Raw genomic sequence first — 52938 nt, 5'->3', positions numbered from 1 at the left:
CTTCTTGTGACCACCGATCTTGCCGGGCGAAAGGCCTCCGGTCTCTCGCCTCAGGTTCTTCCACTTCGTCACACAGGATGGACTGATCTGAAGCGCCGCNGCAATCGAGCGAACGGTCTCGCCTGCATCAGCGCGCTTAAGCGCCAGTTCGCGGATGTCTTCCGAATAGGGTCGCGTCATCCATGCTGGCCCCCGGCCCCAGCATGGAGTTTGAATCAGAAATTCCTCCAATTGGGAATCCCGATTCCGCTAAAAAACAACACGCTCTAGGCTTCAGCCGATCCGTTTCCGGCCATCGGCCGTGAACAGGTGCAATTTGTCGCGCGGGGCGACCGCCCGAATGCGCTCGCCGATCGCCGGGCCGGTCGCGCCGGGAACCCGGACGATGACCTCGCCGGGCGGCAGTTCGCCGGGGTTGGCGGCCACGCCCTGTTCCTCGCGCTGGCGGGTGCCGTAGACGAAGGTCTCGGCGCCGACATGCTCGATCGCCTCCACGGTGAGGCCAAGCGCGATGCCGCCGGCGACCGATTCGTTCGCGATCACGAAGTCTTCGGGCCGGATCCCGAGAATGCCGGCCTTGCTGGCACTGATATCGCCGGCGAGCTGCGACCTGAGCTCCTCGGAAGCCAGCGGCATCAAATTCATCGGCGGCGCGCCGATGAAGGCGGCCACGAAGGTGGTCGCCGGCTTCTGGTAGATTTCGAGCGGATTGCCGATCTGCTCGACCAAGCCGCCGTTCATCACGACGAGAATGTCGGCGAGCGTCATCGCCTCAAGCTGGTCATGGGTGACGTAGATCGAGGTCGTGTTCAGCCGGCGCTGCAATTTGCGGATCTCGACACGCATCGCGATGCGCAGCTTGGCGTCGAGGTTCGACAGCGGCTCGTCGAACAGGAACACTTTCGGCTGCCGCACGATCGCGCGCCCCATCGCAACGCGCTGCCGCTGGCCGCCGGAGAGCTGCCGCGGTTTGCGGTCGAGCATCGCGGCAAGCTCGAGGATGCGCGCGGCTTCCTCGACGCGCGTCCTGATCTCCGCCTCCGGCATGCGGCGGTTGCGCAGGCCGTAGGCCATGTTGTTGTAGACGCTCATATGCGGATAGAGCGCGTAGTTCTGGAACACCATGGCGATGTCGCGATCGGCGGGCTCGACCCGGTTGACCACGCGGCCGCCGATGCCGATCTCGCCGCCGGTGATGGTCTCCAGTCCCGCCACCATGCGCAGCAGCGTCGACTTGCCACAGCCGGACGGGCCGACCAGCACGCACAACTGGCCGTCGCCGACCTCGAAATCGATGCCCTTGATCGCTTCGAAGCCGCCCGGATAGGTCTTGCGGACGCTGCGGAGGGTGACGTTAGCCATGTCTCACTTTTCCGTCTCCACCAGTCCGCGCACGAACAGCTTCTGCATCACCACGACCACGAACACCGGCGGCAGCATCGCGAGCACGGCAGTCGCCATCACCACGGGCCATTCGGTCAGCGCGTCGCTGGTGGTGATCATCTTGCGGATGCCGATCTGGATCGTCTGCATGTCGTCGCGCGTGGTGATCAACAGCGGCCAGAGATATTGATTCCAGCCGAGGATGAAGAGGATGACGAACAGCGCCGCCATGTTGGTGCGCGACAGCGGCAACAGCGTATCCCAGAAGAACCTGAGCGGCCCTGCGCCGTCGATCCGCGACGCCTCGAGCAACTCCTCGGGGACGGTCATGAAGAACTGGCGGAACAGCAGGGTCGCGGTGGCGGATGCGATCAGCGGCAGCGCGAGGCCGGCATAGCTGTCGAGCAGATGCAGGTCGGCGACGGTCTTGTAGGTCGGATAGATCCGCACCTCGACCGGCAGCATCAGCGTGATGAAGATCAGCCAGAACATCGTCATCCGGAACGGAAAGCGGAAATAGACGATGGCATAGGCCGAGATGATCGAGACCGCGATCTTGCCGAATGCGATCGAGAGCGCCATCACCAGTGAGTTGAGCAGCATGGTGCCGACCGGCTCGCGGGTCGAGCCGCTCGTGCCGACAAAAATGGTCTGGTAGTAGGTCTGAAGGAAATGTCCGCCGGGCAGGAGCGACATCTGGCCGTTGGCGATCGCGGCGTTTTCCTGGGTGGACGCAACGATGGCGAGATAGACCGGAAACGCGACGATCGCGATGCCGATCCACAGGATCGCATGCGCGATGTAGCGCTGGATGCCTTCCTGCTCGACCATCAGTAGGTCACCTTGCGCTCGACGAAGCGGAACTGCACTGCCGTGAGGCCGATGACGATGATCATGAGGATCACCGACTGCGCCGCGGAGCCGCCGAGGTTGCCGCCAAGCAGGCCGTCGACATAGACCCTGTACACCATCGTCTCGGTGGCCTTCGCCGGTCCGCCGCGCGTCATCGTGTCGATGATACCGAACGTGTCGAAGAAGGCGTAGACGATGTTGACGACCAGGAGGAAGAAGATGGTCGGCGACAGCAGCGGGAACGTCACCGTCCAGAACCGCCGCATCGGGCGCGCGCCGTCGATCGCGGCCGCCTCAAGCACGCTTCTCGGAATGCTCTGCAGGCCAGCGAGGAAGAACAGGAAATTGTAGGAAATCTGCTTCCAGGCGGCGGCGAGAATGATCAGGAGCGCGGCCTGATTGCCGTCGAGCAGCGGATTCCAGTCGATGCCCATGCCGCGCAATCCCCGCGCCAGGATCCCGAGCGAGGGGTGCAGCATGAACACCCAGAGCACGCCGACCACCGGCGGTGCGACCGCATAGGGCCAGATCAGCAGCGTGCGATACAGCGTTCCGCCGCGCAGCGGCTTGTCGGCCATCACAGCCAGCAGCAGCGCAAACGACAGCGACGAGAATGCGATGGCGAAGGAGAAAACGAAAGTCCTGACGATCGCCGCCCAATAATCCGGCTGGCTCAGGATGTCCTGGTAGTTCTCGAACCAGACGAAACTGGTCGAGAGTCCGAACGCATCCTGAAGCAGGAAGGATTGCACCACGGCCTGCGCGGCCGGCCAATAGAAGAAGATCAGGACGATCGCGAGCTGCGGCGCGACCAGCGCAAAAGGCAACAGCTTCGATTGGAAAACCGACTGCTTCTGCATGACACCCCAGATCAGCCGTCGTCCCGGCTCAAGGCCGGGACGACGATATCAGAATGAAGCGAGAGATCTCAGCGTACAGCGGTTTTTTCAAACTGCCGGAGCATCTGGTTGCCGCGCTCGACGGCGGCATCGAGCGCCTGCTTGGCCGTCTTCTTGCCGGCCAGCGCCTGCTCGATCTCTTCGGCCCAGAGGTCACGAAGCTGGACCATGTTGCCAAGGCGCAGGCCGCGCGAGTTCTCGGTCGGCTCCTTGTTGGTGAGCTCCTTCAGCGGGGTCTCCAGATAAGGCTGATCCTTGTAGAAGCCCTCTGCCTTCGCTTTCTCGTAGGCGGCCTTGGTGATCGGCAGATAGCCGGAGGCCTTGTGGATCTCGACCTGGCGGTCGGTATCGGAGAGGAAGGCAAGGAACTTGGCGACGCCCTTGTATTCCGCAGGCGTCTTGCCGCCCATCACCCACAGCGAGGCCCCGCCAATGATCGAATTTTGCGGCGCGCCCTTGGCGTCGGGATAGTAGGGCATCGGTGCGTTGGTCCAGTTGAACTTGGCCTGCGACTTCACATTGCCGAAGAAGGCCGACGAGGTCAGGAAGATCGGGCACTCGCCCGACGTGAAGCGGCCCTCGCCGGCGTTGGTGCGGCCGGAATAGTCGTAGGTCTTGTCCTTCTGCAGCTCGACCAGATTTTCGAGATGCTTGACCTGCAGCGGTCCGTTGAACTGCAGCACGGTGTCAAAGCCGTCGAGCCCGTTGGCCTTGCTGGCCAGCGGCACGTTGTGCCAGGCCGAGAGCTGCTCGAGATTGACCCAGGTCGCCCAGGCGTTGGAGAAGCCGCAATTGCTGTAGCCGGCGGCCTTCAATTTTTTTGCCGCGGCGAACACGTCCGGCCAGGTCTTCGGAATCTCGGCGATATCAGCCTTCTTCAGGGCGTCGAGATTGACCCACATCACCGTCGAGGACGAGTTGAAGGGGAAGGACAGCATCTCGCCTTTCGAGGTCGAGTAGTAGCCGGTGATCGCAGGCAGGTAGCCGCTCGTATCGAATTTCTCGCCGGCCTCCTGCATCAGCTTATAGACAGGCTTGATCGCGCCGGTGGCCGCCATCATGGTGGCGGTGCCGACCTCGAAGACCTGCATGATGTGGGGCGCGTTGCCGGCGCGGAACGCGGCAATGCCGGCATTCATTGTATCAGCATAGCCGCCCTTGTAGGTCGGAACGACCTTGTACTCGCTTTGCGATGCATTGAAGTCATTGGCGAGCTTGACCACGACGTCGTTGTTGCCGCCGGTCATGGCGTGCCACCACTGGATCTCGGTCACCGCAAATGCCGGCGAAGCGCCGAATGCCAGTGCGACCGCGATTGCCGCTGCAGCGCCGAACTGTCGAAAAGCCATCAAAACCCCTCCCATTAAGCCGCCATCTCCGCCGGTTGCGCTAACAGCGCGGAATGACGTGCAAATGACCTATAAGCGAAGATCAGGGTACCGGGGAAGCCGGCGAAAGGTAGAAACCACTAACAGCGCCGATGACGGCGCCCCGAAGGTCGGGGCCGGCGCTGGCTTTAGCCGTCATTCCGGGGCACGCCAACGGGTCCACGCAAGGCGCGGCCCGATGACAGGCTCCGCGTGAGCCCGGAATCCATTCATCCACATCGTTTGTGGCCCGATGGATTCCGGGCCTGCGCCTTCGGCGCATCCCGGAATGACGAGCACGTAGCCTGGACAGATCAGCGCTTCCGCTCGGGCCCGCAGACCACGCCCTTGGCGATGAGCGATTCGACTTCTGCCTGCGAATAGCCGAACTCGCCGAGCACCTCGGCGGCGTGCTGGCTGAACTTCGGCGGAGTGCGGCGCAGGCTGGGTTTGGTGCGTTCCAGCCGGACCGGCGAGGCGACGCCCTTGTACCAATCCTTCTCGATGATATCGCCGCGATAGATCGTGTGCGGGTTGGTCAGCGCCTGGTCGATCTTCTGCACCGGGCCCGCCGGCAGGCCGGCCGCGAGCAGGCGGTTGCAAAGCGGCTCGGCCTCATACTGGCTGAACACCGCGGCAAGCTCGGCACGCAGCGCGTCGCGGTTGGCGATGCGATCCTTGTTGCGGGCAAAGCGCGGATCAGTGCCGAGCTCGGGCTTGCCGATCTCCTTGGCCAGTTTGCGGAAGGTGCCGTCATTGCCGACGCCGATGAAGATGTTGTCGGTCTTGGTCGGGAAGATCGCGTAAGGAACGAGATTGGGATGCTCGTTGCCGGTGAGGCCAGGCGGCTTGCCGTGCATGAAATAGTTGGCCGTGTGCGGATGCATGATCGCAAGGCCGGTTTCATACAGCGTGGTCTCGAGGAACTGGCCGAGGCCGGAGCGCTGCCGCTCCGACAGCGCCATCAGGATGCCGATCGCCGCATAGAGCCCGGTGGTGATGTCGACCAGCGGCACGCCGATCCGCATCGGGCCGCTTTCCGGCGAGCCGGTGGCGGCAATCATGCCGGTCATGGCCTGGATGATCGCATCATAGCCGGGATTGCCGCCGCGCGGGCCGTCGGCGCCGAAGCCGGAAATCCGGCAATGCACCAGGCGTGGGAATTTCGCGCGTAGCACGTCGTTGCCGATGCCCCATTTGTCGAGCGTGCCCGGCTTGAAATTCTCGATCAGGACGTCGGCGCCTTCGAGCAGCTTCATCAGCACGGCACGGCCGCCTTCGGAGGCAAGGTCGAGCCCGATCGAGCGCTTGTTGCGGTTGATGCCGACGAAATAGGCCGCATCTTCCTCATGAAAGGGAGGGCCCCAGTCGCGCACTTCGTCGCCGGCGGGCGGCTCGACCTTGATTACGTCGGCGCCGTGGTCGGCGAGAATCTGGGTGCAATAGGGACCGCCGAGCACGCGCGTCAGATCGATCACGCGCAGGCCGGCCATCGCGCCTGCGACCGCTTCTGAACTCATGGGAAACCTTCGCTCAAGTCAAACAGATGGAGGGCTCGCCAGAGCTACCGGTCTTCGAACGCGGCGGCAATGCCTTATCGCGCGTGGGGGCATGCCGTCACCGATCGCAACGCGAATAGCCCGCCGCGAAAAATCAGCGGGCTATTCCGCCATGCGGATTACACCACGTTCAGGCGTACATCGACATTGCCGCGCGTGGCGTTGGAATAGGGGCACACCTGGTGGGCCTTCTCCACCAGCGCCTCTGCATCCGCGCGCGGGAGCCCGGGCAGGGAGATGTCGAGCGCGATATCGAGGCCGAAGCCGCCTTCGGAGCGCGGTCCGATGCCGACCGTCGAGGTCACCGAAGCGTCGGCGGGCACCTTCGGGCCGCCCTGCGAGGCCACGAATTTCATCGCGCCGATGAAGCAGGCGGCGTAGCCGGCCGCAAAGAGCTGCTCGGGGTTGTTGCCGGCGCCGCCGCCACCGCCGAGCTCCTTCGGGGTGGTGAGCTTGACGTCGAGCGCGCCATCGAGCGTTGCGGCATGGCCGTCGCGGCCGCCGGTGGCCTTTGCGCTGGTCTTGTAGAGCACGTTCACGGACATGGGTGTCTCCCTCATCAATGGTTTCGACGCGCCTTATATTGCAGACAATTTGATTGCGCGCAATATAAAGCGCGTGGCCTCACATTTAATTGTTCGCAATTGAATGTGCGGCCGCACCGGTCCACAATGAACTGAGATTCTGACGAGGCTGAGAAATGGCACGGAAACAATTGGCGGTCGCGGATCAGCCGCTACGGCTCGACAATCAAATCTGCTTTGCGATCTATTCGGCCGCGCACGCGTTCAACCGCGTCTACAAGCCGCTATTGGACCGGCTCGGCCTGACCTATCCGCAATACCTGGTGATGCTGGTGCTATGGGAGAAGGACGGAGTTCCGGTCAAGGATATCGGCGAGCGGCTGTTCCTGGATTCCGGCACGCTGACGCCGCTGCTCAAGCGGCTGGAAGCGGCGCAGTTCATCAAGCGCACACGTAGCAAGGAGGACGAGCGGCAGGTGCTGATCGCGCTGACGCCGCCGGGGCAGGCGCTGAAGGAAAAGGCGAGAGCAGTGCCGCAGCAGGTCCTGGTTGCTTCGGCCTGCTCGATCCCCGAACTCTCGGCGATGAAGAACGAGATCGTCGCGCTGCGAGACAGGCTGAATGCGGCGGTGGGGGAGTGAGGGGGATCAGAGGCGCTTCTTGCGAAGGCGCGGCCGGAGTGGGACTTGAGATATTTCTCGAAGGCGAGCGCTTTGTACTTATCGGGGAAGGCGCAGTACCAGATCAGTTGCCATGGCTTGAACTTGGCGGTGTGCGCGGACCTGCCGGCATTGTGTTCCGGAAAGCGCCGTTTCAAATCCGCAGTGGCGCCGATGTATTCCTGGTCCGGGAAATTGATGCTGCGGATGATGTAGACGTACCTTCGAGCTCCGCACGGCCGCGCCACGCGTAGCCCGAAGGGCGAAGCGTGGTGGAGCCAGGCGGGATCGAACCGCCGACCTCTTGCATGCCATGCAAGCGCTCTCCCAGCTGAGCTATGGCCCCTTAAGGGATCGCGAGCCGCATCCGACTCGCGCGGAGAGACCCAGAACACAGTTCTGGATCGATCTCAAGTCTCTTCATCGCCTCCGACGTCGCCAATGATGTCCGTGACGTCCTCATCGCCTTCTTCTTCGTCGGCAATGAAGGTGGAATCATCATCGTCATCGTCTTCGAGGGTCTCGTCGATCTCGATGTCGTCCTCGGATTCGGGAACGACGGCCTTGACCTTGCCGGTGTTCTCCTCGGCGTCGGCCTCTTCCAGCGAGACCAATTCTTCGGCCTCCGCGGGCTCCGGCATATCCGCAGCGGTGGTGGCCGCAGCGGCGCTGGCGCCACGGGTTGTGCGCGGCGGCGCCACGGGGGCGATCGGCACGACTTCGCCGGTGTAAGGCGAGATAACCGGGTTCTTGTTCAGATCATAGAACTTCTTGCCCGTGGTCGGGCAAATGCGTTTGGTTCCGAGGTCGGACTTGGCCACGTGGTGATCCCAGGAATTTTCTGAAAAGCGGTGCTTCACTTGGCTAGTTGAGGGGCCGCTGTCAATAGCGGTTTGCGGGCATTTGTCACCGGGTGACGCCGGGGGTTCGATATGTTACCTGCCGCGCCGCGAGAGGACGTGATCTTGGCCCATTCCGACCACCAGAACCCCGAAAAGACCCCCTCCAAGACCCCCCTGGAGGCCCGCGCGAGCGGTCCCCTGAGCGGCAAGGCCCGCGTCCCCGGCGACAAGTCGATCTCCCACCGGGCCCTGATCCTGGGCGCGCTGGCGGTCGGCCAAAGCCGGATTTCCGGGCTGCTCGAGGGCGAGGACGTGCTCAATACCGCCAAATCGATGCGGGCGCTCGGAGCCGAGGTCGAGCGTACCGGCCCGTTTGCCTGGTTAGTCCGGGGCGTCGGTGTCGGGGGCTTCGCGGCGCCTGCCGGGCCGCTCGATTTCGGCAATTCCGGCACCGGCTGCCGGCTGGTGATGGGAGCGGTTGCCGGCTGTCCGATCACGGCGATCTTCGACGGCGATGCCTCGCTCCGCTCGCGGCCGATGCGGCGGATCCTCGATCCCTTGGAACTGATGGGCGCGAGGACGGGGGACATGAGAGAGGGCGGCCGGCTGCCATTAACGCTGCATGGCGCCCGCAACCCGGTGCCGATCGTCTACAAGACCCCTGTCGCCTCGGCCCAGATCAAGTCCGCGGTGCTGCTGGCGGGGCTGGCAGCGCCCGGTGTCACCACGGTGATCGAGCAGGAGGCCAGCCGCGATCACACCGAGCTGATGCTGAAGCATTTTGGCGCCGCGCTCACCTCGACCAAGGAAGGTAGCCACGGCCGCCGGATCGCGCTGACCGGCCAGGCGGAACTGCACGGCGCCGAGGTCGTCGTTCCCGCCGATCCCTCCTCGGCCGCGTTCCCGGTCGTGGCGGCGCTGGTCGTTGGCGGCTCCGATATCGTGCTGCCCGACGTCATGACCAATCCGCTGCGCACCGGACTGTTCACCACGCTGCGCGAGATGGGCGCCTCGATCGAGGAGGACGAGTTGCGCATGGACGGCGGCGAGCCGATGGCGCGCCTGCGCGTACGTGCTTCCAAATTGCGCGGGGTCGAGGTGCCGCCGGAACGCGCGCCGTCGATGATCGACGAATATCTGGTGCTCGCGGTGGCGGCCGCTTACGCCGAGGGCACCACCATCATGCGCGGCCTGCAGGAATTGCGCGTCAAGGAATCCGATCGCCTCGAAGCCACCGCCGACATGCTGCGTGTCAACGGCGTCAAGGTCGAGATCTCAGGCGACGATTTGATCGTCGAGGGCAAGGGCCATGTGCCCGGCGGCGGCGTGGTCGCCACCCACATGGATCATCGCATCGCGATGTCGGCCCTGGTGATGGGGCTCGCCGCCGACCGGCCGGTGACGATCGACGACACCGCCTTCATCGCCACCAGTTTCCCGGATTTCATTCCGATGATGCGCTCGCTCGGCGCGGAGTTTTCATGATCATCGCTATCGACGGGCCGGCCGCATCCGGCAAGGGTACGCTGGGAAAGAGGCTCGCCGCCCACTATGGCTACCGCCATCTCGACACCGGCGTGATCTATCGCGCGGTGGCGAAGGCGCTGCTCGACGCCGGCGTCGACCTCACCGATGAAGCGCGCGCGATCAAGGCGGCGATGGAGCTGGACCCCGAGAAATTCGGCCATCCCGAGTTGAAGACTCAGCGGATCGGCGATGCGGCTTCCGTGGTCTCGGCGATCCCGAAAGTGCGCGAGGCGCTGGTCAATTTCCAGCGCCAGTTCGCCGCCGATCCGCCCGGCGCGGTGCTTGACGGCCGCGACATCGGGACCGTGATCTGCCCGCATGCCGATGTGAAGATCTTTGTCGTTGCCGATCCGCGTGTGCGGGCGCGGCGGCGGACGCTGGAGGCCCGCGCGCGCGGCGAGGACGCTGACGAGGCCGCGGTGCTGGCCGATATTCTCAAGCGCGACGAGCGCGACAAGAACCGCCCGGTGGCCCCACTGAAGGCGGCGCCAGATGCGCATACGCTGGATAATTCCGATCTCGATATCGAGGCCGGCGTGCGCGCCGCGATCGACATTGTCGAAGCGGTACGCGCGGCGCGTGGACTGGTCTAGCGCGTCGAGGATTCCTGGTCAGCCAGGCCGGAGGAAGACTGTGCAGCCGAAAAGGTCCGCATCGATGCCGCCGCGCCAGGCATCGCGGCGATGGCATGGCCGAGTGCGAACGCAGCAACGACGGCCAGGGCGATCAGGCTTTTCATGGTTGTTCCCCTGTCTCTTGGGTGGGCCCCACTCTGCGCGGGCTCACTTAAGCCCGGGTTCCACCACAAGCCCTGCCAGATGCCTTTCGCGCGACACGGTCAACAATTGTTCAAATGCAGTCCGGCATTGTTAAGGCTTGTGTCAGCCTTAAAGCCCCGCAAATCGGGCATTTCTGGCTTGCCGAAAATAGCGGTGGATATTATATCAGCGGTGGCCGTGCCGCCATCGACTATGTCGGGGCCGCCCGAGCGGGCCGGCAGCGGGGTATGAGCCCCGGCCGATATTGGAGGAGCGCCCGCTCCATCGGTCTCTGACGTCGATCTTTCGTTTCCGGGCTCGGACGTCTACGTCACGCGCATTCTTTCGCAAAACAGGCTTCCACTTTGCGGAATGCGCGCCATCAACGTATCGAACATGTGGCTTGCTGCCGGCCCGCTTTTGCGCCCTCGCGCAAGGAGCGGTCGTCAGGATTTGCGGACCTGACACCACATGCGCGGTGCGCCCTTAACCCGAACGGCCGGCAAGACACCCGCATCTGGAGAACATATGGCTTCGAATACTGCTGCTTCCTATAGTCCTACCCGCGACGATTTCGCCGCGATGCTCGATGAATCCTTTGCCGGCGGCAATCTGCAGGAGAGCTCGGTCGTCAAGGGCAAGGTGGTTGCCATTGAAAAGGACATGGCCGTCATCGACGTCGGCCTGAAGACCGAAGGTCGTGTGGCCTTGCGCGAATTCGCCGGCCCCGGCCGCGAAAGCGATCTCAAGGTCGGCGACGAGGTCGAGGTGTTCCTCGACCGCATCGAGAATGCGCTGGGCGAAGCGGTGCTGTCGCGCGACAAGGCGCGGCGTGAGGAGAGCTGGGGCAAGCTCGAGAAGGCGTTCCAGAACAACGAGAAGGTCACCGGCGTCATCTTCAACCAGGTCAAGGGCGGCTTCACCGTCGATCTCGACGGTGCGGTGGCCTTCCTGCCGCGCTCGCAGGTCGATATCCGTCCGATCCGCGACGTCGCGCCGCTGATGAACAATTCGCAGCCGTTCCAGATCCTCAAGATGGATCGCCGCCGCGGCAACATCGTGGTGTCCCGCCGCACCGTGCTGGAAGAGACCCGCGCCGAGCAGCGCCAGGAACTGGTGCAGAACCTCGAAGAGGGTCAGGTGATCGACGGCGTGGTCAAGAACATCACCGATTACGGTGCGTTCGTGGACCTCGGCGGCATCGACGGCCTGCTGCACGTCACCGATATCGCATGGCGCCGCGTCAATCACCCGACCGAGGTGCTCTCCATCGGCCAGACCGTGAAGGTCAAGATCATCAAGATCAACCACGAGACGCACCGCATCTCGCTGGGCATGAAGCAGCTCCTGGACGATCCGTGGCAGGGCATCGAGGCGAAGTATCCGCTTGGCGCCCGCTTCACCGGCCGCGTCACCAACATCACCGACTACGGTGCGTTCGTCGAGCTCGAGCCTGGTATCGAAGGCCTGATCCACGTCTCCGAGATGTCGTGGACCAAGAAGAACATGCATCCCGGCAAGATCGTCTCCACCTCGCAGGAAGTCGAGGTGCAGGTGCTCGAAGTCGATTCGGTCAAGCGCCGCATCTCGCTCGGCCTCAAGCAGACCATGCGCAACCCCTGGGAAGTCTTCGTCGAGAAGCATCCGGTCGGCTCGGTGGTCGAGGGCGAGGTCAAGAACAAGACCGAGTTCGGCCTGTTCCTGGGTCTCGAAGGCGACGTCGACGGCATGGTGCACCTGTCCGACCTCGACTGGAAGCTTCCCGGCGAGCAGGTGATCGACAACTTCAAGAAGGGCGACCTGGTGAAGGCTGTCGTGCTCGACGTCGACGTCGAGAAGGAGCGCATCTCGCTTGGCGTCAAGCAGCTCGAGGGCGATCCCTTCGCCGAGCCGGGTGACGTCAAGAAGGGCGCGGTCGTGACCTGCGAAGTGCTCGAAGTGAAGGAGAGCGGCGTCGAGGTGAAGATCTCCGGTACCGACTTCACAACCTTCATCAAGCGCTCGGAACTCGCCCGCGACCGCAACGATCAGCGCGCCGAACGTTTCGCCGTCGGCGAGAAGGTCGATGCGCGGGTGATCCAGTTCGACAAGAAGGCCCGCAAGGTGCAGGTCTCGATCAAGGCGCTGGAAGTGGCCGAAGAGAAGGAAGCCATCGCGCAGTACGGCTCCTCGGATTCGGGCGCGACGCTCGGCGACATTCTCGGCACTGCACTCAAGAATCGTGCCAACGAGAAGTGAGCACTTGCTTTCTTCGTCGCATCATCAAGCCCCGGCTTCGGCCGGGGCTTTTTTGTTCAGGGGCTACGGCTGCGTATCTCGGCGTATTCCATCCGTGCTACGCTTGTAACTCTATGCCAGCCTTGTTTTCTTCATATTGCACCGCAATTGATGTATTTTGATAACCTCTCCGTCATCCTGTGATTGCAAGAACGCGTTGAGCTCTTTTGGAGATTTTCGATGTCGCTTGATTCAGACGTGATCGTCGATCGTCGTCGGATTCGCCGCAAGCTGACCTTCTGGCGCGTCGCGGCTGCGGTGGTTGCGGTCGCGGCCCTTGTCGGCGTCGGCGTGATCGTCGCGGGTGGGCGCGGCTCGCTGACGGCGGCGGGATCGATCGCGCGCATCAATATCGAGGGCCTGATCCGCAGCGACCAGGATCGTGTCGAGGCGCTGGAGCGGCTCGAGAAGTCGCAAGCTGCGGCCGTCATCGTCCATATCAATTCGCCCGGCGGCACCACCGCCGGTTCCGAGCAGCTTTACGACGCGCTGACGCGGCTGAAGGCGAAAAAGCCGTTGGTCGTCGTGGTCGAGGGATTGGCGGCGTCCGGCGGTTACATCACCGCGATTGCCGCGGACCACATCGTCGCGCAGCAGAGCTCGCTGGTCGGCTCGATCGGCGTGTTGTTCCAGTTTCCGAATGTCAGCGAGCTCCTGAAAACCGTGGGCGTGAAGGTCGAGGAGATAAAGTCCTCGCCGCTGAAAGCCGCGCCCAACGGCTTCGAGCCAACCAGCCCGGAAGCACGCGCCGCGATCGATGCGCTGGTGAAGGATTCCTATGCCTGGTTCCGCGGCCTCGTGAAGGAGCGACGCGGCATGGATGATGCCCTGCTTGAAAAGGTCGCGGACGGGCGTGTCTTCACCGGCCGGCAGGCGGTGGAATTGAAGCTCATCGATCAGCTCGGCGATGAGAGGGCTGCGGTCGCCTGGCTGGTTCAGGAGAAGAAGATCAAGAGCGAATTGCCGGTCCGCGACTACAAGCTCAATCCGCGCTTCGGTGATCTGACATTCCTGCGCACGGCCGCTTCGGTCACGCTTGATGCATTTGGTTTGAGCGCGATTGCGCGCCGCATTGAGCAGGCCGGCCTGGTCCAGGCAGTCGATCGGTTCGGCATGGATGGCTTGCTGGCGCTTTGGCAGCCGTCGGGGAGCAATTGAGATGCGCACAATCGGTCTCTGGCCGCACTCCCGTATTGCGGGAATCGCGAAAAGCCGGTCCCGGGCCATTTGTCACGGCTCTTCATCGGCGCCAAAAGTGATTTAGCGTCTTGACAGTTCAAGGCATTTTCACGGAAATGGATATCCGCAAGGTCCCGGGCCACACTCTCGATGATCAAATCCGAACTTGTTCAGCGTATCGCCGAGCACAACCCGCATCTCTACCAGCGGGATGTCGAGAACATCGTCAATGCGATCCTCGATGAGATCGTGGCTGCGCTGGCGCGCGGCGATCGGGTTGAGCTGCGTGGATTCGGCGCGTTCTCGGTGAAGCATCGTCCGGCGCGGGCCGGCCGCAATCCGCGAACGGGCGCGCATGTGCCGGTCGATCAGAAGAGCGTTCCGTTCTTCAAGACCGGCAAGGAAATGCGCGAGCGCCTGAACCGCGACACCGATGCCAGCGGCGGCAGCTCGCCGGAATCGAGCGCCTGATCTCGCGGAGATCGCTGGCGCATCCGCGTCTCCGGTTGCTATAGATCGGCACGCGATTGTCGGCCGATGCGAGGGATGGTGATGCGAAAGTTCTTCACGACGCTGCTCGTCATCCTGCTTGGCCTGTTCTTCATCATCTTCGCTGTTGCGAACCGTCACCTGGTGACGGTTTCATTCGATCCGTTCAATTCGACCACTCCGACGGTGGCGATAACGCTGCCGTTATTCCTCGTGCTCATTATCGTGGCGATCCTGGGCGTGCTCGCGGGCGGGGTGGCGACCTGGTTCCAGCAGCATCGCTGGCGCCGCGCGGCGCGACAGCATGAGGCTGACGCCCGGCAGGCCCGGGCGGAGCTGGCCGATCTGCGGGCGACCCTGGCCGCAGCCCAAGCCGAACGGCGTCGCCTCACAGCTCCATCAAATGGCGGTTCATCGGGGGTCGTCGGGCGAGACAAGCAGGGCGCGACGTTGTAGAACCCGCCCGTCCGTGCCGGAGCTGCCAGTTTCGGCCGTTGCAGCGCTCCTGAGAGACCATGTCCCTGCTCGTCAAAATCTGCGGCCTGTCTACGCGCGAGACGCTCGACGTCGCGCTCGAGGCCGGTGCCGACATGGTGGGCTTCGTGTTCTTTCCGCCCTCGCCGCGGCATCTCTCGCTCGAGACCGCGCGGGAGCTCGGCCGGCAGGCGAAAGGCCGCGCCGTGAAGGTGGCGCTCACCGTCGATGCGGATGACGCCACGCTCGAAAACATCGTCGAAACGCTGCAGCCCGACATCCTGCAACTGCACGGCAAGGAGACGGTGGCGCGCGTGCGCGACATCAAGCAGAGGCTCGGCCTGCAGGTGATGAAGGTGCTCGCCGTCGAAACGACGGCCGATCTCGCGCCGCTCGGAGGCTATGCCGCCGTCGCCGACCGCATCCTGTTCGACGCCCGCGCCCCGAAGGGCGCGACCCGGCCGGGCGGGCTCGGGGCGGTGTTCGATTGGCACGTGCTGGAACAGCTCGAGCTTGCATTGCCCTTCATGGTCTCAGGCGGGCTCAATGCCGACAATGTCGCTGAGGCCGTCCGTGTCACCCGTGCCGGCGGCGTCGATATTTCGTCCGGCGTCGAACGGTCGCCCGGCATCAAGGATCCCGAGCTGATCCGCGCTTTCATCCGCGCCGCGCGTGGCGTCCCTTCACCTCTCCCCGTTCACGGGGAGAGGTCGGATCGCGCTAGCGATCCGGGTGAGGGGGAGTCTCCGCGATCACAACTGCTAGCGAATTTGCGGCGAGAGCCCCTCACCCCGACCCTCTCCCCGCAAGAGCGGGGCGAGGGAGTAGAGACAGCGCGCCCGCGCGCGCCACAGAAGAATTGATGGTTCGATGAGTCCAGCACTACCCAACTCTTTCCGCAGCGGTCCCGACGAACGCGGGCATTTCGGCATTTTCGGCGGACGTTTCGTCGCGGAAACGCTGATGCCGCTGATCCTCGACCTCGAAAAAGCCTATGCCGAGGCCAAGGCCGATCCTGCCTTCCAGAAGGAGATGGACGGCCATCTGAAGCACTATGTCGGCCGGCCGTCGCCGCTCTATTTCGCCGAGCGGCTGACCGAGCATCTCGGCGGCGCAAAAATCTATTTCAAGCGCGAGGAGCTCAACCACACCGGCTCGCACAAGGTCAACAATGTGCTTGGCCAGATCATGCTGGCGCGCCGGATGGGCAAGAAGCGTATTATCGCCGAGACCGGCGCCGGCCAGCACGGCGTCGCCACCGCGACGCTGTGCGCGCGGTTCGGGCTCGAATGCGTGGTCTATATGGGCGCGGTCGATGTCGCGCGGCAGCAGCCCAACGTGATCCGCATGGAGATGCTGGGCGCCAAGGTGGTCCCGGTGCAGTCGGGCGCGCGCACCCTGAAGGATGCGATGAACGATGCGCTGCGCGATTGGGTCACCAATGTGCACGACACATTCTACTGCATCGGCACGGTGGCTGGCCCGCATCCCTATCCGATGATGGTGCGCGATTTCCAATCGATCATCGGCATCGAAACGCGCCAGCAATTGCAGGAGGTCGAGGGCCGCCTGCCGGATTCGCTCGTCGCCTGCATCGGCGGCGGCTCCAACGCGATGGGGCTGTTCCATCCGTTCCTCGATGATCCTTCGGTCGAGATCTTCGGCGTCGAGGCTGCCGGCCACGGTTTGACGCAATTGCATGCGGCGTCGATCGCGGGTGGCCGGCCCGGCGTGCTGCATGGCAACCGCACCTATCTGTTGATGGACGAAGACGGCCAGATCCAGGAGGCACATTCGATCTCGGCCGGGTTGGACTATCCCGGCATTGGGCCGGAGCACGCCTGGCTGCACGAGACCGGCCGCGTCAACTATCTCTCGGCGACCGATGAGGAAGCGCTGGAAGCCTTCCAGCTGCTGTCGCGGCTCGAAGGCATCATCCCGGCGCTCGAGCCCGCGCATGCCATCGCCAAGGTGATGGAGCTCGCACCGAAGCGGCCCAGGGATCACCTGATGGTGGTCAACCTCTCCGGCCGCGGCGACAAGGACGTGCCGCAAGTCGGCGACATCTTGAAGGGCCGAAACAAGTGACCTCTCGCCGCCGCTCCCTTTCTGACCTCTCCCCGCAGGGGAGAGGTCGGCTGCGCAGCAGCCGGGTGAGGGGTCTCTCCACTCACTCGAACCGAAGTGAGGTTTCGATCATCTCAAGCACCCCGTCGAGATTCTCATATACGTCCGTATTCTGGACGCGCACGACGAGGAAGCCGCAGGCTTCGAGAACCTTTGTTCGCGCCTCGTCGTACTTGATCTCTGAGTCCCTGGAATGGGTCGCTCCGTCGACCTCGACGATCAATTTCCCATCGAGCGTGACGAAATCGACGATGTACCGATCGATTGGATGCTGGCGGCGGAATTTCCATCGCGCCAGCTTCCTGTTGCGCAATGCCTGCCAAAGTTTGGCCTCGGCGCTGGTCTGCGACGCGCGGAGGCTTCGTGCTCTTGCCTTGAACCTCTCCATCCCCCTCACCCGGCTGCTGCGCAGCCGACCTCTCCCCGGAGGGGAGAGGTATAGCACAGCGAATGCCGCGCCATGACCACCCGTATCGATGCACGTTTTGCCGAGCTTGCGAAGCAGGGCCGCTCCGCTTTTGTCACCTTCGTGATGGCCGGCGATCCCGACCCTGCGACATCGCTCGACATCCTCAAGGCGCTGCCGAAGGCAGGCGCTGATATCATCGAGATCGGCATGCCCTTCACCGATCCGATGGCGGATGGGCCGTCGATCCAGGCAGCGGGGCTGCGCGCGCTCAAGGGCGGCATGACGCTGAAGAAGACGCTCGAGATGGTGCGCAGCTTCCGCAAGGATGATAACGCCACGCCGCTGGTGCTGATGGGCTATTACAATCCGATCTACATCTATGGCGTCGACAAGTTCCTCGCCGATGCCAAGGCCGCGGGCGTCGATGGCCTGATCATCGTCGACCTGCCGCCGGAGGAGGACACCGAGCTGTGCCTGCCGGCGATGAAGGCCGGGCTCAATTTCATCCGCCTGGCGACGCCGACCACTGACGACAAGCGCCTGCCGGCGGTGCTCGCGAACACCTCGGGCTTTGTCTATTATGTCTCGATCACCGGCATCACCGGCGCCGCGGCGGCAGACGCCACGGCGGTCGGCGAAGCGGTGGCACGCATCAAGCGGCATACCAAGCTGCCGGTCTGCGTCGGTTTCGGCATCCGCACGCCGGAAGCCGCTCGAGCCATTGCCGAGAGTAGCAGCGGGGCGGTGGTCGGCACCGCGCTGGTCGATGCCCTGCGCGGCAGTCTCGATGCGGAGGGGCGGGCTACCGCCAGGACCGTGCCGGCCGTTGCCGATCTTGCTGCCGCGCTGGCGCAGGGCGTGCGAGGCGCCAAACAAGCGGCCGAATAGGCCGCTACCGTCGTTGCAGGCGGCTTGCCGGGCGTTACCCGGCCCGCCATATATTCAGCCAATGCGGAACCGACCGCATTTCGGAGCGAAGCATGAACTGGCTCACCAATGTCGTCCGGCCGAAGATCCGCAGCATCCTGCGGCGCGAGACGCCGGAGAATCTTTGGATCAAGTGCCCGGATTCCGGGCAGCTCGTGTTCTACAAGGACGTCGAGGCCAACCAGTTCGTCATCCCCGGCTCGAATTACCACATGCGCATGGGCGCGGTGGCGCGGCTGAAGTCGATCTTCGACAACGAGACCTGGTTCGACGTGGCGCTGCCGGACGTAACACCCGATCCGCTGAAGTTCCGCGACGAGCGCAAATATGTCGACCGCATCAAGGATGCGCGGGCCAAGACCAGTCTCAATGACGCGATCAAGGTCGGATACGGCAAGCTCGAGGGCGCGGGCGTCGTGATCGCGGTGCAGGATTTCGACTTCATGGGCGGTTCGCTCGGCATGGCTGCCGGGGAGGCGATGGTGCGCGGGCTCGAGCTCGCGGTCGAGAAGAAGTCGCCCTTCATCGTGTTCGCCGCCTCGGGCGGCGCGCGGATGCAGGAAGGCATTCTGTCGCTGATGCAGATGCCGCGGACGACCGTGGGCGTGCAGATGTTGCGCGAAGCCAAGCAGCCCTACATCGTCGTACTGACCAATCCGACCACCGGCGGCGTCACCGCCTCCTATGCGATGCTGGGAGACGTGCATATCGCCGAGCCCGGCGCGCTGATCGGCTTTGCCGGCGCGCGCGTGATCGAGCAGACTATCCGCGAGAAACTGCCGGACGGATTCCAGCGCGCCGAATATCTGCGCGACCACGGCATGGTCGACATGGTCGTGCATCGCCACGACATGCGCGCGACGCTGGCACGGCTGTGCCGCCTGCTCACCAAATCGCCGGCGCTGCAGGTGCCCTCGAAACCTGCGCCGGAGGTCACGGCACCCACCCAGATCGTCTCGGCACCGGAAACCGTGCCGGCAGCGCCGCACGCGTGAGCGTACCGCCCGCCCAGCCATCGCCGCCGCTCGGCGAGCTGGTTGCGCGCCTGTCGGCGCTGCATCCGAAGACGATCGATCTCAGCCTCGATCGCATGCACGCCCTGCTCGCGCGGCTCGATCATCCCGAGCGCAAGCTGCCGCCGGTGATCCATGTTGCCGGCACCAACGGCAAGGGCTCCACGATCGCTTATTTGCGTGCGATCCTGGAAGCAGCCGGCTTGCGTGTGCATGTCTTCACCTCGCCCTATCTGGTGCGGCTGAATGAGTGCTATCGGCTCGGCCGCGTCGGTGGCGGCGTGCTTGTTAGCGATGATGAATTGCGCGCGGTGCTCGAGCATTGCGAACGGGTCAATGACGGCCAGCCGATCACGATCTTCGAGATCGAGACCGCGGCGGCGTTCTGCCTGTTCGCCCAGCATGCGGCCGACGTCACGCTGCTGGAGGTCGGTCTCGGCGGCAGGCTGGATTCGACCAATGTGGTCGAGACGCCGCTTGCCTCCGTCATCGCGCCGATCAGCATGGATCACACCGAATTCCTCGGCGACACACTGACCGCGATCGCAGGCGAGAAGGCCGCGATCATCAAGCGCGGCGTGCCGGTGATCTGTGCCGAGCAGTCGCCTGATGCGATGACCGTCGTCGAGGCTCAGGCGGCGCGCCGACGGGCCCCACTGCACGTGGCCGGACAGCAATGGCATGTCGGGGTCGAGCGCGGCCGGCTGGTCTATCAGGATGACCGCGGCCTGATGGATCTGGCAGCGCCAAAACTGTTCGGCCGTCACCAGTTCGACAATGCGGGGCTTGCGATCGCGACGCTGCGTGCGATCGATGCGTTCAAGATCGGGATCGCTTCGTTCGAGGCCGGCATCGTCAATGCCGAGTGGCCGGCGCGAATGCAGCGGCTGGCGTCGGGTGCGCTGGTCAATCTGGCGCCGCCGGGCTCCGAGATCTGGCTCGATGGCGGACACAATGCCGAAGGCGGTCGCGTGGCGGCCACTGCGGTCGGCGATCTCGAAGAGCGCGTGTCGCGTCCGCTGGTGGTGATCGCCGGCATGATGGCGAACAAGGATGCATCCGGCTTCCTGGCCAATTTCGCCGGTCTGACGCGCCACATCATCGCGGTCGAGATTCCGGGCCGTGCGGGCGCGATGCCGCCGGACCGGCTGGCGGATGCGGCGCGCGCGTTCGGCATGCGCGTCGAGATCGCAGCGAGCGTGGAGGCCGCGCTGCATGCGCTTTCGCAGCTTGCTTACGAGGTGCCGCCGCGCATCCTGATCACCGGCTCGCTCTATCTCGCCGGCCATGTGCTCGACGTGAACGGCACGCCGCCGACATGACGCTGCGCTTTGCCGCCATCGCCGACGTGCACGGCAACTATCTGGCGCTGGAAGCTGTGGTTGCTGATATCCGCGCGCAGGGGATCGCCGAGATCGTCAATCTCGGCGACATGGCGAGCGGTCCGCTGGACGCGCGGCGGACGATGGACACGCTGATGGCGCTCGGTGCCGTTCACGTAATTGGCAATCACGATCGCTATCTCATCGATCGGCCGCCGGAGAAGATGGGTTCGTGGGACCGGCCGGCGTACGCGCAACTCGATCAAAGCCATCTCGACTGGCTGCGTGCGGTGCCGGCAACGCGTGTGTTCCGCGATCAGGTCTTTCTCTGCCATGCGACGCCGGCAAGCGACGAGGTCTATTGGCTGGAAACGGTGCTGCCCGACGGCACCGTGCGGATGGCGGCACTGGAGGCGATCGAGCAGGCCGCGAGTGGCGTCACGCAGCCGCTGATCCTCTGCGGCCACAGTCATCTGGCACGCGCGGTGCGGCTGCGCGACGGGCGCCTGATCGTCAATCCCGGCAGCGTCGGCTCGCCCGGCTATCGGGACGTCCATCCGTACAAGCATGTCGTGGAGGCGGGCACGCCCGACGCGCGCTACGCGGTCCTGGAATTGGCCGATGGTGCCTGGCGGGTCACTTTCCGTCATGTGCCCTATGACCACGATGCGATGGCGGCGCTGGCGCGCGAGAATGGCCAGTTGGAACTGGCATCTGCGCTGGCGACGGGGTGGATTCGTTAACTCCGCTCTGTCCGGACTACGGCCGCTACGTCTTCAGCAATTTCATCGGATCGACGGCCTTCTGCTTCAACTGCTCGAAGGTGCATTGCCGCGGTGCCTTGTCCGGGCGCCAGCGCAGGATCGAGGTGCCGTGGCGGAAGCGCTCGCCGCTGAAATGATCGTAGCAGACCTCCATCACCAGTTTCGGCTTCAGCGGACACCATTGCGCGGAGCGTTCGGTAGACCAGCGGCTCGGGCCACCCGGCGCATTCCCGGTGAAGCCGGGCTTTGCGATCAGCGTCTCCAGCTTTGAGGTCAGCGCCGGCTTCTCCTCGCGCTTGATGGCGGAGGTGAAGCCGACATGGTGCAACAGGCCGTCATCGTCATAGAGGCCGAGCAGGAGCGAGCCGACGACGTTCCGGCCGCCTATCTTGTTGGTCGCGTAGCGAAAGCCGCCGACGACGCAATCGGCGCTGCGGAATTTCTTGATCTTCTGCATGCCCTCGCGCTTGCCCGCCTGATAGGGCAGGTCGATGCGCTTGGCGATCACGCCGTCGAAGCCGCCGCCCGATTGCTTCAGCCACTTCACAGCCGTGGCGTAGCTTGTGGTGACGGGCGATAGCCGAAATGTTGGAGTGGACTTGAAGTGCGCTTTGGCGAAGGTTTCGAGCGTTGGGCGTCGTTGGCTCAACGGCTCGGCGGAAAGCTTCTTCTCTGTGGCCGTCGCGAGCAGGTCGAAGGCGATGAACAGCGCCGGCGTTTCGTGCGCCAGCTTCTTGATGCGGCTGGCAGCGGGATGAATCCGCTGCAGCAGATCGTCGAACGAGAACGTCTTGCCATGCGGCACGACAATTTCGCCGTCGAGCAGGAACGAAGTCGCCTTCAACTCGAGCGCAGCGGCGATCAGCTCCGGGAAATAACGGCCGAGATCTTCGCCGGACTTGGAGCGCAGGTCGACGTTTTCGCCCTGACGCGCGAGCAGGCAGCGGAAGCCATCCCATTTCGGCTCATATTGCCATTCGTCCCCGCGCGGGATCGCATCGACCGAACGGGCCTCCATCGCGACCAGCGCGGCGGAATCGGAAGCGATCTTTCGACGAGGAGACGGCACGGGCGAGGGCCTTCAAACGCAACACACGCCCCCTCAACGCAAACGGCCGGCTATCCGCCGGCCGTTGTCGAAAATTATTCTAAGGAGACGGATCAGACCGCAGCGGAAATCCACTGCTGCAGCTTCGCCTTCGGTGCCGCGCCGACCTGGCGCGAGGCCATCTCGCCGCCCTTGAAAATCATCAGGGTCGGGATCGACATCACGCCATATTTAGAAGCCGTCTTCGGGCTCTCGTCGACGTTGAGCTTCACGATCTTGACCTTGTCGCCCATCGAACCCGCGATCTCGTCCAGCGCGGGCGCGATCATGCGGCAGGGGCCGCACCATTCGGCCCAGAAATCGACCACGACAGGTCCGGTCGCGTTGAGCACTTCGGCTTCGAAATTGGCGTCAGAAACCTTGCCAACGGCCATGGGGTACCTCGTTCGGTTGGAAGAAAAAGGCGGGATTTGAGTCGCGCCGGAATCGTACGACAAACCTATGAACGCACCCCTGCCGGGTCAAGCTCGGTCACGCCAGCATGATGGGATGCCAGCTCCCTGTCCAGCGCGGAGGAAGAAATCTCCATCATTTCAGTACTTTCGGTCCAGAGCAGGGCGGCACGGACAGGACGTCCGGGATAAAGCTTGCGCAGCACGGCCCGGTAGAGCGCGAGCTGCCGGATGTAGCCCCGCGGCGCCTCGGCCGCAGTTTTCGGCGGGGCGTGGTTGGTCTTGAAGTCGACGATCAGGATTTGGTCCGGCGTCACCACCAGCCGGTCGATCTGGCCGGATACCAGCGCCGGCGATCGCCCGGGCTGGTCCAGCCGGCCGACGATGGACACTTCCGCCCGGCTTCCGGCCGCGAACACCGGGGCAAAACGGGGATCGGCGATCAGGGCCAGCATGCTTTCGGCCAGCGCCGCGCGCTCCTGCTCTGTCCAATCCTCGGCATTGCGTTCGAGATAGGCGAGCGCTGCGCCGCGTCGGCGCTCGGGTGCGATATCCGGCAGCGACTGCAACAGCCGGTGCACCAGCGTGCCGCGCTGGATGGCGCGGGCACGCAGCACGAGCTGCTCGCCGCTGCGGACGCGGCGGCTGTCGTCGCTGGGGTCGGATGGCCGCAGCCGGCTGTCGGCGGCGAGTTCAGTCGGCGCCGGCCGCTGCAGCCAGGACGGCAGTTCGATCGGCTGCGGCGCCCCCGACACCGTGACGCCGGTCGTCGCATCGGCATCATCGGGCCGAAAATAACGCTTCACCAGGCCCGCCGGGGTCTCGATCTCCTGCAAGCTGAGGTCGGAATTGGCGAGGCCCTTGTCGATCAGGTCATACCAGGAGGAAGTCCGGACCTTTTTCATGTTGCCGGGCAGGCAGCCGCCAACGATCAATCGATCTGCAGCCCGGGTCATCGCGACGTAGAGCAGGCGGCGATATTCGTCCTCGGTCTCTTCCAGCATCGCCTCGCGCGCCTTGGCGACGGGGCCGGGGTCTTCGGCCTTGCGGCCGGCCCAGACCACGACGCCGGGCCCGTGCGGCGCGCCGTTGTCCTGTGGCAGATGGATCAGCCGCAGCCGCTGCGTGTCCGCGGGCGAGGTGGTGGTGTCCACCAGGAACACGACGGAGGCTTCCAGCCCCTTGGCGCCGTGCACGGTCATCACGCGCACCTCGTCGCGCGAAATCTCCATGTCGCGCTTCACCTCGGTGTCGGCGGCACGCAGCCAGGCCACGAAGCCCTGCAGCGAGCTGGGTGCCTTGCGCTCATAGGCCAGCGCAAGCTCAAGGAATTCGTCGAGCGCATCATTGGCCTCATGGCCGAGGCGACGCAGGATGCGCGCCCGCCCGCCTTCGCCGCCAAGCAGCCAAGCATAGAAGGCGAACGGCGTAGAGTCCGCAAAGCGCCGCTCGCATCGTTCGAGCCGTTTCAGCGCGGCCGCGAGGCGCTCATCGGTCGCCCCATGCAGCGCCAGCGCGTGGCGCAGCGATCCCTTGCGCTCCCAGGCCAGCTTGAACAGATCGTCGTCGTCGAGGCCGAACAGCGGGCTCTTCAGCGCGACCGCCAGCGCCAGATCGTCCTGTGGCAGCAGCAGCGCGTCGGCGAGGTTCATCAAATCGATGATCGCGATGTGCTCGGTCAATTTCAGCCGGTCGGCGCCGGCGACCGGGATATTGGCGTGCTTCAGCGCCTGGATCACGGCATCGAACGCGTTGCCGCGCCTGCGCACCAGCACCAGCACATCGCCGTAAGTGAGCGGCCGGCGGTTGCCGCGGCTGCCGGTCATGGTGCCGCTTTCCACCAGCCGCCTGACCTCGGCCTGGATGCGCTTTGCCAGTTTCACTTCCGGGCTGGTGACGGAGACGCCGTCGAACGGCGCGCGCCAGCCCTCGATGTCCTGCCTGTCGTCGGCTTCCGCGAGCTCCCAGAGTTCGATCATGCTGGGACCGGCGTCGGCGAGCGCATTGTGGAGCGGATAGCCATTCTCGACCGCATGGATGCTGCGATAAATCTCCTGCTCACGGAACACGTGGTCGACCGATTGCAGGATCGCGGGTCCCGAACGGAACGAATAGGTGAAGGAAACAGGATCGAATTTCAGCCCGGCATCCTCGAACTTCTTCTTCAGCTCCCGGCGGCGCAGATCGAATTCATGCGGGGCCGCGCCCTGGAAGGAGAAAATCGACTGCTTCTCGTCGCCGACCGCGAACACGGTGCGGACCACACCGTCGCGCGCGCCGGCGCCGGAGGTGAATTCGGAGATGATGTGCGCGACGATGTCCCATTGCTTGGGACTGGTATCCTGCGCCTCGTCGATCAGCACATGATCGACGCCGCGGTCGAGCTTGTAGTGCACCCAGCCCGAGGAGACGCGGTCGAGCATCTCGAGCGTCTTGTCGATGAGGTCGTCATAATCGAGCAGGCCGCGCTCCAGCTTTTCGCGGCGATAGTTCGCAGCCGCTGCAGTCGCGATATGCAGCAGCGCCTCGGTGCGGTCGCGGATCGTCACGGCGCGGCGGCGCTCGATCAGCGGATGGATGCGCTGGCTTTCTGCTTCGAACAGCCGACCGATGGCGGGATTGTTGTCGAAGAATTTCTTCGTCACCACCGACTTGCGCGGCGTGCGGTCGGCGTCGGTGAGGAAGACGCCGAGATAGGCATCGACCTGCGCGCTGCCGGTGAAGACCAGCGCCTCACGCAGGCGTGACGCCTGATCCTGGTCGGACTTGTTGCCGGTGTCGAGGACGAGCGCAATGTCCTCCCAGCGCGCGCGTGGCAGATAGGGACCATCCAGGATCGCGCGCTCGACGTCCTCGATCGAATCATCAGCGGCGACGCCAAGCGCTGCCGACATCTGGCCGGCGGCGGCCACCGCGCTGCCCGCGGCATCGGTCCAGGCCATGAAATGATCGCGGCTGAGGCAGGCTTCGCGCACCACGTCCTTGAAGGTGACGTCGGCCGCGCTCGCCATCGCCACCATCAACGCACGCCCGGTGGCGCTGTCGGGATTGCGCGAGGCTTCCAACAGCACCGCGAGATTGGCGCGCTCCATCATCTCGTTCTGGTCGCGCTCGTCGAGCACGGCGAACCGCGCCGGCACATTGGCCTCGAACGGGAACTGCTGCAGCAGGCGGGTGCATAGCGCATGGATGGTCTGCACCTTCAGCCCGCCCGGCGTCTCCAGCGCGCAGGCGAACAGCTTTCGCGCTTCCCGTCGGAGCCTCACATTGGGATGGGCAATGCCGGCTTCGCGGATCGCGGCGTCCAGCGCCGTATCGTCGAGGGTGACCCAATGGCCGAGCGTGGAAAACACCCGCTCGGCCATGTTGGCCGCGGCCGCCTTGGTGAAGGTGATGCAGAGGATCTTTTCCGGCGGTGTGCCCTCCAGCAGCAGCCGGATCACGCGCTGCACCAGCACATGGGTCTTGCCCGAACCGGCATTGGCGGACACGAAGGCGGACGCCTTGGGATCGGACGCGCGCGCCTGCGTGGCGCGCACCGCGTCGGGAATGGGGCGCGGCGCTTTCACCATTCTTCTACTCCGAGGCCGCCGGCCGCGGACCATTCCTTGATGCGGGCGAGGTCGTCATAGGTGCCGTAGCGGTTGGCCCACATCGAGAGATTCAGCGAGGTGTAGGCCTGGTTCTCGTCCTCGAACTGGCGGATCAGTTTTTCCAGCTCCTTCCGCGCGTGGTCGGCGGCATCGTCGGGCGATTGCGGCGTATCGCCCGGCCTGATTTTCAGTTCCAATGTTCGTTGCTCGCCCGGCGGGTTGTTGCCGCTGAGCCTGACATAGGTGAGCTCGCCGACAGACGCGGCAGCGGGAATGCCCTCAAAGCCGCCCTCGCGCAGGATCGCGGCTTCCAGCGTGAGCTGCGGCGACAGTCCCATGCGTACCTGCTTGCCTGTCGGCGGCTGTCCGGTCTTGTAGTCGAGGATGGCGAACGAGCCATCGCCGCGGCGCTCGATCCGGTCGGCGCGCGCCGAAAGTGTAAAGGTGCGCGCGTTGTCGAGGGGGATGCCGATCTCGCCACGGATCTCGGCGCTGATGGCGGCGATATTGCCGCGCCGCGCGGTCTCCCATTCGGCAAACCATGCCGCGATGCGCTGGAAGCGCGGCCACCACAGCGCCCGTGCTTCCGGCCGCTCCATCAACGGCGCAAAATGCTTGCCGCCAATCTCGCGCAGGGCGCGCAGCGGATCGTCCGGCAGCGCGGCGGCGAAGCTTTGCGTGAATTCGCCGAGCGCAGCGTGGATCGCCGAGCCGCGATCGGCCGCCGACAGCGGCATGTCGACGGGATCGAGCGGATCGAGCCGCAGGATATATCTTGCGTAGATCGTATAGGGATCGCGCAGCCAGTCCTCGATCGCGGTCACCGACATCTTGAGCGGCCTAGTCGCCAGCGGCGGCTTCGGCGCGGGCTGTGCGATCGGCTCGACCTTGTCCGGCCGGTCGAGCTCGGCGGCGTAATGGACGTATGTCTCGCCCGCTGCTTTCGCAGCCTTCCAGCGCGCCTCGCCCGCGACCGCTTCCAGTCTGTGCAGGAAGCGCGAGGCCACCGCCGGCGCGCCGCCGACCTTGGCCGAGTGGCTGAGGATCACATCGTCAGTGCCGAGCAGTTGCGCAAAGTCATGTGCGGAAAGGCCGATACGCCGTTCCGGCAGGTCGAGACCGAGCTCGTGCCGCATCGGCCGGCTGAGCCAGGGATCGATCCGCGGCGCCGGCGGCCAGACGCCTTCGACGAGCCCGCCAAGGATCACGCGATCGGTCTCCGTCAGTCGCGCTTCGAGCTGGCCGAAGATGTGCAGTTGCGCGCGCGGCGATTCCGGGCGACGCACCATGCGGTCGGCAAACGCAGTCTGGAAGACGTCGGGATAATCGGAGAGCGGGACCATCACGCCGCTCAGCTTCTTGGCGCCCACGAGATCATCGAATGCGGATGCGAGCACGGAACCGGCCTGCTCTTCGAAGGCGACGGCGATGCCGTGCTGATCGCAGGACAACGCAGTGAGAGCCTCGCGATGACGGAGCGCCAACTCGGCAAAATCGTACGGCTTGGATGCGCTGAGACTTTCAAGCGGTGCAAGCGCGGCCCTCAGCTTTGATATCAGCGACTGCGCCTGGTCGAGCTCGACGTCGCGGAGCCGGGTCCGTTGTTCGAGGGCATGAAGCGATGAGGTCTCGCCGCGGCGCAGCTTGGCGAGTTCGCTGCGGAAGCGTTCGAAGTCGCGGGCGAGGCCTTCGCTGCCGGCTTGCGGCCGCGTGCCGCGCAAGAGCGCCAGCTCCAAGACTTCGGTCGCGCGAAGGTAGGCGCCCGGCGCGGCGCCGAGCCGGAACAGCGGATGTTTCAAGAGCGCGAGCAGCGTCGGTGGCTCCAATCCTTTGGTCGCGGCTTCCGCGGTGAGGCGGGCGAAAACGCCCGATGGCGTGTCCATCAGCGCTTCACCGCCGGAATCGTCGAATTCGAGATTCCAGCGCGTCAGTGCTGCCATCACCCGCCGCGCCAAGGCGCGGTCCGGCGTGACCAGTGCGGCGGATTTATTGAGATGCCTCGCCTCGCGCATGGCAATGGCGATGGCGAGCGCTTCCATCTCCGGATTCGGCGCCTCCACCACGGCGATGCCGTTCATGCCGGCGGAAATCTTCTCCGCGATCTCGGGCTGCTCCAGCCGGTCGTGCCATTGCGCCGTGGCACTGGACGGCCGCATCGTTTCCGACATCAGCATCTCGCGCCCGCGTGGTGCCGGCGCGCCCAGAATCTCCACCTCGTCGCGCTTGATCGCGAAGCGATCGAGCAGCGCGTGCATGGCGAATTGCGGATGGTTCGATGCGGGCGGCGTGGTGAATTTGCCCTTGGCATCGCGCATGCCGCCGATCGTCTCCCAGGACTCTTCATCAAGATCGGTATCGAGCCCGGGAAGCACGACCGCGCCGTGCGGCAGCTTGGCTACCGCGTGGAGAAACTTGGCGGTCGTCGGCATCGAACCGGTCGAGCCCGCCGCGATCACGGGACCATCGGATTGTGCGGTCAGTCGCGCGGTTTCGGCCGAGATCAAGAGGTCGCGCCGCGCCGCCGGCTCGATACGGCCGACCTCGGCGAGATAGGCTGGCCAAGCCACGCGCGCGATCCGCAGGAAATCCAGCGAATGCTGCCAATATTGGTCAAGCTGATCGGGCACCAGCCTGTCGAGCGCGCTCCACTCGACGCCGCGCGTCACCATGTCGTCCATCAGCCGCGCGAGATCGCCGGCGAGCTGCAGCGTCGATGCGGGGCCGCCGACCACCTGCGGCGCGGTCACCGGGCTCTTGGCCCAGGCCGCGACCAGCCTCGCCAATGTCAGCCGCCGCTCGAGCTCGCCAAGCTTGGGCGGAATCTCCAGCGGCGCTGCGCCGCTGAATTGTTCCGCCTCTTCCGCGAAAGCGAGTTCATCCTCGTCGATGTCGCCAAGCGCAATGATGCGCGGCAGCACAGCGGCATCCGTGTCCAGGACATCGAGGAAGATCTCCCGCGCAAGCCGGCCCGCGCGCCGGGTCGGCAGATAGAGCGTCGCGTCAGCCAGCCGTTCGGGATTGCCGCGCGCGTCGAATCCCCTGACCAGGCGACCGTCAACCAGCGCGGCGATGACGGTACGCAGGAACGGGACGGAGAGGGGGACGCTGAAAACGCGCATGAGGAGCCTGATTCGGAATCAGGCGCCAATATAGGCATCTCTTTCCACGTCGTCCCGGCGAAGGCCGGGACCCATAACCACAAATGTGGGTATTGTGCAGGCTGGGGCCGCTATTTCGTCCACAACCAACACCGGTGGTTATGGGTCCCGGCCTTCGCCGGGACGACGAGTGTCCTACGCCACGCTTTCCAAAAATGCTTCTTCCGCGGCTTGCACGGCGTCGGGGGTTCCGACATGCATCCAGACACCGTCGAGTCTGAGGCCGAACAGCCGTTCCTGCTCGTTGGCACGGTCAAAAAGCCTGGTCAGCGAGAACTCGCCCGCGGGGGCGTCCGCAAAGATCGACGGCGACATGATGGCGGCGCCGGCATAGACGAACGGCACCACCTGCTGTTCCCGCCGCTTGCGCAAGGCGCCGTCCGGCAGCATGGAATAGTCGCCGCGGCCGCCATAGCCGATGCTGCTCGCGGTTGGCGCCATCAGCAGCAGAATATCCATTTTCGCAGGATCGAAGGTCTCCGCGAGCCGCGCCAGGTTCGGCCGCACGCCATCGATCCACATGGTGTCGGAGTTGACGTGGAAGAACGGCTCACGCCCGAGCAGCGGCAACGCCTTCACCACCGCGCCGCCAGTGCCCAGCACCTTGTCTCGCTCGTCCGAGATGATCACGCGCGGCTGCTTCCGCGTCTTGACGTGCTCGATGATCTGGTCGGGCAGATAGTGCACATTGACCACGGCCTCGCTCACGCCGGCAGCGGCAAGCTTGTCCAGGACATGATCGAGCAGCGGCTGCCCCGCCACGCTCACCAGCGGCTTCGGCATATGGTCGGTCAAAGGCCGCATGCGCAGGCCGAGACCAGCGGCGAGGACCATGGCTCTACGGGGGGTGACGGACATTCTTCCGGGCTCTCGAACCGTTCAAATCGTGACGCGCGCTATCCTATCACGCCGATTTGGGGCGCGCATAAGGTCGACGCGATAGTCGCCGGACATGACGCCCGTGCGACGGGAAAGAAAACGTCCTGAATCATGATCCGATTCGACAAAATCGGGATCATGATCTCATCTCTTTGTTTGAGCATGATCTTTTCGGAAAACCGGTCTCCACTTTTCCGGATCATGCTCTAAAACAGCAGTGTTCAGACCTCGGCGGGTTGCGAGCCGCGCTTGCCCGCCTTCTTCTTCTTGTCACCTTGCTTGAGGAAATTGACCCCGATCTGATCGCCGTTGACCCAGGACAATTCGCAGCGGCGATAGGCAAGCCCGGTCGATGACAGCAGCAGGAAGAACTCCTTCAGGTGCAGGCCCTCCACCGAGCCCTCGACCGTCAGTTTAGCGCCCGTCTCGGAAACGTCTTCCATGGTGCAGTCGCGCCGCCACGTGCCATCGATCCCCATCATGTGCGCGGGAATGCCGCGTTCGAAGGTGACACGCTCGCCGCGGCGCCGTTCTGCTTTCATGGCCGACTCAATCCTTAACCTCGATCATGATCCTGAACATGATCCAGCCGCTCTGCATCCCGAGCGTGTGTCACACTAGGGCGGCTCGGGCTAACAGGGGGTAAATCAGGAAACCGGCGGCGGAACGTGGGCCGCGTACCATTCGCGAAGGCCGGCCAGCGCCGGGTGGGCCAGTGAACGAGTAAGGTAAGTCCAGATCCGCGGCTGGTGCTTGAGATAATGCGGCTTGCCGTCCCGCCCGTTGAGCCGCGCAAACGTGCCCAGCAGACGCGTGTTACGCTGGGCCGACATGATCGCGTAGAGCTCGGCGAAGCTGGCCGCGTCGAAATGCTCCTCGGTGGCCCGCCGCGCCTTGATGTAACGGGAGAGCAGTGTGAGCTCGAGCTGCTCGGGCACGTCGATCCGCGCGTCCTGGAGCAGCGACACCAGGTCGTAAGTGGCAGGTCCCAGCACCGCGTCCTGGAAGTCGATCAGGCCGACCCGCAGGATGCCGGTGCGCTCGCCGAGCCAGATCAGGTTGGGCGAGTGGAAGTCGCGGAGCACCCAGGTCCGCGGCGCCGCGGCCGGCTTTTCCAGGAGCGTTCGCCACATCGCAAGAAATTCATTGCGTAAATCCGATGCGAGGGTGACGCCGCGCTGCGGCAAGTACCACTCGATCATCAAGCCCAGCTCGATCAGCCATGCATCGATGTCGAAGACGGGGATGTCGTAGGTGAGCTGCGGCGACAGTGGCAGCTCCTCTGGCAGCTTCTCGCGATGCAGGGCTGCCAGCATGTCGGTCGCGGCTTCATAGCGCTCGGTGATCGGCGCCGGCGGGTTGCCTTCGACGACGCCGTCCTTGCCGAAGTCCTCGGTGATCAGGAATCCCAGATCGATGTCGGAGTGGCGGATCGCGGGTGCGGAGAAGCCGCGCTCGCGCAGTCCGTTGTCGATGGCGACGAACGGCTTGACGTCCTCGGCGAGATGGACGGCGGCGCTGTAGGGCTTGCCGTCATAGATCGGCGGCCCGTCGGGGCGGCGCGGCGAGTTCATCAGGATGACGCTGCCATTGTCGTCGAACAGCCGGGCGTAGGAGCGGGTCGAGGCATCGCCCGGCATGCGCTCGCGCCGCGCGTCGATGTAGCCGGCATTGTCGAGGAATTGGCGCAGCGCCTTCAGCCGCGTGACGACGGCGGCGGCCTTGCCGTGGCCGGTGATCTCGGCCGCCCGCGCGTTCGATCCCAGCGCCGGCCGGTGGCTCAGCGCGATGTCGATACGATCCGGCGGCAAGGCATCCGGTGCGCGCTCCGGCCATTCGATCAGCGCTACCGCGCCGTCAGGCAAGGGCGACAGCCCGATCTCCTCGAGTTCGCTCGCGTCATTGATGCGGTAGAGATCGGCATGAACAAGCGGGAACGCCGGCAACTCGTAGGTTTGCGCCAGCGTGAAGGTCGGGCTCGGCACTTCCAGCGTATCATCGGTGGCGAGATAGCGGATCAACGCGCGGGCCGCGGCGGTCTTGCCAGCGCCGAGATCGCCGGAGAGCGCGATGACTTCGCCGGGGCCGATCAAGAGCGCGAGATCCGCCATCAGATGCGCGGTCGCCGCCTCATTGGCGAGTGCGACCGAGAATGTGCTGGTGACAATCATTCGGCGGCGTTGCGATGCGCGTTCTGGTCGACCGGGAAGATGCAGGTCACGGTCGTGCCGTTGCCGACAGTCGAATCGACGCGGACCTTGCCGCCATGCAACTCGACGAAGGAGCGCACCAGCGACAGGCCGAGGCCGGCGCCACGGTGCCGCGAGCCATGGGAATGGCTCTCGAACCAGTTGAATACCTTGTCCTTGACCTCAGGCGCGATGCCCGGGCCGGTGTCGGTCACCGCGAATACGACGCTGTGGTCGGCACGTCGCGCAGAGATCGTGACCGTCCCGTCATGCGGGGAGAAGCCGACGGCGTTGGCGAGCAGGTTATAGAGCACCTGCACCACGCGGCGTTCGTCGCCGATGAATTCACCGATATTGGGCTCGATGTCGACCTTGAGCGTGATGCGGTCGGTCGCGAGCCGGTCCTGGATGCCTTCGGCCGCGGCCTCGATCGTCTTGCCGATATCGACGGAGCCGAGCTCGAGCGTCATCGCGCCGGCATCGATGGTGGCGAGATCGAGGATGTTGTTGGTGAGCGCGAGCAACGCGTTGGTCGATTTGGTGACGTAGTCGAGATATTCGGCCTGCTTCGCGTTGAGCGGTCCGGTCGAGGGATCAGACAGGAAATGCGCAAAGCCGATGATGGTGGTGAGCGGCGCGCGCAATTCGTAGGACACGTGGTGGACGAAATCGACCTTCATCTGGTCGGCCGCTTCCAGCGCCTCGTTGCGCTCGCGTAGCGCGCGTTCGACATTCTCGGTGTCGGTGATGTCCTGGAACGTCAGCATGGTCGCGCCGTCGGGCAGCGGCATGGTCATGCAATGCAGCACGCTGCCGTCCTTGCGCTCGAGCTTCAGCGCAACCTGGGCCCGGTTCTCGATCGCAGTGATCGCCTCGCGCAGCGCGCGCCAGACGATCGGATCGTCGAACAGCGGCCTGCACAGCGCTTCCACGGTCTCGATATGCGGCTGCTCGCGCAGCGCATCCGCCGGCAGCCGCCACATCTTCTCAAATGCCGGGTTGAACAACTGCACCCGGCCATTGCTGCCGAACACCGCGACTGCTTCGTTGAGGTTGTCGAGGGTCTCGTGCTGGACCCGGATCAGGCCGTCGAAGCGACGCGCCAGGTCGAGACTTTCGGTGACGTTGTCGAAGAGATAGGTGACGCCGCCTTCGAGGTTCGGCGTGGTGACGACACTGACCGCGCGGCCGTCCGGCAGGAACCAGGTGTAGCTCTCCGATTCGACCGCGCGATAGGCTTCGTGCAGCTTGGCCTTCCAGGCGCGGAAGTCCGGCTGCTCCGGCAGCTTGCGCGCGGCGCGCAGCCGATCGAGGACGCTGGAATCGTCCGGGTTGCTATCGAGGAATGCCTGATCGAGATCCCAGAGGCGGCGATAGGATTCGTTGTAGAAGGCGAGCCGCCGGTCGGCGTCGAACACGGCGACGCCGGAAGAGAGCTGGTCGAGGGTGCGGCGATGCGCTTCCGCCATCCGGGTGAGCGCGGCGCGCAGGGCGGCGACCTCGCTGGCGTCGATGGCGATGCCGGCGCTGCCGCCGGCAAGCTTCATCGCCTGCACGTCGTAGATCCGCCGCTCGCCGCCGACCACGATCGGCAGTCGCGCGGCATAGGTTGCATATTCGTGCAGCGCCTTGGCCATCTCGACCCGCTGATCGTTCTCCAGGAGCTCGAGATTGCGCGTGATTGCATCCGCGATGCTCGCGCCCTCGGTCGCCCGCAGATAGGCCGTATTGGCATAGCGCAGATCGTCCTGCGCATTCTTGGCCCAGATCGGCCAGGGTGCGGCGGCGGCGAAATCGCGCAGCAGTTCGGTTTCCTCCTGCAGCATCTTGTAGCGCAGATTGGCCTCGGCCAATTCGCGGCGCAAGCCGCCGAGCTCGCGCATCCGCACGATCGCCTGGCCGCCGATGGCGCGACCCATGGCCTCGATCGCGCGGCCGTTCGCGGTCGTGAGGTTGAGCAGAAAGCCCTGGCCGGCCTCCCGCAGCGCGTCGACCGCGTGGTCCATCTGCAGCGCCGGTTCCGGCGGCAGCCAGGTTCCGAATGCCAGCACGCGCTGGGGCGAGGTCTGGGTCGCCTCCTGCGAGGTCAGCAATGCGATGTCGCCGCTGATCTCGGGGCGATTGTCGCCGGCCGCCCAGGAGATCAGGACCTGCGGCTCGGCAAACAGCAGCGCGCGCAGACGATCGGATTGGGCCTGCAGATCGGCGATCTCGGCGCGCAGGCGCCCCTCGCTCCGGCTGGCGCGAGCGCGCGTGCGCATCAAGAGGATCGCGGCGACCACGGAAAAGCCGAGCAACGCAACCGCGGCGGTGAAAAGAACGAATTCCTGGTGATCGAGGTCGAACCACGCCGAGATCGCCGGCTCGAACAGCCAGTCACCGGCGCGCGCCGATCCCGTGGGCAGCGCCAATGTAGCGGCGAGCCCCATCAGGCCGTCGCGCGCCAGCGAGGTGCACGACAGCAGGCTTCGACGCATTGCGGCGACCACGCCTGACATAATTTGCCCCAGAACGCACGACTTCAGCCCGGCGTTAGACCCCCGCCGTGCTCACGAATCGAGGAAGCATATCCTCAAGCTGACTCAGCGAGTAAGAGTCCAGATCGTGAACGCAAGACACGCTGTGAAAAATGCGGGGCTCAATTCATGCGCCAGCGCAAATTTTATCCGCATTCGAATGGCTTATCGCCCGGTCGAGCCGAAGCCGCCGCTGCCTCGTTCGGTACTGGACAGCACGGTCACGGGAACCAGTTCCGCCTGCACGACCGGTGCGATCACCATCTGCGCGATGCGCTCGCCGCGTCGGATCGAAAATGGCGCCTCGCCGTGATTGATCAGGAGCACGTTGATCTCGCCGCGATAGTCGGCGTCGATGGTACCAGGCGAATTCAACACGGTCACGCCGTGCTTGGCGGCAAGTCCCGAGCGTGGCCGCACCTGCGCCTCATAGCCCGGCGGCAGCGCGATCGTCAGCCCGGTCGGAACCATCGCATATTTGCCTGATGCGAGCACCAGCGGCGTTTCTTCGGGCACTGCGGCGAGCAGATCGAGCCCGGCGGCATCGGCGGTCTGGTAGGTCGGCAGCGGAAGGTCTTCGCCATGCGGCAATTGCCTGACATCGACCTTGATTGTCGCACTCACGATTTTGTCTCCACAGCCTTCGCGATCCGCGCCACCAGTTCGGTGGCGACCTGTTCCTTGGTCATGACCGGCCAGGAATCGACGCTGATATCCTCGCCCTCGCGCGTCAGCAGATGGACGGTGTTGCGGTCCCCGCCCATCACGCCGGTGGCCGGCGAAACATCATTGGCCACGATCCAGTCGCAGCCCTTGCGGGCGATCTTTGCCTTTGCATTGTCGATCAGATGCTCGGTCTCGGCCGCGAAACCGATCACCAGCGGCGGGCGCTTGTCCTGCAGCTTGGCGATGGTGGCGAGGATGTCGGGGTTCTCGATCAGTTGCAGCGACGGCACGCCGGCTGTCGTCTTCTTCAATTTCTGCTCGCCTTCATTGGCGACCCGCCAGTCGGCGACCGCGGCCGCGAAGATCGCGACATCCACCGGCAGCGCCGCTTCCACCCGGTGCAGCATGTCGCGCGCGGATTCCACAGAGATTACCGACACGCCGGGGGGATCGGCGAGATCGACCGGCCCCGAGACCAGGACGACCTCGGCGCCGGCATCTCGCGCGGCGGCGGCGATGGCAAAGCCCTGCTTGCCAGAGGAGCGGTTGGCGATATAGCGCACCGGATCGATCGCCTCATGCGTTGGCCCTGCGGTGATCAGCACGCGCTTGCCCTGAAGCGGGCGCCGATGCGGCGGGCGCAGGATATGTTCGGCAGCGGCGGCGATTTCCGTCGGCTCGGCCATCCGCCCGACGCCGGCTTCGCCCGCCTCCGCCATCTCGCCGGCGTTGGGGCCGACGGTCAGGATGCCGTCGCGGCGGAGCTGCAGCACGTTGCGGCGGGTGGCGGCGTTGTTCCACATCAGCGGATTCATTGCCGGCGCCAGCAGGATCGGGCGGTTGGCGGCGAGCAGGATCGCGGAGGCGAGATCGTCGGCATGGCCATGCGCCATTTTGGCGATCAGGTCCGCGGTCGCCGGCGCCACCACGATCAGGTCGCACTCGCGCGCCAGGCGGATGTGGCCGGCATCGAATTCGCTCTCGGGATCGAACAGGTCGGTATAGACGCGCTCATGCGACAGGGCGCTGGCCGCAAGCGGCGTGACGAACTGCTGCGCCGCCTCGGTCAGCACGCAGCGGACGTGAATCTGGCGCTCCTTGAGCCGCCGAATCAGGTCCAGCGCCTTGTAGGCGGCGATGCCGCCGCCGATAATCAGGGTGACGCGGGCCAGGCCGTTGGCCGATGCTACAGCGGCCTGCGGGCGCGACGCGGGAGCTGCCGGCGGGACCTCGGAGGGCTGCCCCGCAACCACCTCGCCCAGGATGACCCGGACCTCGTCCTCCACCGAGCGCCCGTTACGGGCTGCGCGTAGGCGCAATTCATCTCGGACGGCGTCATCGAGCTTGCGAATAGTCAGATTGGCCATGGCCGCACCATCGATTTGACAGCAATGCTAGCGTCATACGCTATCATTGCAATCAAAGATTCCGAACTGCAATCAGGATTCCGATGAAAGTGGCCGCGATGATCCAGAGCGCGATCGTTCGCCAGCGGTTCTTGCGGCCCTCGGTCTGTCCCATCGCCGCGATCGTTTCCGGCGACAGCGTGACGCCCTCGCGCGTCATCCTCTCCAGATTGCTCAACACCGCGACCGCGCGCGAGGCGATATCGGGCAGATGCGCCAGCACGCGGGCGAGCTCGCCCGCCCCCGACATCGCGCCCTGGATGCGCCCCATGGGGCCGAGATTGCGCTCGATCCATTCGCGCACCACGGGGTCAGCAATTTTCCAGATGTCGAGCTTGGGGTCGAAGCCGCGCGCCACGCCTTCGACCACCACCATGGTCTTCTGCAGCAGGATCAATTCAGGACGCGTCTGCATGTCAAACAGGCCGGTGACCTCGAGCAGCAGCGTGAGCAGCCGCGCCATCGAGATCTCCTCGGCGGTGCGATTGTGGATCGGCTCGCCGATGGCGCGGATGGCCTGCGCGAAATTCTCCACCGAGTGATGCCCCGGCACATAGCCGGCCTCGAAATGCACTTCAGCGACGCGGCGATAGTCGCGGGTGATGAAGCCGAGCAGGATCTCGGCGAGGAAGCGCCGCTCCTTCTGTCCGAGCCGGCCCATGATGCCGAAATCGACCGCCACCAGCCGGCCGTTATCGTCGAGGAAGAGATTGCCGGGATGCATGTCGGCATGGAAGAAGCCGTCGCGCAGCGCGTGACGCAGGAAGCTCTGGATCACCTTGCGGCCGAGATCGGGCAGATCGACCTCGGCTTGCTCCAGCCTGGTACGGTCGTTCAGCGGGATGCCGTCGACCCATTCCATCGTCAGCACGTTGTGGGTGGTGCGGTCCCAGTCCACCGCCGGCACGCGGAAATCCGGATCGTCCTTGATGTTTTCCGCCATCTCGGAGAGGGCGGCAGCCTCCAGGCGGAGGTCCATCTCCATCGCGACCGAGCGCGACATCGTGTTGATGACCTCGACCAGCCGCAAGCGCCGCGCTTCGGCCGAATGGGCTTCCGCCTTGTGCGCGACAAAGAAGAAATCGGAGAGATCGCGGCGGAAGCGGGAGGCGACGTTCGGCCGCAGCACCTTCACGGCCACCTGCTGGCGCACGCCGTTGCGCTCGATCTCGCCGCGATGCACCTGCGCGATCGAGGCGGCGGCGACTGCGGGGCCGAGCCGTACGAAACTCTGCGCCAGCGGGCGTTCCAGCGACTGCACGATCACAGCTTCGGCTTCGGCCTGCGGGAATGGCGGCAGCCGGTCCTGCAGGCTCTCCAGATCCTTGGCCAGCACTACGCCGACCACGTCGGGCCGTGTGGCCAGGAACTGGCCGAGCTTGAGATAGGCCGGCCCGAGCCGCGTCAGCGCCCGCGACAGCCGCGGGCCGGACTTGGCGCCGCGCCGTTCGACCAGGCGGGCGAGCTTCACCAGAAGTTGCGCCGGCGGCGGCACCAGGGCCGGATCGACGACGCCGAACACGCCCTCGCGCGCGAAGACGTAGGCGGCGCGGGCGAGGCGCGCGATGTGTGTTGTTGCGGAGATCACAAACGCCAGCCCGAATGCAGCGCCACGATGCCGCCCGAGAGGATTTCCCATTTCACCCGCGCAAAGCCGGCGGCAGTGATCATCTCGGCAAAGGCGCTGGGCCGTGGAAACTTGCGGATCGATTCGACGAGATACTGATAGGACTCGGCGTCGCCGGTGACGGCGCGGCCGAGCGGCGGGATCACCCTGAACGAGAACATGTCGTAGAGCCGGTCGAGGCCGGGCACGTCGACAGTGGAAAATTCAAGACAGAGGAAGCGGCTGCCGGGTCGCAGCACGCGATAGGCCTCGCGCAGCGCGACATCGATCCGCGGCACGTTGCGGATGCCGAACGCGATCGTGTAGGCGTCGAACGAACGGTCCGGAAAGCTGAGCGCCTCGGCATTGCCGGCGACGAACAAGACCCGGTCATCGAGATGCTGGGCGCGAGCACGGTTGCGGCCGACCTCGAGCATGTCGGCATTGATGTCGCAGACAGTGGCGCGGAAACCGGGACCGCCCGCCTTCGCCGCCCGGAAAGAGATATCGCCGGTGCCGCCCGCGACGTCGAGCAGCGCGAACGGCGCTTCGCTCTTCGGCGGATTGAGCTGAGTGATCATGATGTCCTTCCAGACCCGGTGCAGGCCGATCGACATCAGATCGTTCATCAAGTCATAACGCGACGCCACGCTGTGGAACACCTCGTTCACCAGCGTCTGTTTCTCGCCCAGGGGAACGTCCCTGTAGCCGAAATGGGTGGTTTGGTCCCGCCGATCCATCAACGCATTACCTTAAGGAGCGCGACCATAGCGCGCCCGCCGCAATGGCGCTATCACGTCAGCACCTCCGCGCACAATCCGCCAAACCGGCTGTGATCTGGCGGATTGTTGGCAAATTGTTAATTTGGCGGGCGAAGGGGCGCAAAACCGCTTACACTTTTGCCGATCCCGCCCCGTGTGAATGACATTTCCATGCCCGAGCTTCCCGAAGTCGAGACCGTCCGCCGCGGCCTGCAGCCGTCCATGGAGGGTGCGAAAATCCTGAAAGCGGAAGCCCGCCGCAAGGACCTGCGGTTTCCCTTTCAAAAAGACTTTGTCGCGCGGCTGGAAGGGCAAACTGTCGCGGGTCTCGGCCGTCGCGCGAAATATCTGATGGCGGACCTGACCTCGGGCGACGTGCTCTTGATGCATCTGGGCATGTCCGGCTCGTTCCGCGTGCTCAAGGACGATGACAAGGCGGCACCGGGACATTTCCATTACGAGCGCAATCAGGACCGCGCGCACGATCATGTGATCTTCCACATGTCGTCGGGGGCTGCGATCATCTTCAACGACCCGCGCCGCTTCGGCTACATGAAAGTGATCGCGCGCAACGCGATCGAGGACGAGCCGCTGTTGAAGGGCCTCGGCCCCGAACCGCTCGGCAATGAATTCGATGCCGAGATGCTGGCGCACTCCTGCGCCAACAAGAAAACCAGCCTGAAGGCGGCGCTGCTCGACCAGCGCGTGGTCGCAGGGCTTGGCAATATCTACGTCTGCGAAGCGCTGTTTCGCGCACGCCTGTCGCCGCGCCGGCTGGCGGCAACGCTTGCCAGGAAGAAGACGGAGGAGCCGACGGAGCACGCAGAACGACTGGTCACTGCGATCCACGATGTGTTGAACCAGGCGATCAAGGCCGGCGGCTCATCGTTGCGCGACCATCGCCAGACCAATGGCGAACTCGGTTATTTCCAGCATTCGTTCCAGGTCTACGACCGCGAGGGCGAGAAGTGCCCGACTCCGGGCTGCGACGGCACCGTGAAACGCTTCACCCAGAATGGTCGTTCGACCTTCTGGTGCCCGAAATGCCAAAAATAACCGACAATAATGGGAGCGACGTCATGAGCGAGAATTGGCGAGATCGCGCGGCGACACATTTCGAGTGCGAGAAGCAACCAGCCATCTCCAGCCGCGGTATGGTCGTCAGCAATCATCCGTTGGCCTCAAGCGCGGGCGCCGAGATGCTGGCCGCCGGCGGCAACGCGATCGATGCGGCGATCGCGACATTGTTCACGCTGACCGTCGTCGAGCCGATGATGGTCGGCATCATCGGCGGCGGCATGGCGCATATCCGTCTCGCTGACGGCACGCATCGCTTCATCGACGGCCAGAGCACCGTGCCGCTCGCGGTCCGTCCCGACACCTACAGTTCGAAGCCGGGTTCGGCGCATGACGTGTTCGACACAGTCGGCGACGAGAATTGCGTCGGCCCGAAGGCGGTTGCAGTGCCCGGTTCGCTGATGGCCTGGTGCGAGACGCTGCGGCGATTCGGCACCATGAGCCTTGCCGACGTCATGCAGCCCGCGATCAAGCATGCCGCCCGCGGCTATGCGGTGACGCCTTACTTGCACGAATGCATCCGCGAGAGCGCGGCCGACATGTTGAAGGACAAGCCGATTTCGGCGATCTATCTTCCGAACGGCGAACCGCTGAAGATCGGCGAACGCGTGGTGCAGGCCGAATATGCCGAGACGTTGCGGTATATCGCCGAGCATGGCGAGGCCGCGCTGTATCAGGGATCGCTCGGCGATATCCTCGTCCACTACATGGAGCAGAACGGCGGATATATTCGCCGCGCCGATCTCGCAGCCTACAAGACCGTCGAGCGCCAGCCGATCCGCGCCGATTATCGCGGCTGGGTTATCCTGGGACCACCGCCGCCGGCGGCATCCGGCGTGCATATCGCGGAGATGTTGAACATCCTCGAAGGCTACGACATCGCGAGCCTCGGTTTCGGCAGCGCCGAGACGATTCATTATCTCGCCGAAGTGCTGAAGATCGCCTTTGCCGACCGTGCAGCGGCGAGTGGCGATCCCGCCTATGTCAACGTACCCGTCGAGCGGCTGACGTCGAAAGCCTATGCCGAAGAGCGCCGCCGTGCGATCGATCCTGATCGGGCGCAGGCCTGGGGCGCGGGCGTTGCGCAGCTCGAAGGCGCGCATACCACGCATCTGACGGCGGCGGATGCGTTCGGCAATGTGGTTGCGACCACGCAAACCATCAACAATCTGTTCGGCGCCAAGATCCTGATCCCCGGCCTTGGTGCCATCGCGAACAATTACATGCATCTGTTCGATCCGCGTCCCGGCCACGCGCTGTCGCTGGCGGCCGGCAAGCGCGTCACCACCTCGATGTCGCCGATGATGGCGCTGCGCGATGGCAAACTGAAATATGCGCTCGGCCTGCCCGGAGGAAAACGCATCTTCCCCAGCGCAATGCAGGCGCTGATCAACCTGATCGATCACGGCATGAGCCTGCAGGAAGCGGTCGAGGCGCCGCGGGTATGGACCGAGGGCAATGCGCTCGAAGTCGAACTCGCCGTTCCCGAGAGGGTGCGCGAGAAACTTGCCGTGATGGGTCATACCGTCGCGCCGGTATCCTCCGTCGCCGGCGGCATGAACGCGATCGAGTTTGATGAGGATGGCCGCATGCTGGGCGCCGCCTGCTGGCGCGCCGACGGCACGCCGATCGGGATCGCCGGTGGGCTGGCGCGTGCGGGGGTAAGGTTCAGATTGGCGTGACGTCGGCTCCCTCTCCCCGCTCTTGCGGAGGCGGGACGAGCAGAACTCGCCCTGAGAGGGTTGGGGTGAGGGGCTGTCTCCGCAAATTCAGTAGGAGATGAGTTCGCGGAGGCAGCCCCTTACCCGGATTGCATCTGCCGATGCATCCGGCCTCTTCCCGCAAGCGGGGCGAGGCGAGGAGCGAGCGCTATTTCCGCACGCAGATCACGCGCACCACGGCGGCCTTTGCGTCGGTCGATGTGCCATTCGCGGTCACACCATGGGCTTTCAGGAAGCCGCGCACCGTCTCGGCCGGCGCCAGCATCGCCTGCGACGCGGATGCCGCATTCGCCGGACCGGCGACGACCACCGGCTTCAGCAAAGCGAGACCGGCGAACTTGCCGTCGGTATCGAGCGTCGCCGCGCCGGAGAAGCCGATCGCAGGTGCCGGCGTCAGCGTGACATCGTTGCCGACAGCCATCGCTGTCGCCTTGGCACTGCTCACGGCGTTGCCGCCGCCCTGATTCTGCGGATCGGCGATTCCGGTAAGGTCGAGCGCCGGCTTTGCGCCAGTGGCGCCGATATTCAGCGGCTTCAATCCGCGCGCGCCATAGATGTGCAGCAGCGCGAGATCGTGTTCCTTGTCTTCGGCGATCCGGTCGGCATTGCCGTGACCGGCAATCGTGATCGCGATGCATTCGTCGGTGGCCAAGCGGTCGGTCACGATCGCGCCGTCGTCGCTGACGACAACGCCAGTGCCATATTCCACCGTCTTGCGCGGCGGGGGGCCTGCAACCTGGGGACCTGATGGGAACGGGTTGAACGCGCTCGACATCGCGATCACCACCGGCTCGACGGTATTTTCAGTCGCCTGGTCGTAGAGGATGGTGAGGATACGAACTTCGTCGCCCTTGAACGTGCCGCGGATGTAGAATTTCTTCAGCCCCTGCAGGCCCGACAGCACGAAGAAATCCGGCTTGACGACGGTATAGTCGACAGTCCGCCCCGGCTCCTTCTTCTCGCGCTCGGCAAGTTTTGCGGTGGTCGGGCTCGCCTCCTTGCGGCGCGCCAGCACGACCTGGATCGTCCCCGTCGGTGACGTCCATTTGGCGCCGTCGACACCGCTTGCGAGTTGCGGAACCAGTTTTGAGGGAATGCCGAGCCGCGCTCCGGTGCCGGGCTCGGTGACAATCCGCCAGCCGACGCTCTCCTGTTTGCGCCGCGCGGTCTCGGCCAGCACGCCACGCTCCTGCGGGTTGAGCACGCCGGTCGGCTTGCCGCCGCGCGATTTCTGGAATTCCTTGATCGCGTTGACCATGCGCTCGCTGACATCGCCCGTGATCGCGCCATTATACTGGCCGACCCAGGCGAGATCGGATTGCAGCGCGAGCCGCTCGGCCTGCGCCATCCCGTTGGCCGTCTCCTCGGGCTTCTGCAGCGCGGGGCGGACCGGCACGGTCGCGACTGTCTTTGGTTTGGCGCCGGCGGTGGACGGCGGGGTCATCTGCGCCTGTGCGCTCCCCATTGTCACGACCATCAATGTTGCCGAAAGCACCGATCTCATGACAAATCCGGGAGGTTATTGCGCGGTGGGTCGATTATGCACATCTGCTTGGTCGGCAACAACCACACCTGGGTTCACGACTCCGACCTCATCCTGAGGAGGACGCGAAGCGGCCGTCTCGAAGGATGGGCCACGGGCGAGGTCCGGGCCTCATGGTTCGCCCGGCGATGCGATAGCATCGTCAGGAGACGCCGCTTCGCGGCTCCTCACCATGAGGGTTTGGCGGTGGCGATAAGGATGTAAGCGACAATGCTGACTGCTGACGAACTCGAACGCTACGCCCGCCACATCGTGTTGCGCGAAGTCGGTGGCCCCGGGCAGGCGGCGCTGAAGGAGGCTTCGGTGCTGGTGATCGGCGCCGGCGGCCTTGGCGCGCCGGCGCTGATGTATCTGGCGGCGGCCGGCGTCGGCACGCTCGGGGTCGTCGATGACGATATCGTGTCACTCTCCAATCTGCAGCGCCAGATCATCCATGCGACGCCGGACATCGGCAAGCGCAAGGTCGACAGCGCCGCCGAGCAGATCCATGCGCTCAACCCGCACGTCAATTTCGAGGCGCATGCGGTGCGGCTCGGTGCTGATAACGTGATGTCGCTGATCGGCGGCTATGACCTCGTGCTCGACGGCTCCGACAATTTCGAGACGCGGTATCTCGTCTCCGATGCCTGCTTCCTCGCCGGCAAGCCGCTGATCACGGCCGCGCTCGGCGTGTTCGACGGCTCGCTGACCACGATCCGCGCGCATGAGAAGAATGCCGCCGGCGAGTTCAATCCGACCTATCGCTGCCTGTTTCCCGAACCTCCGCCGCCCGGCACGGTGCCGGCCTGCGCCGAGGCCGGCGTGATGGGCGCGCTCGCCGGCATGCTGGGCTCTATGATGGCGCTGGAGGCGATCCGCGAGATCGTCGGCTTCGGCGAAGGCCTGGTCGGGCGCCTCTTGATGGTGGATGCGCGCGCGATGCGCTTCGAGACCCTGCGTTACGCGCGCGATCCGGCGAATCCGCTCAACGGTGACAACCCTGTCATCACCGATCTGAGCGGGCATCTTTGAGTGTCACGAAGCACGCTTCTCGCTGTCCATGTGCCTGAGGTGCTCCTCCGGATAGCGGCCGCCGGCGGCGATGCCGGGCGGGAAGGCTTTTGCCAGCGCGGCAAGATGGGCATCCGTCAGTTTCACCTCGAGCGCGCCGAGCGCCTCGGTGAGACGGTCGCGGCGGCGCGCGCCGACCAGCGGCACGATATCCTTGCCCTGCGCGGCGACCCAGGCGATCGCGACCTGCGCCGGAGATGCGCCGACGTCCTTGGCGATGGCGCGAAGTGAACCCACCAACGCCAGGTTGGTGTCGATATTGCCGGCCTGGAAACGCGGGCTCAGCAGGCGGAAATCCTGCGGGCCGGAATGCGCTTTCGACCAGTGGCCGCTGATCAAGCCGCGCGCCAGGACGCCGTAAGCCGTAACGCTGATGCCAAGCTCGCGGCAGGTCTTCAGGATGTCGTCCTCGATGCCGCGCGCTACAAGCGAATATTCGATCTGCAGATCGGCGATCGGATGCACGGCGTGCGCGCGGCGGATGGTCTCCGAGCCGACTTCCGAAAGGCCGATATGCCTGACGTGCCCGGCCTTGATCAGGTCAGCGATCGCGCCGACGGTCTCTTCGATCGGCACGCTGGGATCGAGCCGCGCCGGCCGATAGATGTCGATATGGTCGGTGCGGAGCCGCTGCAGCGAATAGGCGGCAAAGTTCTTCACCGCGACTGGCCGGCTATCGTAGCCGAGAAAACCTCTGTTGGGATCGCGCAGCGCGCCGAACTTGACCGAGATCTGCAGATTGTCGCGGCTGCGGCCGGCAAGCGCTTCGGCGATCAGCATCTCATTGTGGCCTATGCCATAGAAGTCGCCGGTGTCGAGCAGCGTGATTCCGGCATCGAGCGCCGCATGGATCGTGGCGATGCTCTCGTTGCGGTCGGCGGGGCCGTAGAAATCCGACATGCCCATGCAGCCGAGGCCGATGGCCGAGACCTCCGGGCCAGTTGAGCCGAGTTTGCGTTTTTCCATGGCAGCTTCTCCTCGAAATGGGCGGCGGATGGATGCCGCGCGTGACGAGGCGGATATGCGCCGCGTTGATTATTTCGATAAGCTGGACAATTGAGAATAGCTTGTTCACTATAACGAACAATGCAGGATTTCGACCTTCGCGACCTCAAAGCCTTCCTCGCTGTGGCCCGCACGCAGAATTTTCGGCGCGCGGCGCTGGAGCAGCGCGTCTCGGTCTCCAGTCTCAGCCAGCGGCTGCGCGACATGGAGGAGCGGCTCGGCGTGCGCCTGATGAACCGCACCACGCGCAGCGTGGCGCTGACCGAGGCCGGCGAATTGTTGCTTGCGCGCGTGGGCCCTGCGATGCGCGACGTCGGCGCGGCGCTCGATCAGGTGCGCGGCTTACGCGGTGTGCCGTCAGGTCGCCTGCGCATCAATGCGCCGCCGCCGGCCATCGACCTGGTGCTGGCGCCGATGGTGGCGCCGTTCCTGGCAAAACATCCGCAAGTCGATCTGGAGATCATCGCCGAGAGCGCGTTCGTCGACATCGTCGCGGAAGGGTTCGATGCCGGCGTGCGCTATGGCGAGCATCTCGCGCAGGACATGATCGCGGTATCGCTTGGGCCGCCGCAACGCTACGCAGTCGTGGCCTCGCGCGACTATGTCGCGCAGCATGGCCGGCCGACGCAGCCAAAGGATCTGCTCGACCATCCCTGTATCCGCACCCGCTTCGGCAGCGGCGCGATGTACGATTGGGAGTTCGAAAAAGCAGGACGCGTCGTCAAGGTGTCGCCGCCGGCCAAGCTGATCGCAACCTATCTCGGGCTTGCGCTGCGCGCCGTCCATGACGGCGTCGGATATTGGGCCACGTTCGAGGGATATGTGCGCTACGGCGTCAAATCCGGCGCGCTGGTCAGCGTGCTCGACGATTGGTGCGCGCCGTTCCCGGGCCCGTTTCTCTATTATCCGAGCCGCCGCCAAACGCCGCCCGCGCTCGCCGCCTTCGTGGCGTTCGTTGCGGAGTGGCGCAAGCGGGAACGGCGGAGGAAGGTCCCGTAGCCCGGATGGAGCCAGCGGGTCGCGCGAAGGCGCGCCCGATGGCTCCATCCGGGCTACAGGTCCGCTTCGCGGGTACGACACCGAGGTGGTGGCTACAACATGCTCGGCAGCACGCGATCCGGCGGCTTGTGGTTGTCGAGGAAGGTGCGGATGTTGATGATCACCTTCTCGCCCATCTCGACGCGGCCCTCGATGGTGGCCGAGCCCATATGCGGCAGCAGCGTCACCTTGCCCGCCTTGGCGAGCCGCACCAGCTTCGGATTGACCGCAGGCTCGTGCTCATAGACGTCGAGGCCGGCGCCGCCGATCTCTCCGGCTTCGATCAGCTTGACCAGCGTGTCCTCGTCGATCACCTCGCCGCGCGCGGTGTTGACGATATAGGCCTCCTTGCGGATCAGCTTCAGCCGCCGCGCGGAAAGCAGGTGGAAGGTCGCAGGCGTATGCGGACAGTTCACCGAGAGGATGTCCATCCGCGCCAGCATCTGGTCGAGGCTTTCCCAATAGGTGGCGCCAAGCTCGTCGGCGATGCGCGGCGCCACCGGACGACGGTTGTGATAATGGATCTGCAGGCCAAAGGCGCGGGCGCGGCGCGCGACCGCCTGGCCGATGCGGCCCATGCCGATGATGCCGAGCCGTTTTCCGCCGATGCGATGGCCGAGCATCCAGGTCGGCGACCAGCCCGGCCAGTGCTTGCCTTCGGTCAGGATCGAGGCGCCTTCGATCATCCGTCGCGGCACCGCGAGGATCAGCGCCATGGTCATGTCGGCGGTATCTTCGGTCAGCACCTTCGGCGTGTTGGTCACGGTGATGCCGCGCGCGTGCGCCGCCGTGACGTCGATATTGTCGACGCCATTGCCGAAATTGGCGATCAGCCGCAGCTTGGTTTCGTTCTGGTTGAGAACGTCCTCGCGGATCAGGTCGGTGACGGTCGGTACCAGCACGTCAGCGGTGCGCACGGCCTCCGCGAGCTGCTCCGACGTCATCGGCGTGTCGTCGAGATTGAGCCTGGCGTCGAACAATTCGCGCATCCGGGTCTCGATCGAATCCGGCAGCTTGCGGGTGACGACGACGAGAGGCTTCTTCTTAACCGACATGTCCTGCTCTCATGAGGCTTCAGCCCGTCAAAGGCTTCGCCGTTCAGGCCTCATTAACCCGGTTGTTCGAAACTGCGGTTGCTGCGCGGTCCCGGCGTTTCCTTCACGTTTCCCTGGGTTCCCCGATGATTGCCTCGGGTTTCCAAGGAAAAGTCGGGCGTTCTGGTTCTCAACGTTCCGTCCTCTCTAGCAGAAGACCGGGCCAACACAAGAACCCCTCGGCAAGACGGGCTGGGGCATCGACGCGCGGCGCAAGGGTCTGGGGTTCTGGGCGTTCACCGGTTCAACTCGCAGAACTTGAGTTGGCGTTCTCAGTAGGAGACGAGTTGATGGCGTTGGGGCGGTTGAGTTGGTTGGCGATGCTGGTGGGGTGCATGCTCGGCACCTCGGTATCTCCAGGACATTCGGCCAAGGATGCAAGTCCGACCACCAGCGGCCTGCCGATACCCCGTTACGTCAGCCTCAAGTCCGATCATGTGAACGTCCGCGCCGGCCCGACCAAGGACAATGACGTCGCCTGGGTCTATACCCGCTCCGGCCTGCCGGTCGAAATCACCGCCGAGTTCGAGAACTGGCGCCGGGTACGCGATTCCGAAGGCGCCGAAGGCTGGGTCTATCATTCGCTGCTGTCGGGCCGCCGCACTGCGGTCGTCACGATGAAGCACAAGGACGACCTGGCGTCGCTCTACGATCGTCCGGATGCGACGAGCGCGGTCGCTGCGCGGCTGCAGGCCGGCGTCATCGCGCAGGTGAGGAAATGCGCCAATAGCTGGTGCCGCGTCACCGGCAACGGCTTCGACGGCTGGATCGAGCAGCAGCGCCTGTGGGGCGTCTACGCCGACGAGAAGGTGGATTAGCCGAGACAGGTTAGCGGTGTCGTCCCGGCCTTGAGCCGGGACCCGTATCGCGTGATCTCGCGATAGGGCGCTGCGGGAAACAACGAAGATTTGTGGTTATGGGCCCCTGCTTTCGCAGGGGCGACAAGGATCAGCGCCTCTTGCGCAGCCGCACGACCATGTCGATGCGCGCGATCTCGTAGCCTTCAGGGATATCCGGCATCTTGGAGAGCACCAGATGCGGGTCGGGAATGTCGACCAGCTCGTGGTTGTTCTCGAGGTAGAAATGGTGATGCGCGGTGACGTTGGTGTCGAAATAGGTCTTGGTGCCGTCGACGCTGACCTGGCGCAGCAGGCCCGCATCGGTGAGCTGGTTCAGCGTGTTGTAGACGGTGGCCAGCGACACCGGAACCTTCGCGAGCGTCGCCTCCTCGTAAAGCATTTCTGCGGTCAGATGGCGGGCGCCCTTGCCGAACAGGAGCCAGCCCAGCGCCATGCGCTGACGGGTCGGCCGAAGGCCTGCCGCCTGCAGCATTTCATTGACGTCATGCCATGGGCAACCGGTCAGCGCCGGCTGATGACCGGGGCCGCGGGCGATCTGACTAGCGTCATCGCTCACATGCGGAACTTCGTCGCTCATATGCACTCTAGACACCTAACTCGGGCAATATTTCAAAGACTATAAGAAGGAAATCCTTCAGATGCAAGTTTCTCGCAACTGGGGCCGGCCAAGTCGGTCCGATCGGAACCCTCTGGGGATGCAGCAATTTAACCCATTCCGACACTTTGCCGCGCCTTCATGCCTATGTTACAGAGCGCGCGGACCACATATGCGAATTCGGTAGAGACGCCGTTCGCACCCAAGGTAGCGCCGCGTTGCGGGGAATCTTGTCCCGCCGGGGAAACGGTCCGGTTCGTTCGAGAGCGCTTCACCGGGACATTGAGGAGAGTGGAAAGAGGATGCTGGAACGGCGCAGCGGTTATGAGTACGAGGATTTGCTGGCGTGCGGCAGGGGCGAGATGTTCGGTCCCGGTAATGCCCAGTTGCCGTTGCCGCCGATGCTGATGTTCGACCGCATCAGCGAGATCTCCGAGACCGGTGGCGAGTTCGGCAAGGGACTGGTGCGCGCCGAGCTCGATGTGAAACCGGATCTCTGGTTCTTCGGCTGCCACTTCAAGAACGATCCCGTCATGCCCGGCTGTCTCGGCCTGGATGCGATGTGGCAGATGGTCGGCTTTTACCTCGGCTGGATCGGCGGCGAAGGACGCGGGCGGGCGCTCGGTCTTGGCGAGCTGAAGTTCGGCGGCCAAGTTCTGCCGAATGTGCGCAAGGTTGTGTACAACGTAGATATTAAGCGCGTGATGCGCTCGAGGCTGGTGCTCGGCATTGCCGATGGCTGGCTTTCCATGGATGGCGAGATTATTTATCGCGCGAAGGATTTGAAGGTTGGGCTGTTCAAGCAGGGCACGGCCCCGGCGTGACCGAAACCATCGCACAGAAAACTAACGGCAGGGCGAGGCGATCATGAGGCGGGTTGTCATCACCGGGATGGGCATTGTCTCGTCCATCGGAAACAACACCCAGGAAGTGCTTGCGAGCCTTCACGAGGCGAAGTCCGGGATTTCCCGAGCGGAGAAATACGCCGACCTCGGCTTCCGTTCGCAGGTGCAAGGCGCGCCGACGCTCAAGCCGGCTGAGGTGATCGATCGCCGCGCGATGCGGTTTCTGGCCGACGGTGCGGCATGGAATCACGTGGCGATGGAGCAGGCGATCCGCGATGCCGGGCTCGAGGCGGACGAAGTCTCCAACGAGCGCACCGGAATCATCATGGGTTCGGGCGGGCCGTCGACGCGGACCCTCGTCGAGGCCGCCGACATCGCGCGCACCAAGGGCCCGAAGCGGGTCGGTCCGTTCGCGGTTCCCAAGGGCATGTCGTCGACCGCTTCCGCAACGCTTGCGACCTGGTTCAAGATCAAGGGCGTGAACTATTCGATCTCCTCGGCCTGCGCGACGTCTAACCACTGCATCGGCAATGCCTCCGAGATCATCCAGATGGGCAAGCAGGACGTGATCTTCGCCGGCGGCTGCGAGGAACTCGACTGGACGCTGTCGGTGCTGTTTGACGCCATGGGCGCCATGTCGTCGAAATATAACGATACGCCGGCCACCGCCTCTCGCCCCTACGACATCAACCGCGACGGTTTCGTCATCGCCGGCGGCGCCGGCGTCGTGGTGCTGGAAGAGCTGGAGCACGCCAAGGCGCGCGGTGCACGCATCTATGCCGAGATCGTCGGCTATGGCGCGACCTCCGATGGCTACGACATGGTGGCGCCCTCGGGCGAAGGCGCCGAGCGCTGCATGCGCATGGCGCTGTCGACGGTGAATACTCCGATCGATTACATCAATCCGCACGCGACCTCGACGCCTGCCGGCGATCCGCCGGAAATCGAGGCGATCCGCAAGGTGTTCGGCACCGGCGAGAAATGCCCGCCAATCTCGGCGACCAAGGCGCTGACCGGCCACTCACTGGGCGCCACCGGCGTGCAGGAGGCGATCTATTCGCTTCTGATGATGAACAACGGCTTCATCTGCGAGAGCGCGCATATCACCGAGCTCGACCCTGTGTTCGCCGACATGCCGATCGTGCGCAAGCGCATCGACAATGCGAAGCTCGGCACCGTGTTGTCGAATTCGTTCGGCTTCGGCGGCACCAACGCGACGCTGGTGTTCAAGCGGCTGGATGCGTGAGATTGTTAGCCAGTTGACTGGCTGATTCACCGTCATGGCCGGGCTTCGTCCCGGCCATCCACGTCTTTGCCATAGGCGCCGAAAGCGCGTGGACGCCCGGGACAGGCCCGGGCATGACGAAGAAAGAGAGTGGTGAGCACGATGCAGGACCTGATGAAAGGCAAGCGCGGACTGATCATGGGCGTCGCCAATGATCATTCGATCGCCTGGGGCATTGCCAGGACGCTCCATGCGCAGGGCGCCGAGCTCGCCTTCACCTATCAGGGCGAGGCGCTCGGCAAGCGCGTCAAGCCGCTGGCGCAGTCGCTCGGCGTCGACACGGTGCTGCCCTGCGATGTCGAGGATCTCGCCAGCGTCGATGCGGTGTTCGCAGCCTTGCGCGAGCAATGGGGTCAGCTCGATTTCCTCGTCCATGCCGTCGCCTTCTCCGACAAGAACGAGCTGAAGGGCCGCTATGCGGACACTACGCGCGAGAACTTCTCGCGCACCATGCTGATCTCCTGCTTCTCCTTCACCGAACTGGCCAAGCGCGCAGCCGAGCTGATGCCGGAAACCGGCGGCGCCATGATTACGCTGACCTTCGGCGGCTCGATGCGCGTGATGCCCAATTACAACGTGATGGGGGTCGCGAAGGCGGCGCTGGAAGCCTCGGTGCGCTATCTCGCCGCCGATTTCGGCTCCCGCGCCATCCGCATCAACGCGATTTCAGCGGGTCCGGTGCGCACGCTCGCCGGCTCGGGCATCGGCGATGCGCGTGCGATGTTCGCGTTCCAGCAGAAGCATTCGCCGCTCGGCCGCGGCGTCACGCTTGATGAGCTCGGCGGTTCCGCGCTCTATCTGCTGTCCGATCTCTCCGGCGGCGTCACCGGCGAAATCCATTACGTCGATTCCGGCTACAACGTGATCTCGATGCCGCGGCCGGAAGACCTGAAGGCGGAGTAGCTCGAAATCGTAGAGCCTGAGAACCAATTCGGTTTTCGGGTAGACGGCATCCGAAGTAGCGGATGTTGAAGACCTCGACGGTGGAGCGGGGCGGGATTTGCGCGCCGCTATGGTTTGGCGCAGCTATGGGTTGGCGAGGCGATGTCCCTGCAGGATGTTGTTGGTGAGGGCGTACCAGAGCACGACGGCTCGGACCTTTTCGATGCCGCGCACCGTCAATTGCCTGAGGTCCCAGTTGCGCCAGCGGGCATGGATGCATTCGCAGATCGAGCGGGCCTGGTACTGTGCCTTGCCGGC

At 64.7% G+C, this 52938-nt stretch carries 46 protein-coding genes, 1 tRNA gene and 3 pseudogenes; 21 read left to right on the top strand and 29 right to left on the bottom strand.

Annotated elements, in window-relative coordinates; translation table 11 throughout:
* The 7 genes from YY7_RS53820 to YY7_RS0135315 all read right to left on the bottom strand — a co-directional run.
* Nucleotides 1-180: helix-turn-helix domain-containing protein (locus tag YY7_RS53820; protein ID WP_035691720.1), on the bottom strand; the 180-nt coding region annotated here is incomplete at its 3' end.
* Between the two features lie 93 nt (nt 181-273).
* The gene (ugpC, locus tag YY7_RS0135340; RefSeq protein ID WP_028167319.1) at nt 274-1362 is read right to left on the bottom strand and encodes a sn-glycerol-3-phosphate ABC transporter ATP-binding protein UgpC; all 1089 of its coding nucleotides are present in this window, start codon (nt 1360-1362) and stop codon (nt 274-276) included.
* A gap of 3 nt (nt 1363-1365) precedes the next feature.
* Entirely contained in the window at nt 1366-2214 is an 849-nt protein-coding gene (gene ugpE, locus YY7_RS0135335) for a sn-glycerol-3-phosphate ABC transporter permease UgpE (RefSeq protein ID WP_028167318.1), read from the bottom strand.
* Nucleotides 2214-3095: a sn-glycerol-3-phosphate ABC transporter permease UgpA gene (gene ugpA, locus YY7_RS0135330; RefSeq protein WP_028167317.1), complete on the bottom strand. Its 882-nt coding sequence runs from the start codon at nt 3093-3095 to the stop codon at nt 2214-2216. Before ugpA ends, ugpE begins: the two co-directional genes overlap by 1 nt.
* Nucleotides 3096-3163: 68 nt before the next feature.
* Nucleotides 3164-4483 (bottom strand): sn-glycerol-3-phosphate ABC transporter substrate-binding protein UgpB, encoded by a 1320-nt coding sequence (gene ugpB / locus YY7_RS0135325; RefSeq protein WP_028167316.1) that lies wholly within the window; start codon nt 4481-4483, stop codon nt 3164-3166.
* Nucleotides 4484-4815: 332 nt separating this feature from the next.
* Nucleotides 4816-6021: a CaiB/BaiF CoA transferase family protein gene (locus tag YY7_RS0135320; RefSeq protein WP_028167315.1), complete on the bottom strand. Its 1206-nt coding sequence runs from the start codon at nt 6019-6021 to the stop codon at nt 4816-4818.
* A gap of 158 nt (nt 6022-6179) precedes the next feature.
* A complete protein-coding gene (locus YY7_RS0135315) occupies nt 6180-6605 on the bottom strand; it encodes an organic hydroperoxide resistance protein (protein WP_028167314.1) in 426 nt (141 codons plus the stop codon).
* 155 nt (nt 6606-6760) lie between these two features.
* On the opposite strand from YY7_RS0135315, the gene YY7_RS0135310 reads away from it, so the two are divergent.
* A complete protein-coding gene (locus YY7_RS0135310; RefSeq protein WP_028167313.1) occupies nt 6761-7225 on the top strand; it encodes a MarR family winged helix-turn-helix transcriptional regulator in 465 nt (154 codons plus the stop codon).
* A gap of 41 nt (nt 7226-7266) precedes the next feature.
* Here the strand turns inward: YY7_RS0135310 and YY7_RS65280 are convergent.
* The 3 genes and pseudogenes from YY7_RS65280 to YY7_RS0135300 all read right to left on the bottom strand — a co-directional run.
* Nucleotides 7267-7491, bottom strand: a pseudogene (locus YY7_RS65280) (GIY-YIG nuclease family protein); the annotation flags it as partial.
* Nucleotides 7492-7513: 22 nt separating this feature from the next.
* Nucleotides 7514-7589 (bottom strand) — tRNA-Ala (locus tag YY7_RS0135305).
* Between the two features lie 64 nt (nt 7590-7653).
* Entirely contained in the window at nt 7654-8064 is a 411-nt protein-coding gene (locus YY7_RS0135300) for a TIGR02300 family protein (RefSeq protein WP_028167312.1), read from the bottom strand.
* 111 nt (nt 8065-8175) lie between these two features.
* On the opposite strand from YY7_RS0135300, the gene aroA reads away from it, so the two are divergent.
* Entirely contained in the window at nt 8176-9570 is a 1395-nt protein-coding gene (aroA, locus tag YY7_RS0135295; RefSeq protein WP_080663988.1) for a 3-phosphoshikimate 1-carboxyvinyltransferase, read from the top strand.
* The gene (cmk, locus tag YY7_RS0135290; protein ID WP_028167310.1) at nt 9567-10205 is read left to right on the top strand and encodes a (d)CMP kinase; all 639 of its coding nucleotides are present in this window, start codon (nt 9567-9569) and stop codon (nt 10203-10205) included. Before aroA ends, cmk begins: the two co-directional genes overlap by 4 nt.
* On the opposite strand, the gene YY7_RS60930 is transcribed toward cmk, so the two are convergent.
* On the bottom strand, nt 10202-10351 hold the full coding sequence (locus YY7_RS60930; protein ID WP_155255439.1) for a hypothetical protein: 150 nt from the start codon (nt 10349-10351) through the stop codon (nt 10202-10204). The two genes, cmk and YY7_RS60930, sit on opposite strands and share 4 nt — an antisense overlap.
* 547 nt (nt 10352-10898) lie before the next feature.
* Between YY7_RS60930 and rpsA the strand changes: the two genes are divergently transcribed.
* The 6 genes and pseudogenes from rpsA (at nt 10899) to trpB (ending at nt 16877) form a co-directional block, all read left to right on the top strand.
* Nucleotides 10899-12608 (top strand): 30S ribosomal protein S1, encoded by a 1710-nt coding sequence (gene rpsA, locus YY7_RS0135280; protein WP_028167309.1) that lies wholly within the window; start codon nt 10899-10901, stop codon nt 12606-12608.
* A gap of 219 nt (nt 12609-12827) precedes the next feature.
* Complete coding sequence (gene sppA / locus YY7_RS0135275; RefSeq protein WP_028167308.1) at nt 12828-13805, top strand: signal peptide peptidase SppA; 978 nt, start codon at nt 12828-12830, stop codon at nt 13803-13805.
* Nucleotides 13806-13946: 141 nt separating this feature from the next.
* Nucleotides 13947-14297 (top strand): integration host factor subunit beta, encoded by a 351-nt coding sequence (locus YY7_RS0135270; protein ID WP_283807033.1) that lies wholly within the window; start codon nt 13947-13949, stop codon nt 14295-14297.
* A gap of 81 nt (nt 14298-14378) precedes the next feature.
* Nucleotides 14379-14771, top strand: a complete 393-nt coding sequence (locus YY7_RS0135265) for a LapA family protein (RefSeq protein ID WP_028167306.1) — start codon at nt 14379-14381, stop codon at nt 14769-14771.
* Between the two features lie 59 nt (nt 14772-14830).
* Nucleotides 14831-15463 (top strand): annotated as a pseudogene (locus tag YY7_RS53815) (phosphoribosylanthranilate isomerase); the annotation flags it as partial.
* Nucleotides 15464-15659: 196 nt separating this feature from the next.
* Nucleotides 15660-16877, top strand: a complete 1218-nt coding sequence (trpB, locus tag YY7_RS0135255; protein WP_028167305.1) for a tryptophan synthase subunit beta — start codon at nt 15660-15662, stop codon at nt 16875-16877.
* Nucleotides 16878-16959: 82 nt separating this feature from the next.
* Here the strand turns inward: trpB and YY7_RS0135250 are convergent, their stop codons facing one another.
* Nucleotides 16960-17304: an endonuclease domain-containing protein gene (locus tag YY7_RS0135250; protein WP_035691717.1), complete on the bottom strand. Its 345-nt coding sequence runs from the start codon at nt 17302-17304 to the stop codon at nt 16960-16962.
* A gap of 72 nt (nt 17305-17376) precedes the next feature.
* Here YY7_RS0135250 and trpA point away from each other — a divergent pair, with 72 nt between their 5' ends.
* The 4 genes from trpA (at nt 17377) to YY7_RS0135230 (ending at nt 21330) form a co-directional block, all read left to right on the top strand.
* Complete coding sequence (gene trpA / locus YY7_RS0135245; protein ID WP_028167303.1) at nt 17377-18213, top strand: tryptophan synthase subunit alpha; 837 nt, start codon at nt 17377-17379, stop codon at nt 18211-18213.
* 92 nt (nt 18214-18305) lie between these two features.
* Nucleotides 18306-19247: an acetyl-CoA carboxylase, carboxyltransferase subunit beta gene (gene accD, locus YY7_RS0135240; protein WP_028167302.1), complete on the top strand. Its 942-nt coding sequence runs from the start codon at nt 18306-18308 to the stop codon at nt 19245-19247.
* A gap of 38 nt (nt 19248-19285) precedes the next feature.
* On the top strand, nt 19286-20587 hold the full coding sequence (locus tag YY7_RS0135235) for a bifunctional folylpolyglutamate synthase/dihydrofolate synthase (protein ID WP_433994547.1): 1302 nt from the start codon (nt 19286-19288) through the stop codon (nt 20585-20587).
* Nucleotides 20588-20589: 2 nt separating this feature from the next.
* The gene (locus YY7_RS0135230; protein ID WP_028167300.1) at nt 20590-21330 is read left to right on the top strand and encodes a metallophosphoesterase family protein; all 741 of its coding nucleotides are present in this window, start codon (nt 20590-20592) and stop codon (nt 21328-21330) included.
* Nucleotides 21331-21355: 25 nt separating this feature from the next.
* On the opposite strand, the gene YY7_RS0135225 is transcribed toward YY7_RS0135230, so the two are convergent.
* The 12 genes from YY7_RS0135225 to ubiE all read right to left on the bottom strand — a co-directional run bounded on the left by YY7_RS0135225 (nt 21356) and on the right by ubiE (nt 39604).
* Nucleotides 21356-22369 (bottom strand): ATP-dependent DNA ligase, encoded by a 1014-nt coding sequence (locus YY7_RS0135225; RefSeq protein ID WP_028167299.1) that lies wholly within the window; start codon nt 22367-22369, stop codon nt 21356-21358.
* A 143-nt stretch (nt 22370-22512) separates the two neighbouring features.
* Entirely contained in the window at nt 22513-22833 is a 321-nt protein-coding gene (gene trxA / locus YY7_RS0135220; protein WP_027580982.1) for a thioredoxin, read from the bottom strand.
* A 65-nt stretch (nt 22834-22898) separates the two neighbouring features.
* Nucleotides 22899-26423 carry a double-strand break repair helicase AddA gene (addA, locus tag YY7_RS0135215; RefSeq protein WP_028167298.1) on the bottom strand — a complete coding sequence of 1175 codons (3525 nt, stop codon included), beginning with the start codon at nt 26421-26423 and terminating at the stop codon, nt 22899-22901.
* The gene (gene addB, locus YY7_RS0135210) at nt 26417-29563 is read right to left on the bottom strand and encodes a double-strand break repair protein AddB (RefSeq protein ID WP_028167297.1); all 3147 of its coding nucleotides are present in this window, start codon (nt 29561-29563) and stop codon (nt 26417-26419) included. The genes addA and addB overlap by 7 nt, the downstream gene beginning before the upstream one ends.
* A 174-nt stretch (nt 29564-29737) precedes the next feature.
* Entirely contained in the window at nt 29738-30460 is a 723-nt protein-coding gene (locus YY7_RS0135205; protein WP_028167296.1) for a nucleotidyltransferase family protein, read from the bottom strand.
* Between the two features lie 242 nt (nt 30461-30702).
* Nucleotides 30703-31023 carry a PilZ domain-containing protein gene (locus YY7_RS0135195; RefSeq protein ID WP_028167294.1) on the bottom strand — a complete coding sequence of 107 codons (321 nt, stop codon included), beginning with the start codon at nt 31021-31023 and terminating at the stop codon, nt 30703-30705.
* Between the two features lie 105 nt (nt 31024-31128).
* Nucleotides 31129-32652 (bottom strand): tRNA (adenosine(37)-N6)-threonylcarbamoyltransferase complex ATPase subunit type 1 TsaE, encoded by a 1524-nt coding sequence (tsaE, locus tag YY7_RS0135190; RefSeq protein WP_028167293.1) that lies wholly within the window; start codon nt 32650-32652, stop codon nt 31129-31131.
* On the bottom strand, nt 32649-35168 hold the full coding sequence (locus tag YY7_RS0135185) for a PAS domain-containing sensor histidine kinase (protein ID WP_028167292.1): 2520 nt from the start codon (nt 35166-35168) through the stop codon (nt 32649-32651). Before YY7_RS0135185 ends, tsaE begins: the two co-directional genes overlap by 4 nt.
* Before the next feature lie 183 nt (nt 35169-35351).
* Nucleotides 35352-35810, bottom strand: coding sequence for a dUTP diphosphatase (gene dut, locus YY7_RS0135180; protein ID WP_028167291.1), 459 nt, complete (start codon nt 35808-35810; stop codon nt 35352-35354).
* Nucleotides 35807-37219 (bottom strand): bifunctional phosphopantothenoylcysteine decarboxylase/phosphopantothenate--cysteine ligase CoaBC, encoded by a 1413-nt coding sequence (gene coaBC, locus YY7_RS0135175; protein WP_028167290.1) that lies wholly within the window; start codon nt 37217-37219, stop codon nt 35807-35809. Before coaBC ends, dut begins: the two co-directional genes overlap by 4 nt.
* Before the next feature lie 52 nt (nt 37220-37271).
* Nucleotides 37272-38846, bottom strand: a complete 1575-nt coding sequence (gene ubiB / locus YY7_RS0135170) for a 2-polyprenylphenol 6-hydroxylase (RefSeq protein ID WP_028167289.1) — start codon at nt 38844-38846, stop codon at nt 37272-37274.
* A complete protein-coding gene (gene ubiE, locus YY7_RS0135165; RefSeq protein ID WP_028167288.1) occupies nt 38843-39604 on the bottom strand; it encodes a bifunctional demethylmenaquinone methyltransferase/2-methoxy-6-polyprenyl-1,4-benzoquinol methylase UbiE in 762 nt (253 codons plus the stop codon). Before ubiE ends, ubiB begins: the two co-directional genes overlap by 4 nt.
* 192 nt (nt 39605-39796) lie before the next feature.
* On the opposite strand from ubiE, the gene mutM reads away from it, so the two are divergent.
* Together mutM and ggt are read left to right on the top strand one after the other, a co-directional pair.
* Nucleotides 39797-40681, top strand: coding sequence for a bifunctional DNA-formamidopyrimidine glycosylase/DNA-(apurinic or apyrimidinic site) lyase (mutM, locus tag YY7_RS0135160; protein ID WP_028167287.1), 885 nt, complete (start codon nt 39797-39799; stop codon nt 40679-40681).
* 23 nt (nt 40682-40704) lie between these two features.
* Nucleotides 40705-42384: a gamma-glutamyltransferase gene (gene ggt / locus YY7_RS0135155; protein WP_028167286.1), complete on the top strand. Its 1680-nt coding sequence runs from the start codon at nt 40705-40707 to the stop codon at nt 42382-42384.
* Between the two features lie 187 nt (nt 42385-42571).
* Here ggt and YY7_RS0135150 read toward each other — a convergent pair whose 3' ends face one another.
* The gene (locus YY7_RS0135150) at nt 42572-43927 is read right to left on the bottom strand and encodes a serine protease (protein WP_028167285.1); all 1356 of its coding nucleotides are present in this window, start codon (nt 43925-43927) and stop codon (nt 42572-42574) included.
* A 249-nt stretch (nt 43928-44176) separates the two neighbouring features.
* On the opposite strand from YY7_RS0135150, the gene YY7_RS0135140 reads away from it, so the two are divergent.
* Complete coding sequence (locus YY7_RS0135140) at nt 44177-44977, top strand: HesA/MoeB/ThiF family protein (protein ID WP_028167283.1); 801 nt, start codon at nt 44177-44179, stop codon at nt 44975-44977.
* Between the two features lie 3 nt (nt 44978-44980).
* Here the strand turns inward: YY7_RS0135140 and YY7_RS0135135 are convergent, their stop codons facing one another.
* The gene (locus tag YY7_RS0135135) at nt 44981-45982 is read right to left on the bottom strand and encodes an aldo/keto reductase (protein WP_028167282.1); all 1002 of its coding nucleotides are present in this window, start codon (nt 45980-45982) and stop codon (nt 44981-44983) included.
* 120 nt (nt 45983-46102) lie between these two features.
* On the opposite strand from YY7_RS0135135, the gene YY7_RS0135130 reads away from it, so the two are divergent.
* The gene (locus YY7_RS0135130) at nt 46103-47020 is read left to right on the top strand and encodes a LysR family transcriptional regulator (protein ID WP_028167281.1); all 918 of its coding nucleotides are present in this window, start codon (nt 46103-46105) and stop codon (nt 47018-47020) included.
* Between the two features lie 92 nt (nt 47021-47112).
* Here the strand turns inward: YY7_RS0135130 and YY7_RS0135125 are convergent, their stop codons facing one another.
* Complete coding sequence (locus YY7_RS0135125; protein WP_028167280.1) at nt 47113-48114, bottom strand: 2-hydroxyacid dehydrogenase; 1002 nt, start codon at nt 48112-48114, stop codon at nt 47113-47115.
* A 329-nt stretch (nt 48115-48443) separates the two neighbouring features.
* Between YY7_RS0135125 and YY7_RS0135120 the strand changes: the two genes are divergently transcribed.
* On the top strand, nt 48444-48971 hold the full coding sequence (locus YY7_RS0135120) for an SH3 domain-containing protein (protein ID WP_028167279.1): 528 nt from the start codon (nt 48444-48446) through the stop codon (nt 48969-48971).
* Nucleotides 48972-49101: 130 nt separating this feature from the next.
* On the opposite strand, the gene irrA is transcribed toward YY7_RS0135120, so the two are convergent.
* Complete coding sequence (gene irrA / locus YY7_RS0135115) at nt 49102-49590, bottom strand: iron response transcriptional regulator IrrA (RefSeq protein WP_028167278.1); 489 nt, start codon at nt 49588-49590, stop codon at nt 49102-49104.
* A 320-nt stretch (nt 49591-49910) separates the two neighbouring features.
* Here irrA and fabA point away from each other — a divergent pair, with 320 nt between their 5' ends.
* From fabA to fabI, 3 genes are all read left to right on the top strand, one after another.
* Entirely contained in the window at nt 49911-50432 is a 522-nt protein-coding gene (fabA, locus tag YY7_RS0135110) for a 3-hydroxyacyl-[acyl-carrier-protein] dehydratase FabA (protein WP_027580962.1), read from the top strand.
* 43 nt (nt 50433-50475) lie between these two features.
* Nucleotides 50476-51699, top strand: a complete 1224-nt coding sequence (fabB, locus tag YY7_RS0135105) for a beta-ketoacyl-ACP synthase I (protein WP_028167277.1) — start codon at nt 50476-50478, stop codon at nt 51697-51699.
* A 141-nt stretch (nt 51700-51840) separates the two neighbouring features.
* On the top strand, nt 51841-52641 hold the full coding sequence (fabI, locus tag YY7_RS0135100) for an enoyl-ACP reductase FabI (protein WP_028167276.1): 801 nt from the start codon (nt 51841-51843) through the stop codon (nt 52639-52641).
* 123 nt (nt 52642-52764) lie between these two features.
* Here fabI and YY7_RS60925 read toward each other — a convergent pair.
* Nucleotides 52765-52938: pseudogene (locus tag YY7_RS60925) on the bottom strand (IS5/IS1182 family transposase); the annotation flags it as partial.

This window comes from Bradyrhizobium elkanii WSM2783, assembly GCF_000472865.1.
GTDB classification, from domain to species: domain Bacteria; phylum Pseudomonadota; class Alphaproteobacteria; order Rhizobiales; family Xanthobacteraceae; genus Bradyrhizobium; species Bradyrhizobium elkanii_A.
This window is presented reverse-complemented; position numbering and strand designations above follow the sequence as displayed.

Excerpts from the sequence above, each read along its gene's own strand:
- YY7_RS0135135 (WP_028167282.1), bottom strand. The coding sequence starts at position 45,982 with ATGGAAAAACGCAAACTCGGCTCAACTGGCCCGGAGGTCTCGGCCATC.
- YY7_RS0135315 (WP_028167314.1), bottom strand. The coding sequence starts at position 6,605 with ATGTCCGTGAACGTGCTCTACAAGACCAGCGCAAAGGCCACCGGCGGC.
- rpsA (WP_028167309.1), top strand. The coding sequence starts at position 10,899 with ATGGCTTCGAATACTGCTGCTTCCTATAGTCCTACCCGCGACGATTTC.
- fabB (WP_028167277.1), top strand. The coding sequence starts at position 50,476 with ATGAGGCGGGTTGTCATCACCGGGATGGGCATTGTCTCGTCCATCGGA.
- cmk (WP_028167310.1), top strand. The coding sequence starts at position 9,567 with ATGATCATCGCTATCGACGGGCCGGCCGCATCCGGCAAGGGTACGCTG.
- ugpE (WP_028167318.1), bottom strand. The coding sequence starts at position 2,214 with ATGGTCGAGCAGGAAGGCATCCAGCGCTACATCGCGCATGCGATCCTG.
- sppA (WP_028167308.1), top strand. The coding sequence starts at position 12,828 with ATGTCGCTTGATTCAGACGTGATCGTCGATCGTCGTCGGATTCGCCGC.
- ugpB (WP_028167316.1), bottom strand. The coding sequence starts at position 4,483 with ATGGCTTTTCGACAGTTCGGCGCTGCAGCGGCAATCGCGGTCGCACTG.
- addA (WP_028167298.1), bottom strand. The coding sequence starts at position 26,423 with ATGGTGAAAGCGCCGCGCCCCATTCCCGACGCGGTGCGCGCCACGCAG.
- YY7_RS0135265 (WP_028167306.1), top strand. The coding sequence starts at position 14,379 with ATGCGAAAGTTCTTCACGACGCTGCTCGTCATCCTGCTTGGCCTGTTC.
- YY7_RS0135150 (WP_028167285.1), bottom strand. The coding sequence starts at position 43,927 with ATGAGATCGGTGCTTTCGGCAACATTGATGGTCGTGACAATGGGGAGC.
- trxA (WP_027580982.1), bottom strand. The coding sequence starts at position 22,833 with ATGGCCGTTGGCAAGGTTTCTGACGCCAATTTCGAAGCCGAAGTGCTC.
- ugpC (WP_028167319.1), bottom strand. The coding sequence starts at position 1,362 with ATGGCTAACGTCACCCTCCGCAGCGTCCGCAAGACCTATCCGGGCGGC.
- irrA (WP_028167278.1), bottom strand. The coding sequence starts at position 49,590 with ATGAGCGACGAAGTTCCGCATGTGAGCGATGACGCTAGTCAGATCGCC.
- YY7_RS0135120 (WP_028167279.1), top strand. The coding sequence starts at position 48,444 with ATGGCGTTGGGGCGGTTGAGTTGGTTGGCGATGCTGGTGGGGTGCATG.
- YY7_RS0135205 (WP_028167296.1), bottom strand. The coding sequence starts at position 30,460 with ATGTCCGTCACCCCCCGTAGAGCCATGGTCCTCGCCGCTGGTCTCGGC.
- YY7_RS0135320 (WP_028167315.1), bottom strand. The coding sequence starts at position 6,021 with ATGAGTTCAGAAGCGGTCGCAGGCGCGATGGCCGGCCTGCGCGTGATC.
- YY7_RS0135130 (WP_028167281.1), top strand. The coding sequence starts at position 46,103 with ATGCAGGATTTCGACCTTCGCGACCTCAAAGCCTTCCTCGCTGTGGCC.
- YY7_RS0135125 (WP_028167280.1), bottom strand. The coding sequence starts at position 48,114 with ATGTCGGTTAAGAAGAAGCCTCTCGTCGTCGTCACCCGCAAGCTGCCG.
- ugpA (WP_028167317.1), bottom strand. The coding sequence starts at position 3,095 with ATGCAGAAGCAGTCGGTTTTCCAATCGAAGCTGTTGCCTTTTGCGCTG.
- YY7_RS0135225 (WP_028167299.1), bottom strand. The coding sequence starts at position 22,369 with ATGGAGGCCCGTTCGGTCGATGCGATCCCGCGCGGGGACGAATGGCAA.
- tsaE (WP_028167293.1), bottom strand. The coding sequence starts at position 32,652 with ATGATTGTCACCAGCACATTCTCGGTCGCACTCGCCAATGAGGCGGCG.
- fabA (WP_027580962.1), top strand. The coding sequence starts at position 49,911 with ATGCTGGAACGGCGCAGCGGTTATGAGTACGAGGATTTGCTGGCGTGC.
- YY7_RS60930 (WP_155255439.1), bottom strand. The coding sequence starts at position 10,351 with ATGAAAAGCCTGATCGCCCTGGCCGTCGTTGCTGCGTTCGCACTCGGC.
- mutM (WP_028167287.1), top strand. The coding sequence starts at position 39,797 with ATGCCCGAGCTTCCCGAAGTCGAGACCGTCCGCCGCGGCCTGCAGCCG.
- YY7_RS0135310 (WP_028167313.1), top strand. The coding sequence starts at position 6,761 with ATGGCACGGAAACAATTGGCGGTCGCGGATCAGCCGCTACGGCTCGAC.
- ggt (WP_028167286.1), top strand. The coding sequence starts at position 40,705 with ATGAGCGAGAATTGGCGAGATCGCGCGGCGACACATTTCGAGTGCGAG.
- coaBC (WP_028167290.1), bottom strand. The coding sequence starts at position 37,219 with ATGGCCAATCTGACTATTCGCAAGCTCGATGACGCCGTCCGAGATGAA.
- aroA (WP_080663988.1), top strand. The coding sequence starts at position 8,176 with ATGTTACCTGCCGCGCCGCGAGAGGACGTGATCTTGGCCCATTCCGAC.
- addB (WP_028167297.1), bottom strand. The coding sequence starts at position 29,563 with ATGCGCGTTTTCAGCGTCCCCCTCTCCGTCCCGTTCCTGCGTACCGTC.
- YY7_RS0135195 (WP_028167294.1), bottom strand. The coding sequence starts at position 31,023 with ATGAAAGCAGAACGGCGCCGCGGCGAGCGTGTCACCTTCGAACGCGGC.
- trpB (WP_028167305.1), top strand. The coding sequence starts at position 15,660 with ATGAGTCCAGCACTACCCAACTCTTTCCGCAGCGGTCCCGACGAACGC.
- trpA (WP_028167303.1), top strand. The coding sequence starts at position 17,377 with ATGACCACCCGTATCGATGCACGTTTTGCCGAGCTTGCGAAGCAGGGC.
- accD (WP_028167302.1), top strand. The coding sequence starts at position 18,306 with ATGAACTGGCTCACCAATGTCGTCCGGCCGAAGATCCGCAGCATCCTG.
- YY7_RS0135140 (WP_028167283.1), top strand. The coding sequence starts at position 44,177 with ATGCTGACTGCTGACGAACTCGAACGCTACGCCCGCCACATCGTGTTG.
- ubiE (WP_028167288.1), bottom strand. The coding sequence starts at position 39,604 with ATGGATCGGCGGGACCAAACCACCCATTTCGGCTACAGGGACGTTCCC.
- YY7_RS0135185 (WP_028167292.1), bottom strand. The coding sequence starts at position 35,168 with ATGTCAGGCGTGGTCGCCGCAATGCGTCGAAGCCTGCTGTCGTGCACC.
- YY7_RS0135250 (WP_035691717.1), bottom strand. The coding sequence starts at position 17,304 with ATGGAGAGGTTCAAGGCAAGAGCACGAAGCCTCCGCGCGTCGCAGACC.
- fabI (WP_028167276.1), top strand. The coding sequence starts at position 51,841 with ATGCAGGACCTGATGAAAGGCAAGCGCGGACTGATCATGGGCGTCGCC.